General features: G+C 57.7%; 48 protein-coding genes and 1 tRNA gene. 15 read left to right on the forward strand and 34 right to left on the reverse strand.

The window, feature by feature from the left end:
* Together NI20_RS0106770 and NI20_RS0106775 are read right to left on the reverse strand one after the other, a co-directional pair.
* On the reverse strand, window positions 1–574 hold a 574-nt coding region (locus tag NI20_RS0106770), incomplete at its 3' end, for a M56 family metallopeptidase (RefSeq protein WP_242842945.1).
* Window positions 567–941 (reverse strand): BlaI/MecI/CopY family transcriptional regulator, encoded by a 375-nt coding sequence (locus tag NI20_RS0106775; protein WP_033120656.1) that lies wholly within the window; start codon window positions 939–941, stop codon window positions 567–569. The genes NI20_RS0106775 and NI20_RS0106770, both read right to left, overlap by 8 nt.
* A gap of 194 nt (window positions 942–1,135) precedes the next feature.
* Between NI20_RS0106775 and NI20_RS0106780 the strand changes: the two genes are divergently transcribed.
* From NI20_RS0106780 to NI20_RS0106795, 4 genes are read left to right on the forward strand one after another with little or no spacing between them, the layout of a single operon-like run.
* Complete coding sequence (locus tag NI20_RS0106780; RefSeq protein WP_033120657.1) at window positions 1,136–2,470, forward strand: Na+/H+ antiporter NhaC family protein; 1,335 nt, start codon at window positions 1,136–1,138, stop codon at window positions 2,468–2,470.
* A gap of 3 nt (window positions 2,471–2,473) precedes the next feature.
* Window positions 2,474–3,277, forward strand: coding sequence for an HAD-IIA family hydrolase (locus NI20_RS0106785; RefSeq protein WP_033120658.1), 804 nt, complete (start codon window positions 2,474–2,476; stop codon window positions 3,275–3,277).
* A gap of 12 nt (window positions 3,278–3,289) precedes the next feature.
* Window positions 3,290–4,126, forward strand: a complete 837-nt coding sequence (locus tag NI20_RS0106790; RefSeq protein WP_033120659.1) for an RNA methyltransferase — start codon at window positions 3,290–3,292, stop codon at window positions 4,124–4,126.
* Between the two features lies 1 nt (window position 4,127).
* Complete coding sequence (locus tag NI20_RS0106795) at window positions 4,128–4,745, forward strand: bifunctional 2-polyprenyl-6-hydroxyphenol methylase/3-demethylubiquinol 3-O-methyltransferase UbiG (protein WP_033120660.1); 618 nt, start codon at window positions 4,128–4,130, stop codon at window positions 4,743–4,745.
* Between the two features lie 76 nt (window positions 4,746–4,821).
* On the opposite strand, the gene yihA is transcribed toward NI20_RS0106795, so the two are convergent.
* The 18 genes from yihA to NI20_RS0106885 form a co-directional block, all read right to left on the reverse strand.
* The gene (yihA, locus tag NI20_RS0106800; protein ID WP_033120661.1) at window positions 4,822–5,415 is read right to left on the reverse strand and encodes a ribosome biogenesis GTP-binding protein YihA/YsxC; all 594 of its coding nucleotides are present in this window, start codon (window positions 5,413–5,415) and stop codon (window positions 4,822–4,824) included.
* 15 nt (window positions 5,416–5,430) lie between these two features.
* The gene (gene lon / locus NI20_RS0106805) at window positions 5,431–7,836 is read right to left on the reverse strand and encodes an endopeptidase La (RefSeq protein WP_033120662.1); all 2,406 of its coding nucleotides are present in this window, start codon (window positions 7,834–7,836) and stop codon (window positions 5,431–5,433) included.
* 11 nt (window positions 7,837–7,847) lie between these two features.
* A complete protein-coding gene (gene clpX / locus NI20_RS0106810; RefSeq protein ID WP_033120663.1) occupies window positions 7,848–9,125 on the reverse strand; it encodes an ATP-dependent Clp protease ATP-binding subunit ClpX in 1,278 nt (425 codons plus the stop codon).
* 14 nt (window positions 9,126–9,139) lie between these two features.
* Window positions 9,140–9,721: an ATP-dependent Clp endopeptidase proteolytic subunit ClpP gene (gene clpP / locus NI20_RS0106815; RefSeq protein ID WP_033120664.1), complete on the reverse strand. Its 582-nt coding sequence runs from the start codon at window positions 9,719–9,721 to the stop codon at window positions 9,140–9,142.
* A gap of 116 nt (window positions 9,722–9,837) precedes the next feature.
* Entirely contained in the window at window positions 9,838–11,229 is a 1,392-nt protein-coding gene (tig, locus tag NI20_RS0106820) for a trigger factor (RefSeq protein WP_033120665.1), read from the reverse strand.
* Between the two features lie 105 nt (window positions 11,230–11,334).
* Window positions 11,335–12,024 (reverse strand): metallophosphoesterase, encoded by a 690-nt coding sequence (locus NI20_RS0106825; RefSeq protein ID WP_033120666.1) that lies wholly within the window; start codon window positions 12,022–12,024, stop codon window positions 11,335–11,337.
* A 25-nt stretch (window positions 12,025–12,049) separates the two neighbouring features.
* Window positions 12,050–12,409: a YraN family protein gene (locus NI20_RS0106830; protein WP_033120667.1), complete on the reverse strand. Its 360-nt coding sequence runs from the start codon at window positions 12,407–12,409 to the stop codon at window positions 12,050–12,052.
* Window positions 12,406–13,029: a ribonuclease HII gene (locus NI20_RS0106835; protein WP_033120668.1), complete on the reverse strand. Its 624-nt coding sequence runs from the start codon at window positions 13,027–13,029 to the stop codon at window positions 12,406–12,408. Before NI20_RS0106835 ends, NI20_RS0106830 begins: the two co-directional genes overlap by 4 nt.
* The gene (gene ylqF, locus NI20_RS0106840) at window positions 13,026–13,898 is read right to left on the reverse strand and encodes a ribosome biogenesis GTPase YlqF (RefSeq protein WP_033120669.1); all 873 of its coding nucleotides are present in this window, start codon (window positions 13,896–13,898) and stop codon (window positions 13,026–13,028) included. The genes NI20_RS0106835 and ylqF overlap by 4 nt, the downstream gene beginning before the upstream one ends.
* Before the next feature lie 14 nt (window positions 13,899–13,912).
* Complete coding sequence (gene lepB, locus NI20_RS0106845; protein WP_052084486.1) at window positions 13,913–14,533, reverse strand: signal peptidase I; 621 nt, start codon at window positions 14,531–14,533, stop codon at window positions 13,913–13,915.
* 164 nt (window positions 14,534–14,697) lie between these two features.
* Complete coding sequence (gene rplS / locus NI20_RS0106850; protein WP_033120670.1) at window positions 14,698–15,039, reverse strand: 50S ribosomal protein L19; 342 nt, start codon at window positions 15,037–15,039, stop codon at window positions 14,698–14,700.
* A gap of 161 nt (window positions 15,040–15,200) precedes the next feature.
* Complete coding sequence (locus NI20_RS0106855) at window positions 15,201–15,863, reverse strand: TIGR03936 family radical SAM-associated protein (protein WP_033120671.1); 663 nt, start codon at window positions 15,861–15,863, stop codon at window positions 15,201–15,203.
* The gene (locus tag NI20_RS0106860) at window positions 15,856–17,688 is read right to left on the reverse strand and encodes a TIGR03960 family B12-binding radical SAM protein (protein ID WP_033120672.1); all 1,833 of its coding nucleotides are present in this window, start codon (window positions 17,686–17,688) and stop codon (window positions 15,856–15,858) included. Before NI20_RS0106860 ends, NI20_RS0106855 begins: the two co-directional genes overlap by 8 nt.
* Window positions 17,689–17,758: 70 nt before the next feature.
* On the reverse strand, window positions 17,759–18,379 hold the full coding sequence (locus NI20_RS0106865; RefSeq protein ID WP_033120673.1) for a hypothetical protein: 621 nt from the start codon (window positions 18,377–18,379) through the stop codon (window positions 17,759–17,761).
* Window positions 18,366–19,208, reverse strand: coding sequence for a M23 family metallopeptidase (locus tag NI20_RS14135; RefSeq protein ID WP_197055367.1), 843 nt, complete (start codon window positions 19,206–19,208; stop codon window positions 18,366–18,368). Before NI20_RS14135 ends, NI20_RS0106865 begins: the two co-directional genes overlap by 14 nt.
* A 91-nt stretch (window positions 19,209–19,299) precedes the next feature.
* A complete protein-coding gene (locus NI20_RS0106875) occupies window positions 19,300–20,586 on the reverse strand; it encodes a polysaccharide deacetylase family protein (RefSeq protein ID WP_033120674.1) in 1,287 nt (428 codons plus the stop codon).
* Window positions 20,570–21,310 (reverse strand): PHP domain-containing protein, encoded by a 741-nt coding sequence (locus NI20_RS0106880; protein ID WP_033120675.1) that lies wholly within the window; start codon window positions 21,308–21,310, stop codon window positions 20,570–20,572. Before NI20_RS0106880 ends, NI20_RS0106875 begins: the two co-directional genes overlap by 17 nt.
* A 16-nt stretch (window positions 21,311–21,326) precedes the next feature.
* Complete coding sequence (locus tag NI20_RS0106885; RefSeq protein WP_033120676.1) at window positions 21,327–22,433, reverse strand: ATP-grasp domain-containing protein; 1,107 nt, start codon at window positions 22,431–22,433, stop codon at window positions 21,327–21,329.
* A 201-nt stretch (window positions 22,434–22,634) separates the two neighbouring features.
* Between NI20_RS0106885 and NI20_RS0106890 the strand changes: the two genes are divergently transcribed.
* Window positions 22,635–23,567 (forward strand): selenium metabolism-associated LysR family transcriptional regulator, encoded by a 933-nt coding sequence (locus NI20_RS0106890; protein ID WP_052084488.1) that lies wholly within the window; start codon window positions 22,635–22,637, stop codon window positions 23,565–23,567.
* A 44-nt stretch (window positions 23,568–23,611) separates the two neighbouring features.
* Here the strand turns inward: NI20_RS0106890 and NI20_RS0106895 are convergent, their stop codons facing one another.
* The 5 genes from NI20_RS0106895 to NI20_RS0106910 form a co-directional block, all read right to left on the reverse strand.
* Complete coding sequence (locus NI20_RS0106895; protein ID WP_033120677.1) at window positions 23,612–23,869, reverse strand: heavy-metal-associated domain-containing protein; 258 nt, start codon at window positions 23,867–23,869, stop codon at window positions 23,612–23,614.
* A 68-nt stretch (window positions 23,870–23,937) separates the two neighbouring features.
* A complete protein-coding gene (locus NI20_RS14555) occupies window positions 23,938–24,114 on the reverse strand; it encodes a FeoB-associated Cys-rich membrane protein (RefSeq protein ID WP_081958408.1) in 177 nt (58 codons plus the stop codon).
* A 38-nt stretch (window positions 24,115–24,152) separates the two neighbouring features.
* The gene (gene feoB, locus NI20_RS0106900) at window positions 24,153–26,645 is read right to left on the reverse strand and encodes a ferrous iron transport protein B (RefSeq protein WP_033120678.1); all 2,493 of its coding nucleotides are present in this window, start codon (window positions 26,643–26,645) and stop codon (window positions 24,153–24,155) included.
* A gap of 51 nt (window positions 26,646–26,696) precedes the next feature.
* Window positions 26,697–26,918 carry a FeoA family protein gene (locus NI20_RS0106905; RefSeq protein ID WP_033120679.1) on the reverse strand — a complete coding sequence of 74 codons (222 nt, stop codon included), beginning with the start codon at window positions 26,916–26,918 and terminating at the stop codon, window positions 26,697–26,699.
* Between the two features lie 29 nt (window positions 26,919–26,947).
* Window positions 26,948–27,160: a FeoA family protein gene (locus NI20_RS0106910; protein ID WP_033120680.1), complete on the reverse strand. Its 213-nt coding sequence runs from the start codon at window positions 27,158–27,160 to the stop codon at window positions 26,948–26,950.
* A gap of 221 nt (window positions 27,161–27,381) precedes the next feature.
* On the opposite strand from NI20_RS0106910, the gene NI20_RS0106915 reads away from it, so the two are divergent.
* The 7 genes from NI20_RS0106915 to NI20_RS0106940 all read left to right on the forward strand — a co-directional run bounded on the left by NI20_RS0106915 (window position 27,382) and on the right by NI20_RS0106940 (window position 31,389).
* On the forward strand, window positions 27,382–27,750 hold the full coding sequence (locus NI20_RS0106915) for a metal-dependent transcriptional regulator (protein WP_033120681.1): 369 nt from the start codon (window positions 27,382–27,384) through the stop codon (window positions 27,748–27,750).
* Between the two features lie 230 nt (window positions 27,751–27,980).
* Complete coding sequence (locus NI20_RS0106920) at window positions 27,981–28,541, forward strand: RNA polymerase sigma factor (protein ID WP_033120682.1); 561 nt, start codon at window positions 27,981–27,983, stop codon at window positions 28,539–28,541.
* A complete protein-coding gene (locus tag NI20_RS0106925; RefSeq protein WP_033120683.1) occupies window positions 28,538–29,257 on the forward strand; it encodes a DUF4367 domain-containing protein in 720 nt (239 codons plus the stop codon). The genes NI20_RS0106920 and NI20_RS0106925 overlap by 4 nt, the downstream gene beginning before the upstream one ends.
* Window positions 29,254–29,403 carry a hypothetical protein gene (locus NI20_RS15035; protein WP_156108572.1) on the forward strand — a complete coding sequence of 50 codons (150 nt, stop codon included), beginning with the start codon at window positions 29,254–29,256 and terminating at the stop codon, window positions 29,401–29,403. Before NI20_RS0106925 ends, NI20_RS15035 begins: the two co-directional genes overlap by 4 nt.
* Before the next feature lie 63 nt (window positions 29,404–29,466).
* Window positions 29,467–30,051: a hypothetical protein gene (locus tag NI20_RS0106930; protein WP_033120684.1), complete on the forward strand. Its 585-nt coding sequence runs from the start codon at window positions 29,467–29,469 to the stop codon at window positions 30,049–30,051.
* A 6-nt stretch (window positions 30,052–30,057) separates the two neighbouring features.
* A complete protein-coding gene (locus NI20_RS0106935) occupies window positions 30,058–30,252 on the forward strand; it encodes a hypothetical protein (protein ID WP_033120685.1) in 195 nt (64 codons plus the stop codon).
* Window positions 30,253–30,285: 33 nt separating this feature from the next.
* The gene (locus tag NI20_RS0106940) at window positions 30,286–31,389 is read left to right on the forward strand and encodes a hypothetical protein (RefSeq protein WP_033120686.1); all 1,104 of its coding nucleotides are present in this window, start codon (window positions 30,286–30,288) and stop codon (window positions 31,387–31,389) included.
* 76 nt (window positions 31,390–31,465) lie between these two features.
* Here the strand turns inward: NI20_RS0106940 and NI20_RS0106945 are convergent, their stop codons facing one another.
* Window positions 31,466–32,761: a D-serine ammonia-lyase gene (locus NI20_RS0106945; RefSeq protein WP_033120687.1), complete on the reverse strand. Its 1,296-nt coding sequence runs from the start codon at window positions 32,759–32,761 to the stop codon at window positions 31,466–31,468.
* Window positions 32,761–33,813, reverse strand: coding sequence for a gluconeogenesis factor YvcK family protein (gene yvcK, locus NI20_RS0106950; RefSeq protein ID WP_052084489.1), 1,053 nt, complete (start codon window positions 33,811–33,813; stop codon window positions 32,761–32,763). Before yvcK ends, NI20_RS0106945 begins: the two co-directional genes overlap by 1 nt.
* Window positions 33,814–34,053: 240 nt before the next feature.
* Here yvcK and NI20_RS0106955 point away from each other — a divergent pair, with 240 nt between their 5' ends.
* Both NI20_RS0106955 and NI20_RS0106960 read left to right on the forward strand, forming a co-directional pair.
* The gene (locus tag NI20_RS0106955) at window positions 34,054–34,491 is read left to right on the forward strand and encodes a PaaI family thioesterase (RefSeq protein ID WP_052084490.1); all 438 of its coding nucleotides are present in this window, start codon (window positions 34,054–34,056) and stop codon (window positions 34,489–34,491) included.
* A 13-nt stretch (window positions 34,492–34,504) separates the two neighbouring features.
* Window positions 34,505–34,912 (forward strand): DUF3783 domain-containing protein, encoded by a 408-nt coding sequence (locus tag NI20_RS0106960; protein ID WP_052084491.1) that lies wholly within the window; start codon window positions 34,505–34,507, stop codon window positions 34,910–34,912.
* Between the two features lie 54 nt (window positions 34,913–34,966).
* Here the strand turns inward: NI20_RS0106960 and NI20_RS15040 are convergent, their stop codons facing one another.
* A complete protein-coding gene (locus NI20_RS15040; protein WP_156108573.1) occupies window positions 34,967–35,506 on the reverse strand; it encodes a hypothetical protein in 540 nt (179 codons plus the stop codon).
* 10 nt (window positions 35,507–35,516) lie between these two features.
* Here NI20_RS15040 and NI20_RS0106965 point away from each other — a divergent pair.
* A tRNA-Pro gene (locus NI20_RS0106965) sits at window positions 35,517–35,592 on the forward strand.
* 368 nt (window positions 35,593–35,960) lie between these two features.
* Here NI20_RS0106965 and NI20_RS14560 read toward each other — a convergent pair.
* The 6 genes from NI20_RS14560 to NI20_RS0106990 form a co-directional block, all read right to left on the reverse strand.
* A complete protein-coding gene (locus tag NI20_RS14560) occupies window positions 35,961–36,206 on the reverse strand; it encodes a DUF2188 domain-containing protein (protein ID WP_369699406.1) in 246 nt (81 codons plus the stop codon).
* Window positions 36,203–36,478 (reverse strand): DUF3892 domain-containing protein, encoded by a 276-nt coding sequence (locus tag NI20_RS0106970; protein WP_033120688.1) that lies wholly within the window; start codon window positions 36,476–36,478, stop codon window positions 36,203–36,205. Before NI20_RS0106970 ends, NI20_RS14560 begins: the two co-directional genes overlap by 4 nt.
* 306 nt (window positions 36,479–36,784) lie before the next feature.
* On the reverse strand, window positions 36,785–39,061 hold the full coding sequence (locus tag NI20_RS0106975; RefSeq protein WP_033120689.1) for a S8 family peptidase: 2,277 nt from the start codon (window positions 39,059–39,061) through the stop codon (window positions 36,785–36,787).
* A complete protein-coding gene (locus NI20_RS0106980) occupies window positions 39,054–40,103 on the reverse strand; it encodes an ATP-binding protein (protein ID WP_033120690.1) in 1,050 nt (349 codons plus the stop codon). The genes NI20_RS0106975 and NI20_RS0106980 overlap by 8 nt, the downstream gene beginning before the upstream one ends.
* A 156-nt stretch (window positions 40,104–40,259) precedes the next feature.
* Entirely contained in the window at window positions 40,260–41,738 is a 1,479-nt protein-coding gene (locus NI20_RS0106985) for a site-specific integrase (protein WP_052084492.1), read from the reverse strand.
* The coding region (locus NI20_RS0106990; protein ID WP_033120699.1) for a site-specific integrase at window positions 41,702–42,238 on the reverse strand (537 nt) is incomplete at its 5' end. The genes NI20_RS0106985 and NI20_RS0106990, both read right to left, overlap by 37 nt.

Here is a 42,238-nt window from a genome sequence, read left to right on the forward strand (position 1 = left end):
GCGCGCGCTCGTGCGCGATGACATACGCCGCCGTCCCCTCGTCCATATGCATGGGAAGATAAATGTTCGGCTTCACCACGCCGAAGACGAACGGCGAATCGACAAATTCGCTCTCGTAGATGTTATCTCGCAGCAAAATCGCCGTTGCGAGCTTTCTTTTCAGCTTTCCCGCGCTCACGAGCGCGTGGACGAGCAGCGCCGCCATGCCGGCAAGCCAGAGGACGCTGTAGATGTTGAAGTCCACCTGCGCCTGCTGGCGGCTCACGCCGACGGGGACCTCCGCCGCCGAGGGCAGCGTCGGATTCGTGGCGATGTCAAGCGTCGCCTGCTCGTAGAGCACCGGCTCGCGCGTTTCGGTCACGATCTCGCTCGGGATGGTCTCGGCGCTCGGGATGAGCGAGAGCGCGCTTTCAATCGAAAACAGGCAGACAAGCCGCAGTGCGACCACACCCCAGAGAAGCGGCATGACCCACTTCGGCGCTTTTTTGAGGACAACCCGCAGCACGAGCACCGCCAGAATGAGCCAGCTTGCGCTGATGCTGAGGTTCACGAGCTTCAAAAAGACGTCATCCATGATGATTCTCCTTTCGGTAAAGGTCGATCATTTTCTGCACCTCGTCAAGCTCTTTGTCGCTCACGTGGCTCGACTTTGTAAACGCGGCGACGAACGCGGGCAGCGAGCCGTCGAAGCGCTTGTCGAGCAGCTCATCGATCTCGGCGGTCTGCGCCTCGTCCTGTGAGATGAGCGACGTGACGACAGTATTCTCGTTTTTCAGCACCCCGCGCTCAGAGAGCCGTTTGATGACCGTGTAGGTCGTCGTCGGTTTCCAGCCCAGGTGCTCGGCGCACAGGGCGACAAGTTCGCGGCTTCTGACCGGCTCGTGTGCCCACAGGATTTGGCAAAAGCGGTATTCGCTCTCAAAAATTTTCGGCGTTTCCATCTTGTTCCCTCTCTAATCTGTTAGAGTATATTTGTACACTAACAGATTAGAGTCCTTCTGTCAAGCCCTTTTGCGCTCAATTCTGGGCAAATCTCACTTGACAAGGTCCTCCACGCTCCTTATAATAATTCATATCGCACAAAAAGCTCCGCGCAGGAGCTTTTTTTATGTTTGGAGAAAGAGAGTGTTATCCCATGTCAAAAAAAGCCAATCCCGCGGCGCTGCTGCCGATCTTAGTGTTCCTTGTCCTGTATCTGGGCCTCGGCCTGATCTTTGAGTACGTGCTCAAAATCCCGATGGGATTTTATTCCATCCCCATCGTCGTCATCTTTCTCATCGCGCTGCTCGTAGCCTGCTGCCAGAACCGCGCGCTGTCGTTCGACGAAAAGCTCACGCTAATGGGCCGTGGCGTGGGCGATAAGAACATCATCACGATGCTGCTCATCTTCTTAGCCGCAGGTATGTTCGTCGGCGTCGTGGGCCGCTCGAGTGCGGAGAGCGTTGCGTACTTCATGCTCTCGATCATCCCGTCGAAATTCGCCGTGGCGGTGCTGTTCGTCGTAAGCTGCTTTGTCTCCACCGCGATGGGCACAAGCGTCGGCACCATCACGCTCATCGTCCCCATCGCCATCCCCATCGCCGCGGCCAGCGGCTATTCCCTGCCGCTGTGCGTCGCGTCCGTCATGGGCGGGGCAATGTTCGGTGACAATCTGAGCTTCATTTCCGACACGACCATCGCCGCCTGCAACGGGCAGGGCTGCGCGATGAAGGACAAATTCCGCGAAAATTTCCACATCGCCTTCCCCGCCGCGCTCGCGTCGCTCGCACTCATCCTCGTGCTGACGCTGAATGCGGACGTGCACCCCGCGCCCATCCCTGCCTACAATCTCATTCAGATCATCCCCTATGTGCTCGTGCTCATCGGCGGCATCATCGGTATCAACGTCTTTGTCGTGCTGCTCATCGGTATCGTATCCGGCGCGGTCATCGCGCTCGCGACCGGCGCGACGGGGCAGACCGGCATCCTCGCAGTCAAGGCGCTGCTCGAGAACATGGGCAGCGGCGCGGCCGGCATGTTTGAAACGTCGATGGTCGCAATTTTGGTCTCCGCCATCTGTGCGCTGATCCGTGAGTACGGCGGCTTTGAAGCGCTGCTCGGCTGGATCAGAAAGGCGTTTCGCGGCAAGCGCGGCGGCCAGATCGGCATGGGCCTTCTCGTCGGCGCGATGGACATTGCCACCGCGAACAACACCGTCGCCATCGTTATGGCAAACCCCATCGCCAAGGAAATGAGCGAGGAATACGGCATCACCCCGCGCAAGGCTGCGTCGATCCTCGACACGTTCTCCTGCATCTTTCAGGGCATCATCCCCTACGGCGCGCAGATGCTCGTTGCGATCTCCGCGGCGCACGAGCTGGGCTACGCCATCTCGGCGTTCGACATCATCCCAAACCTCTTCTACCCCTATCTTCTGGCGGTGAGCTCATTCTTCTTCATCATCGCGATCGACGGCAAAAAGAAAGCGTGACCAATGGTTGACCATAATCTGCTTCAGCGCAAAAAGCTCTTTCTTTTCGACCTCGACGGCACGCTGTACTTGGGCGACCGGCTTTTTCCCGGCGTCCGCGAGCTGCTCTCTGCCATCCGCGCACGCGGCGGGCAGTACCGCTTTCTGACAAACAACTCCTCGCGAAGCGTGGAGGCCTACGTGCAGAAGCTCACGCGCCTCGGCGTCGCGGCGGAGTCGGGCGATTTTCTCACCTCGGTCGACGCGCTCGTTCACTATCTCCGCGAGCACGACGGTCAAGACAAGCGCTATTATGTCTGCGGTACGGAGTCGATGAAATCACAGCTCCGCGCGGCTGGCCTTACCGTCGCAGAACGGCGTGAGGACGCGAACGCGCTCCTGATGGGCTTCGACACCGAGCTGACATTTCAAAAGCTGGAGGACGCCTGCATCCTGCTCGGTCAGGGCGTTCCCTACGTTGCGACAAATCCCGATTGGGTCTGCCCCACGGCCTACGGCTTCGTGCCCGACTGCGGGAGCGTGTGCGAAATGCTCTGGCGCGCGACATCCCGCCGCCCCATCGTCATCGGCAAGCCCGAACCACTGATGCCGCAGCTCGCAATGCTCGAGGCGGGCGTTTCCGCACAGGAAACGTTGCTCGTGGGCGACCGAATTTACACGGACATCGCCAGCGGCGCGAACGCGGGCATCGACACGCTGCTCGTTCTCTCGGGCGAGACGAAGGAAGAAGACCTTCCCACCTCTGACCCGCAGCCGACGTTCGTTCTGCCGGATGTCGCCGCGCTGCTAAACATCTTGGAATCTTAAAAAGGATGACCTATGGCAAACATCATCGAAATCCACGATTTTTCCGATCCCGCGCTCGACATCTACGCGCGCCTGACCGAAAACCAACTGCTCAATCGCGCGGACCCCGACAACGCACTCTTCGTCGCGGAAAGTCCGCTCGTCATCGGCCGCGCACTGGATGCGGGCTGTGAACCGGTGTCGTTCCTGATGGAGCGGCAGCATACGCAGGGCAAGGGGCGCGAAATTCTCGCCCGCTGCTGTCAAGATATTCCGGTTTACACCGCTGATGAATCCGTGCTGACACAGCTCACCGGCTTTCACCTGACGCGCGGCATGCTCTGCGCCATGCGGCGGCCGAAGCTCCAAAGCGTCGAGGACGTCTGCCGCGATGCGCGGCGCGTCGTCGTGCTCGAAAACGTGATGAATCCGACGAACATCGGCGCGATCTTCCGCTCCGCCGCCGCGCTCGGCATGGACGCGGTGCTGCTCACGACTGCGGGCAGCGATCCGCTCTATCGCCGCGCCTCGCGCGTCAGCATGGGAAATGTGTTCCTCATCCCGTGGACCTACCTGCCCGAAAGCGGCGACTGGACGCAGCTGCTGCGCGATCTCAGCTTTCGCACCGTCGCGATGGCACTGCACAACGACTCCGTACGGCTCGACGATCCGCGCCTTGCCGCCGAAGAAAAGCTTGCCATCGTCATGGGCACGGAGGGTGACGGGCTCGCGTCCTCGACCATCGCGAGCTGCGACTACACGGTCAGGATCCCGATGTACCACGGCGTCGACTCGCTCAATGTCGCCGCAGCGAGCGCCGTGGCGTTCTATGAGCTGGGACTTCCCCCGCTGAACGAAAAGAAGGACTGACATGCTGAACAATACTGGCTTCGACCTCTGGGCCGACGGCTATGACAAGAGCGTCGGCCTCTCCGACGAGAACGACCGCTACCCCTTTGCGGGCTACCGCGCCATGATGAACGCGCTCTATCAGCGCGTGCTCGCGCAGAGCGGGCATGACGTGCTGGATATCGGCTTCGGCACGGGCATACTGACCTCGCGGCTCTACGAGCAGGGCTGCCGCATCTATGGGCAGGACTTTTCCGCGCGCATGATCGAACTGGCGCAGGCAAAAATGCCGGACGCGCGGCTCTATCAGGGCGATTTTTCCAAAGGCCTTGTGCCCGAGCTTTGCGCACGGCAGTACGACGCCATCGTCGCGACCTACTCGCTCCACCACCTGACGGACACGCAGAAAATCGACTTTCTTCGCGCGCTTCTGCCGCTTTTGAATCAGGACGGCTGTCTTTTCATCGGCGACGTCGCCTTTCGCACGCGCGAAGAGCTCGAAGCGTGTCGAACTGCGGCAGGCGAGGATTGGGACTCAGATGAAATTTACTTCGTCTACGGCGAACTCCGTCCCCACTTCCCCACGCTGACGTTTGAATCCTTCTCCCACTGCACCGCACTCCTGACGCTGCGAAAATAATTTCCCTGGAAATATGATAAAAAGCCTCTGTATGGTCAACCCATACAGAGGCTTTTCTGTGAAGCATTATTCCTTTTCAGTCGTTCAAATGGTCGAGAATCGCCGCAATCAGCTGCTCCTTGCCCGTGCCCTTTTCGGCAGAGAACGGAATAACGAGCTCATCGTCGCGCAAACTCAGCGTCTCGCGAATTTGGGCAAGATTCGGCTCGATCTCGCGCGCTTTGAGCTTGTCGAGCTTGTTCGCCACGATCACGACGGGACAGCCCGTCTGCACGAAGTAGTCGTGCATCGTCACGTCGTCCGCCGTCGGCTTGTGCCGCGCGTCGACGATCTGCACACCGAGGTGAATGAGCCCCGCAGACTGGAAATAGTTTTCCATCAGCTTGCCCCAGCGGTCGCGCTCGGTCTTGGAGACCTTGGCGTAGCCGTAGCCCGGCAGGTCGACGAGGTAGAGCTTGCCGTCGATCTTAAAGTAGTTGATCTGCGAGGTCTTGCCCGGGGACGCACCCACGCGGGCAAAGTTCTTGCGGTTGACGAGCCGGTTGATGACGGACGATTTGCCGACGTTCGACCGCCCCGCAAACGCGAGCTGCGGCATCCCGTCGCGCACGAACTGCTTTTCTGACGCCGCCGAGAGGATGAATTCGACCTTGTTGAAGTTGATCGCCATGGTTTTCGTTTCCTTTCAGCTCATTTCGCCCGCACGCAGCGCGCTGTGCGCGCTCTCCTGCACGGGAGGAAGATAGCTCTCGTGCGCGGCAGCGGTGCATTTTTCGGGCAGCACCAGCGCCTCGGCAAAGACGGCGTCCACCGTCTCGACCGGTACAAAGCGCAGCTTTTCGCGCACCAGCGGGTCGATCTCGTCGAGGTCCTTTTCATTCTCCTTCGGGAGAATGACCGTATGTACGCCCGCGCGCAGCGCGCCCATTGTCTTTTCGCGCAAACCCCCGATGGCGAGCACACGGCCGCGCAGCGTGATCTCGCCCGTCATGGCGACATCGCGGTGTACCGCCTGCCCCGTCAGCGCGGAGAGCACCGCTGTCGCGATGGCGATACCGGCGCTGGGTCCGTCCTTGGGGATGGCTCCCTCAGGGAAGTGGATATGGATGTCCTTCGTCTTGTTGAAGTCCGGCGCGATGCCGAGCTCCTGCGCCCGCTGGCGCAGGCACGAGAGCGCCGCGCGGCAGCTCTCCTGCATCACGTCGCCCAGGTTGCCCGTGAGCTCGACCTTGCCGCTGCCATCCATCACGCCGACCTCGACGGGCAGAATTTCGCCGCCCACCTCGGTCCACGCAAGGCCGTTCACCACGCCGACAAGGTCCTTTTCGGGAATCTTCTCCTGTGCAGCACGCGGCGCACCGAGGAAGTCCTTGATGTTCTTCTCTGTCACGGCGACTCGCTTTACATCGCTTGTAGCAAGCTGCATTGCCGCCTTGCGGCAGATCTTGCCGAGCTGACGCTCAAGCGAGCGCACGCCGCTCTCGCGCGTGTAGAGCGCGATGGCCGCGCGGATGGCGCTCTCGTCCACGCGCAGGCTCGAGGCCGTCAGCCCGTTGGCCTGACGCTCCTTGGGCAGCAGGTGCCGCTGCGCGATCTGCACCTTCTCCTCGTCCGTATAGCTGGGAATCTCAATAATTTCCATGCGATCGAGCAGCGGACGCGGAATGGTGTCAAGCGTGTTGGCCGTCATGATGAACATGACGCGGCTCAGATCGACGGGAATTTCAAGGTAGTGGTCGCGGAAGGCATAATTCTGTTCGCTGTCGAGCACTTCTAAAAGCGCCGACGCGGGGTCACCGCGCCCGTCGCTGCCCATCTTGTCGACCTCGTCGAGCACGAGCAGAGGATTCATCGAACCGCTGCGGGAAATAGCCTCGATGATGCGGCCTGGCATCGCGCCGATGTAGGTCTTGCGGTGGCCGCGGATATCCGCCTCGTCACGCACGCCGCCGAGCGACAGCCGCGCGACCTTGCGGTTCATCGCCTTGGCGACCGACAGTGCGATTGACGTCTTACCGACGCCCGGAGGACCGACAAGACATAAAATCTGTCCCTTCGCCTCGGGGTTGAGCTGGCGCACGGCGATGAACTCTAAAATGCGCTCCTTGACCTTCTGCAAGCCGTAGTGGTCGCGGTCAAGAATCTTGCGCGCAGCGTCTACGCTGGCGCGCTCCTTCGTCTCCTCGCCCCAGGGCATTTCCATGCAGGTGTCGAGATAGTTGCGCAGCACACTCGCCTCGGCGCTGCCGAACGGCTGCTTGGCGAGCTTGTCCACATCTTTCAGCAGCTTGCGCTCCACTTCTTCGCTCAGGTGCGCCTTGCTGATCTTCTCGCGGTACTCGTCGAGTTCTTCGTCCTCCCCGCCCTCACCGATCTCGTTCTGTAAGACCTTGATCTGCTCGCGTAGGACAAAATCCTTCTGAATTTTTCCGACGCGGGAGCGGACCTTGCTTTCAATGTCCTGCTCCATGGCGGTAACTTCGATCTCACGGCGCAGAATCTCGTTCATGCGCTGCAATCTCGGCAGCGGGCGCAGCTCGTCGAGGATATCCTGTTTGTCCTGATAGCGCAGGTTGAGCTGCTGGGCAATAAAATCGGCCAGATAGCCGGGATCGTTCGTCGACAAAATGGCGGCGTAGACATCGTCCGGCAATTTCTGCGCGAGCTCGGCATATTCCGTCACGCTGGCGTAGGTCTGGCGCAGCATCGCCTCCGTCCGCTTGCTATGGCGCGAGGTGGCCGGCTCATCGATGAGCTCGACCTGCGCCTGCAAAAACGGCTCGCGCTGCCACAGCCGCTTGAGGCGGGCGCGGCACGCGCCCGCCATCATCACGCGCAGCACGCGGTCGGACACGCGCAAGATCTGCGTCACGCGCGCGACCGTGCCGATCTCGTACAGGTCTTTTTCCTCCGGCTGCTCCACGCCGATCTCGCGCTGGGTGACGAGAAAGATCTCCTCCCCGTTTTCCATGGCGCGCTCAAGCGCGTGCACAGAGATCGGACGCTCGAGGTCAAAGCTCGTGTTCATGCGCGGGAACACATTGAGCCCGCGCATGGCGATGACCGGAAGATTTTTTGTTACAGGTTCCATGGGGTTTCTCCTTATGAAGCGGAGTCTGCCGGCAGCGACGGCTGCGGCGCCTCCCCTTCTTTTTCTGTGCGGTGGGAAATTTTCGGCTGTTCCGTCCCCTCCACGCAGCCCGGCGTGATGGTCACGCGGTCGATCGTGCGGTCGGACGGGATGTCGTACATCACGTTCATCAGCAGACCCTCCATTACCGCGCGCAGGCCGCGCGCGCCGATCTTGCGCTCGATGGCCTTGTCGGCGATCGCTTCAAGCGCCTTGGGCTCGAACGTGAGCTCGGCGTCGTCGTAAGAAAACAGCTTTTGATACTGCTTGACGAGCGCGTTTTTCGGCTGGGTCAGAATTTTGACAAGGTCGTCGCGCGTCAGCGCGTCGAGCGCCGTGATGACCGGCAGTCTGCCGACCAGCTCGGGAATGATGCCGAACTTCAAGATATCGTGCGGCTGCACCTCGCGTAAAATCTTGCTTTCATCCACGTCGTTTTTGCTCTTGAGCTCCGCGCCGAAGCCCATCGACTTGCGGTCGAGACGGCTCTCGATGATCTTCTCGATGCCCTCGAACGCGCCGCCGCAGATGAAGAGGATGTTGTGCGTGTCGATCTGGATGAACTCCTGATGCGGGTGCTTGCGGCCGCCCTGCGGCGGGACGTTGGCAACCGTGCCCTCGACGATTTTCAGCAATGCCTGCTGCACGCCCTCGCCGGAGACGTCGCGCGTGATGGAGGTGTTCTCGCTCTTGCGGGCGATCTTGTCGATCTCGTCGACATAGATGATTCCGCGCTCGGCGAGCTCCACGTCGTAATCCGCCGCCTGAAGCAAGCGGAGCAGAATGTTTTCCACATCGTCGCCGACGTAGCCCGCCTCGGTGAGGGTCGTCGCGTCCGCGATAGCGAACGGCACCTTCAGAATGCGGGCAAGCGTCTGGGCAAAGAGCGTCTTGCCGCTGCCGGTGGGGCCGAGGAGCAGGATGTTGCTCTTTTGCAGCTCCACCTCGTCGTCGCCGCCGAAGAAGATGCGTTTATAGTGGTTGTAGACGGACACGGACAGCGCGACCTTGGCCGCCTCCTGCCCGATGATATACTGGTCGAGCACCTCGCGAATTTCGCGCGGCGTGGGGATGGAGTCGGGCGCTTCCAGCTCGTCGTGCGGCTCATAGCCGTCCTCCAGCACGTCCATGCACAGGCGGACGCACTCATCGCAGATGCGCACGCCCGGCCCCTGGATCATGCGGTGCACTTCGTGCTCGCTCTTGCCGCAGAACGAGCAGCGAAGCTCTTTTTTCCTATCTTCACTCATAAGTCAAACTGTCCTTATCTCTTGTAAATGACCTTGTCCACAAGGCCGTAGGCCTGCGCCTCATCCGCCGTCATCCAGTGGTCGCGCTCGGAGTCGAGCTTGACCTGCTCGGGCGTCTTGCCGGTGTTCTCGGCCAGGATCTTATTCAAGCGCTGCTTGATGCGCAGGAAGTGCTCCACGTCGCTCTCCATATCCGTGACCTTGCCCTGCGTACCGGCGGAGGGCTGGTGGATCATAATCTCCGCGTTCGGCAGCGCAATGCGCTTGCCCTTGGCGCCGGACGAGAGCAGGAACGCGCCCATGCTGGCGGCGAGGCCGACGCAGATGGTGGACACGTCGCACTTGATATACTGCATCGTGTCGTAGATCGCCATGCCGGCCGTCACACTGCCGCCGGGGGAGTTGATATAGAGCTGGATGTCCTTGTCGGGGTCCTTGGCCTCGAGGAATAAAAGCTGCGAAACGATCAGGCTCGCGGTCGCATCGTTGACCTCTTCGCCGAGGAAAATGATGCGGTCTTCCAGAAGGCGGGAGAAAATATCGTAAGAGCGCTCGCCGCGGTTGGTCTGTTCAATGACGTAAGGGACTAAACTCATCTTGGTAACCTCCTTGTTCATACCCTGTTCAAAAAATTGGTATGTACACAATCAACCACAAATGGCAGGCATTTGTGGTTGATCGTCGTTTCTATCTATTATGGCCGCTTTGCCGATTATTCAGCCTTTTCTTCTTCCTTCTTGGCGGACTTTTTGGCAGCGGTCTTCTTGGCGGGCTTTTCCTCGCCTTCAGCGGCTTCGCCCTCGGCTTCCTTCTTGGGAGCCTTCTTCTTTTCGATCTTCGCGCTGTCCACGACGACGCTGATGGCCTTGTCGCGGATGATCTGCGTGCGGACGGACATGGCGTCAAGATACTTCTTGAGCTCGTTGACGTCCATGCTGTACTTCTCAGCAAGGTCGTTGTACTGCTTTTCGACCTCCTCGTCGGTGGCCTCGAGCTTCTCTTCCTTGATGATGGCGTTCACGGCAAGATCCATGCGCACCTGACGGGTCGCGGGCTCCTTGCCCTCCTCCAGGAACTTGGCTTCATCCATGTTGGTCATCTTGCAGTACTGGTCATAGGGGATGCCCTGAGACTGTAAGCGCTGCTTGAACTCCTCGAGGAAGCGGGCGCACTGCTCATCGATGAGCGCATCGGGGATGTCGCACTCGATGTTCGCGGCGACCTTCTCCATCAGCTCGTTCTCGACGGCATACTTGGCGGACTGCTCGCGCTGCTCGGTGATCTCGCGCTTGATGCTGTCCTTGAGCTCCTTGAGCGTGTCGTACTCGGACACGTCCTTGGCAAAGTCGTCATCAAGCTTGGGAAGCTCCTTGCACTTGATCTCCTTGGCCTTGACGTGGAAGACGACCTTCTTGCCGGCGAGATCCTTGTGATAATCCTCGGGGAAGGTGATGTCGAGATCCTTCTCTTCGCCGGCCTTCATGCCGATGACCTGATCCTCAAAGCCGGGGACGAAGCTGCCGGAGCCGAGCTCGAGCTCGTAATTCTCGCCCTTACCGCCCTCGAACGCTTCGCCGTTGTCGAAGCCCTCGAAGTCGATGACGGCGATGTCGCCCTTCTTGGCCTTGCGGTCGACAGAGACGAGGCGGGCGTTGCGCTCGGCCATCTCATTGAGGCGCTCCTTGACATCGTCGGCGCTGACCTTGATCTCTTCCTTCTCAGCCGTCAGGCCCTTGTACTCGCCGAGCTTGACCTCGGGATACACGGCAACGGTCGCCTTGAAGGTGAAGCCGTTCTCGTCGATCTTGTCGTCCACGATCTCGATCTCGGGATAGCCGACAACATCGAGGCCGCTCTGGCCGATGGCCTGCGTATATGCCTCGGGCAGGGCGATGTCAACGGCATCGCTGTAGAAAACGCCCGCGCCGTAGAGCTTTTCGATCATCTTGCGGGGGGCCTTGCCGGGGCGGAAGCCGGGAATGCTGAGCTTATTGCGAGCCTTGGCGTAGGCCTTGGCAACGGCGGCTTCAAATTCCTCCGCGCCGACCTCGACGGTCACCGCGACTCTGCTCTTTTCCAGCTTTTCAACATTTTTGACAGTCATGATTTCTTTTTCCTCCGTTTAACATCAGATAATGATGCTTTTGCAAAGTGGAATTATACCATAGCTTCCTCAAAATTTCCACCCTTTTTTGCATCAATTTATGTCTTAATTGCAAATTTTTACAGGCTGAAAGGCGACATAATCCGCCGCGATCAGCGCATATTCGGTTTTTTCGCGCATCCCCTCGAACGCGCGGCGGTGCGTGTAGCCGTGCAGATGCCCGTAATAGCAGCGCTCGACCTCGTATTTGTCGAAAAGCTCGAGCATCTCGGGACACTTGTAGCCCTGATAGATGGGCGGATAGTGCAGAAAGCAGTAGATGGGCTTCCCCTCCGCCGCCTTGAGCGACGCTTCAAGCCGCAGCGCCTCGCGCGCGAGCATCTTGCCCGTGTGCGTCCCCGCGGCGTCCTCTTCATAAAACCAGCCGCGCGTGCCGCAGATGGCGTGGTCGCCGTAGAAAAAGGCGTTGTTGTAGAGGATATCGAGCGTTGTGATGTCGTGCTCGGCGAAGAACTTCTTCATCTTCGACGCCGTGCCCCACCAGTAGTCGTGATTGCCCTTTAAGAGAATTTTTCTCCCCGGCAGCGCGTCGATGAACTGAAAATCCGGCAGCGACTGCTCGAGCGACATGCCCCACGAGATATCCCCCGCGATGACGATAACGTCGTCATCGTTCAGCTTGGAAAAATTCTCCTGAATGCGCTCGACATAGTTCGCCCATTTGGGGCCGAACACATCCATCGGCTTGTTCGTACCGAGCGATAAGTGCAGGTCGCCAATCGCGTATAATGCCATCGCGTGCCTCCCTTCCAAAGTCAGATCAAAATGCGTTAGCGATGTAGCGGATGCGTGTTTTGCCCGCGCTATGGCGCACATCGGTGTAGACCTCCGCCACGTCGAAGCGGGCGGGCACGTCCAGCTCACGCTCGCTTAAATACAGTAGCGCCGCAGCGCGCAGCTTCTCCTGCTTTTTCGCCGTGACATACTCGCGCGGCGCACCGTACTGCAAATTTGTGCGCAGCTTCACCTCGACGAACAGCAGCACGCCGTCCTTCTCGGCGATGAGGTCGATCTCGCCGAAGCGGCAGCGCCACTCTCGTTCCACGATGCGGCAGCCGCGCTCGCTCAGATACTTTTCGACCAGCGCCTCGCCCCAGTCGCCGTCCTGCTTCGTGCTCATCGCCGCGCCTCCCACTTTTTGAGGAACGTCATGCGGTGCACGGGGCTCGGGCCGTACTGATCGAGCATCTGGTAGTGGAGCTTTGTGCCGTAGCCCTTGTGCCTGGCGAACTGATACTCGGGATACATCGGGTCGAGCACTTCGACCACATAATGGTCACGGCTGACCTTCGCCAGCACGCTCGCCGCGGCGATGGATAAGCTCGCGCCGTCCCCGCCGACGATGGTCTCGTGCGTCGTGGTGATCTTTGCCGACGCGCCGTGGTCGCGGTTGCCGTCGATGAGCGCATAGTCCGCTGGGATTTGCAGCGCATCGATGGCGAGCTGCATCGCCTTCATGCGTGCGCTCAAAATATCCGTTGCGTCGATCTCCTTCTCGTCGACGGACGCGATGGCGTAGGCGACGGCTTTTTCACAGATGACAGGAAACAGCGCCTCGCGCTTTTTCTCCGCCATCTTCTTGGAGTCATTCAGCCCCTCGATCTCACAGCCCTCCGGCAGGATGACGGCGGCGGCGTACACAGGGCCCATCAGCGGCCCCGCGCCCGCCTCGTCCACGCCGCAGACGGATGAAAAGCCCGCGGCGCGGGCTTTGTCCTCGTAGTGTAGGTTGACGCTCATGTGCGCTCGCCCTCCGGCGGGAATTCGAGCGTAAAGCGGCCGAGCTTGCCGCCGCGGAACTCGTCGAGCAGGATACGGCTCATGCGCTCGGTGTCGACCTCGCCGCCGGAGATCAGAAAGCCGCGCTTGCGCCCCGCCTTTTCGAGCAGTGCATAGCCGTCGTCCTCTTCCGAAACGGTGAGCTTGTAGCGCTCCTCGATGGCCTTGGGATAATTTTTGCCGAGGTAATCCATCAGGCGCATGGCGAGCTCCTCGATATCAACGACCTCGTCGCGGATCGCACCGGTGAAGGCTAAACGCACGCCGACGCTGCTGTCCTCAAATTTCGGCCACAGGATGCCTGGCGTATCAAGGAGCTCGAGCGTCTTGTCGACCGGCACCCACTGCTTCGTGCGCGTGACGCCGGGGCGGTCCTCCGCCTTGGCACTCTTGCGGCCGGAGACCTTGTTGATAAACGTCGACTTGCCAACGTTCGGGATGCCGAGTACCATCACGCGCAGCACGCGGCCGAGCTGGCCCTTGGCCTCGTAAGAGGCGATCTTATCGCGCAGCAGCGTGCGCACGGCGGAAGAAAACTGCTTCACGCCCCCGCCCTGCTTCGCGTCCGTTTCGATGACGGCGCAGCCGAGCGAGCGGAAATACGCCGCCCACTTTTTCGTCATCTCAGGGTCGGCCTGATCGACGCGGTTCAAAACGATCAAACGGGGCTTGCCCGCCGTCAGTTCGTCCACATCGGGGTTGCGGCTGCTCATCGGGATGCGCGCGTCCAGAATTTCGCACACGGCGTCCACGTTGCCGAGCTCCGCCGTGATCATGCGGCGGGTCTTGGTCATGTGCCCCGGGAACCAGCTCAGAGAATCCAACTGCATTTGCTCGTCCCCCTTTACTGCAAAAGGCCGATGCGGCCAAACTCGCGCTGCTCGGTCAGATAGTCGCGTCCCGGGAAGACGAGGAACACCGCCTTGCCGATCAGAAGGCGCGTGTCCACCGTGCCGAGCGAAGAATCGCGGCTGTCGTTCGAGTGGTTGCGGTTGTCGCCCATAAGGAACACCTCGCCCTCCGGCACGGTGAGCGGGAACACGGTGCCCTCTTCGCGATAGGTGTAGTCGTTGATGTAGTCCTCGTCCAGAAGCTCGCCGTCCACATAGACCTGACCCAAGTTAAAGTCGATGTCCACGGTCTGGCCCGCGGTGGCGATGACGCGCTTGACGATGGGCTTCGAGTCAAAGGTCTCCTTGCGCGCGATGACGATATCGCCGACCTGATAGTCGCCGCAGAGCAGCGAGTTGATGACGAGAAGCCGGTCGCCGTCCTGCAGCGTCGGGATCATTGACGGGCCGGAAACGCCCATCAGCCGCACAAGAAACGTAAACACCAGCACAACGACCAGCAGCGCCGAGACGAGAGACGAGACCGTCTCATACACGTCGCGTCCGGGGATCTTTTCCACGATCTCCTCCTGCGGCTGCTCGCTGATCTCCATTTTCTGATCAAATTCGTCCATTTCGGTCTCCTAAACCCAGCGCCGCGCAGCGGCGGACTAACAGTCTCCCTCTGCGGCAAAATGCGCCTGATTTTCTAATGTATTATTGTAGCACGCTTTTTGAAAAAGGCAACAAAAAAAGCATGGCGGAAACGCCATGCTTTTTTGTTCTCAAAGAATCTGCCTTACAGCTTCTCGCGGATCTTGGCAGCCTTACCGACGCGGCCGCGCAGGTAATACAGCTTGGCGCGGCGAACATCTCCGCTGCGCACGGTCTCGACCTTCTCGATGAGTGGGGAGTGGATGGGGAACACCTTCTCGACGCCGACGCCGTAGGCAAGACGACGAACGGTGAAGGTCTCCTCAAGACCGCCGTGCTTCTTCGCGATGACGATGCCCTCGAAGACCTGGATACGCTCGCGGGAGCCTTCCTTGATCTTGACATGAACGCGGACGGTATCGCCGACGTTGATGACGGGCATTTCCTTTTTCAGCTGCTGGGATTCGAGCTCTTTGATGAGATCCATGGATATTTTCCTCCTATTTATAGGCGTTCTTGACCGCTTTTCTTCGGCGCTGTCGGGACTCTTTCACCCGCGCACGGCAGAGGACCGCCCTTTTCAAGCTATGGTAGCATATCACATCCCCAACGGGAATGCAAGCATTATTTGCAAAAACACGGCAGAAATCAGCGGAAAACGTTCATTTCCGCGTCGTAGACCTCTTTTCGGCGCACGCGAACAAAGTCCGGCGCGATCTCCGGCAGGTGCCGCGCGACCGCCGCGCCGATCAGCGCGGGGTTGAGGCCCGGGTCCTGCGCGGCGACGACCGCATCGGCGAGGATCACGCCCTCCCCCTCCGTCAGCGTGAGCGAGCGGATGAGCGGCGCAATGTTGAGCTCGGTCATGCCCTTGTACTTCGTGCGCTTTTCGACAAAGATCTCCTCCTGCGTAAAAAACTCGCGGATGTGCTCGCACGCACCCTCGGGCACGCCGTTGTCGTATTCCATTTCGAGCTGCGCGCGCAGGTTGACCATCTCGCGCACGGGGCGCGTCACGCTATAGCAGTCCAGCACGCGAAGGCCCGCGGGCATACCGGTGTTCAGTGCCTCGGCCACACCCTCGTCCGTGCTGTCCTCCACACTTTCAAAGTCCAGAATTTCGCAGTCGCTCGACTGCCCCACGGGCAGCGGCAGCACGATGGACAAAATGGGGTGCGGGTGGAAGCCGTTGGAGTGCTTGATAGAAAGGCCCGCGCGCGGGAACACGCGCTGGAACGTGCGCATCACGTCAAGATGCGAAATGTAGGACGCCTGATGCTCCTTGACAAAAACCAGCCGCAATTTAGACATCGCATTTCCCTCCCACCAGGCAGTTTGCGCCGCAGGCGTTGCAGTGCGTGCGGCAATCCGGCGTCGTCACACCCTCATAGCTCAGCGCGTGCTCGCGCTTCAAATACCCCGGTGCAACGCCGCAGGAGATCATGCTCCACGGCAGAATTTCATCCTCGCTGCGGCGGCGGTTGGCGTAAAAGTGCGGGTCAAGACCGCACTCCTCAAAGGCCTCCATCCAGCGGCTCAGATCAAAATAGTCCTCCCACGCGCTGAGCGTTTCACCCTTGCGCCACGCGGTCTCGATGACCTTGCCGAGCCGGCGGTCGCCGCAGGAGATGACCGCCTCCATAAAGCTCGTGGGCGAGGGGTGCCAGTTGTACGTGACGGACTTGGTGTTCATCGCCTCGCGCAGGAGCTTGACGCGGCGCTCGTACTCTTCAATGGGGATCTGCGGCTCCCACTGGAACGCCGTGTGCGGCTTTGGCACGAACCACGAGGTCGAAACCGTGATGCGCACGCCGCGCGTCTTGTTGAGTGCGCTTTCGCGCCAGGCGTGCATGACATGGGCCGCGATGTCGGCAATGCCGAGCACGTCCTCGTCCGTCTCGGTCGGAAGGCCGAGCATAAAGTAGAGCTTGACCGCGCTGTATCCGCCCGCGAACGCGCGGCGGCAGGATTCGAGCAGATCTTCCTCCGTGAGATTTTTGTTGATGGCGTCGCGCAGTCTCTGCGTGCCCGCCTCGGGGGCAAAGGTAAGGCCGGTCTTTCTGCCCTTTTGCAAGCGCTCCATCAGCGCCATGGAGAAGTTGTCCGCGCGCAGCGACGGCAGCGCAAGCGTCACGTGCCGCTGGGCGCAGAAGTCCTCTAAGTCGTCGCACAGCTCGACAAGGTGCGGATAGTCGGACGTCGAGAGCGACGAGAGCGTCATATCCTGATAGCCCGAGTCCTCGACGGCTTCAACGGCGTAGCCGCGCAGCAGCTCCTCCGAGCGGTTGCGCACGGGACGGTAGACATACCCCGCCTGACAGAAGCGGCAGCCGCGGATGCAGCCGCGAAACAGTTCGAGCGACACACGGTCCTGCACGATCTCGGTCGAGGGAACGATGGTCTTGGTCGGATAGTAGGCCTTGTCCATGTCCCGCATGATGCGCTTTAGGACGACCTTGGGCGCACCCTCGTTTGCCGTGATGGACTTGACCGTGCCGTCGTCGTTGTAGGCAACGTCGTAAAGGCTCGGCACATAGACGCCCGGGATCTGCGCAGCGCACACGAGAAACTCGTGCTTGCTCCAGCCCTCTCGCCGCGCCTGACGGTGCAGCTCGATGAGCTCGACATCCATCTCCTCGCCCTCGCCGATAAGAGCAAGATCGATAAAATCCGCGATGGGTTCGCAGTTGTACATCGCCGTGCCGCCCGCGACAACGAGCGGTGTGAGCGCCGTGCGTTCGCTCGCGTGCAGCGGCACGCCTGCTAAGTCCAGCATGTCGACCATCGCGGGGAACGCCATCTCATAGCCAATGGAAAAGGCGATGATGTCAAAATCCTTGATCGGGTCAAACGATTCGAGCGCGTAGAGCGGGATGTTCGCATTTCGCATCTCCTGCTCCATGTCGCCCCAGGGGGCGAAGCAGCGCTCGCACCACACGCCCTCAATATTGTTCATCACACCGTACAGAATGCGCATGCCGAGGTTCGACATGCCGATCTCATAGGTATCGGGGAAGCAGAAGGCGACGCGCGTGTCGACCTTGCTTTTATCCTTCATAATGGCGTTGAATTCCCCGCCGACATAGCGTGCGGGCTTCTGCACGCGGGGCAAAATGCGTTCCAATCTCTTATCCACAAAAGTTCTCCTCTGAAGTAAGCAAAAATAAAAAGCCGAAAATGGGCACAAACATCCATTTTCGGCTATTCTACACTTTTATTGCGAGACGCGCAAGTCTCAGTTCTTTGAGCGCGCTTAAAAGCAGTGCCAGTGCGGCAAAAATAACAAGCGCGCCGCCGCGCGTCTGCACATAGAGATACACTACCCCGCCCAGCAGCGCGAGTGAACAGAGAACGCCCGCAAGCGCCGCGACCGCGTCGCCCACGAGCGGACCGAACAGCGCTGAGATCGCAAGGTCCAGCGCGTGCGCCCCGTCGAGCGGCGGGATGGGCAGCAGGTTGAACGCGCAGAGCAGAATGTGCGCGCCAGCGAAGACGAAGCCCTCCACCCACACATAGTGCAGCGAAAACCACGCCGTCAGAACGCCGCAGACGAGGTTCATGCCGCAGCCCGCGAGCGTGACGGCAAGCTCACGCCCGTAAGAGAGCCTTTGCGCTCCGCGCGCGTGCAGCACCGCGCCAAACGCGCTGAGACGCAGCCCCTCGATGGGCACGTGGAATGCCCGCAGCGCCAGAAGATGCCCGCACTCGTGCAGCGCGGCGGCCAGCAAAATCGAGAGCACGATCGTCAGCGGGCTCACGATGGCCGCGAGCAGAATGAGCAGCCAGAAGCTCCACGAAACGTGGAGCCCGCGTTCAGGGAACCGCATAGTAAACGGGGTTCAGATACTCTTCCCCGTCGTGCACCTCAAAGTGGAGGTGCGAGCCCGTGGCGTTGCCGGTCGAGCCAACTTTAGCGATCGCATCGCCCTTTTTGACACTCTGTCCCGCGCTCGCGGTGATGGCGCTACAATGGGCGTAGAGCGTTGAAAATCCGCCCTCGTGGTTGACCGTCACATAGTTGCCGAGGATATTGCTCTCCCCCACCGTGCCGACGGTGCCGTCGGCAAAGCAGGCGACGGAGGCGCCCTCCTCGCCCGCGATGTCCATGCCGTAATGGAAGCACTCGCCCGCGCCGTTCGGGTCGTCGCGCCAGCCGAACGGCGATGTCACCGTGCCGGACAGCGGCGTCGTGTACGAAAAGCCTAAAATGCGCTGCTCGCCCACGGCGAGTGCGGGCAGCTCCCGCGCGCTCGTGAGGTCGGAGACGTCCTGCTCCGAGACCGTCATGCCGATCAGATTGCCCGAGACCTCCTGCGCCTTGCTCTCGCCGCCAAACACCGCGACATAGGCCTCCGACAGCGAATCGCCCCAGTCCTGCTCGCCGGATGCCGCACGCCCGACCGCGGAAAACGCCGAGATGAAGTCCGCGTCGCGCACCAGCCACTGCCCCAGCGTCCCGCGCAGCGCGCTTAAGTTCCCCGGCATCAGCAGCTTGAGGCCAATAAGCGCCACAAACAGCGCCCCGCAGACGATGAGCTGCACCCAAAGCCGCGGCACTCCCATCTCCTTGCCGCGAGACACGCGCGATGTGCGCGTTCGCGGCGCAACGCGCTTCCCGCTCCCACTGTATGTTGTCCACTGCCGCCGCTTCTTCATGCCGCCCGCCTCCCGTCCATTTCTGCCATAGCCTATGTGGACGAGGAGAAAAAAATACCTCCGCCATGTAGCGGAGGTACTTGAGGCCATTTTATTCTTCCATTTTATATGCCGCGTAGACGTTTCTTCTTGTAAAGTCAGTTACCTTGCCAAACATGACGTCCGGCAGCTTTGTGACAGCGTCCTCGGCCTTGGCGCTCGCATCGATGAGACCGTTTTCGCGGCAGTAGGACATTGCGCCGTCGTAAGGGCTGGCCTTGCCGGTCTTTCGCAGCTGGGCGACGCGGCGGGAGATGGCCTCGTCGTGCGGCGCGAGCAGCATCGCGAGCTCGCCGACGGTCATTTTATCGTCAAGACGCAGCTTGTTGTCGGTAAAGACGATGGCGCGCGTCTTTGAGAGCGCGGCGAGCTTTTCAAACAGCGGATCGTCGCGCCCGACATCCGTAAACGGGCTCTCCTCCATCAGCTCGCCCACGCTGACAACACGGTAGCCGTACTCCTTAAGAAGCGCGAGCTGCTTGCCCAGCGCGAACGCGACCGGCGTGCGCTTGGCCATGTTGTAGCCGTCCTTCTGGAAGATGATCTGTCCGCAGAAGAAGTCCGGGTCCTTTTCGAGCGCCTTGCGCATCGGCTCGACCATCGCGTCGATCTCCGCCTGAAGCGCCGCCTCAGGGTCCTCGTGCGTCGAGGGCAGCCAGCCCGCGCCATCGAACGACGCGGCCATATACTGGTACCCCATGCGCTCGTAGACGTCGTAACTCGTGAAGCCGCCCGCCATCTTGTCGACATAGTGCGGCGGGCGCGCGAGCGTGAGCGTATAGCCGTAGCGCTCACGCATCAGCGTGTCGAGGCGCGTCAGGTCCGCGACCGCGGCGTCAAAGCCAGGCAGGTACTCGCGCGCGCCGTAGACAAACGGCTTTTTGCCGAAGATGATGTGGCGGTAGCCGTGGTTTGTGATCTGATGGCCCTCGTCGAGCATGCGGCGGATCAGGCGGTCGTTGTGCACGGCTCCGCCCTTGTCGTCGCAGTGGATATCGGGGTAGTGGTCGAATTTGACGCCGCCCCACGCCGCGCTGCCGAGCTTGCCCGCCTCGTCGGGGTAGTTCTCGCTCGTGTCGCCGATGACGTCGAAGCTGCCCTTTGCGCCGTACTGCGCGAGCGTGTCGAGCAGCACATCCGTCAGTGTTTTGCCTTCAAAGCGGTCAGGCGATGCGGGAAGGCCCATCGGGCCGTCGTCAAACGTCATCGCGCAGATGCGCTCGCCCGTCTTCACGCGCTCGATGCGGCGCGTGTAGCCGACGTAGTGCTTTTCCGCGGGCGTGATGATCTTCTTGACGATCTTCTTTCCCTTTTTGCCGAGTTTAACGATCCATGACATGCCATCCATCCTCCCTGGTGGTAAAGTCCTGCAAGGCGCATTTTACTGTAAAGAGCATTCCATTTACTCGTCTTTTTACGCCTGCGTTTGTCTTCTCTCTTTTGGTCTTCTGGCTTCTCGCTACGCACATTGCGCGGCCACGGCGGCCTTCGACCTGCTTCGCGCCCCGCAGGAGCGCTGCCTTGACGGCGGAAAGCGACAGTTCGTCCGCTTCCAGCACCGTCACGCCGCCGCCGACCTCTTCTGGCACGTGTGCGTCGCTGCCCGCAGTGACGGGTTTTTTCCATTTTTGCGCCAGCTCGCGCGCCATGGCGTTGGCGCTCTTGTTCTTGCGGTCGGCACGGCTGTTCCAAATTTCGACGCCGTCAAGCCGGCTCATCACATCGTCGAGCCGGTTCGCGTCTGTGCTGTGCTCAAAGGGATGCGCGATGACCGCCAGCCCGCCCTGTGCGTGAATGGCCGTGACCGACTCGGAAAACTTCCTCGTTTCGATGGGTTCTCTCACAAAGAGACCCAGCAGATGCCCGCGCTCGGTCGAAACCTCGGTCGCGGGGATGACGAGAAAATTGTCGAATTCCGGAACCTCGTCCAGCACGCGGTCGTGGTCGCAGATGGCGACACCGTTCAGCCCGCGCTCGCGCGCAAGCGCAACGATCTCGCTCAGGCTCATGCAGCCGTCGAACGACCGCTCGGAATGAATGTGCAGATCGAGCCGCAGCTCCATGATCCTCTCCCCTTTCTCAGCGCTCAAACAGGCTCTTTTTAAGGTATGCGCGCATGACCTTGCCATCGCCCTTGGCGCCCAAGGCCTCTTTCGCCGTGAAGAAATCGCCGAGACCGCGCAGGCCCTCCTTGACGCGGCCCGCCTTCAGATAGCTCAGCGCGGCAACCGTGTCGTTGAGGAAAAAGCGCATTTTTACACCCGTCCGGTAGTCCTTCGCCGTGTAGGTGACTTGCCCGCCCTGCGCGGCCTGCGCGTAGTGCGCGACGATGGGACTCTGCGCCGCCTCCGTCATCGGGAAACTGCCCCACACACGGGGATTGACCTCTAAAATGCAGTCGCCCTTAAATTCAACCATCGCAAGGCCTGTAAAGTGAAACGACTTGATAAGTTTGTACGCCTCGTCGATCATTTTTTCATCATAAAAGCTCTCGCAGCAGGTCGACGGCCCGCCCGTGATGGGATACTCGCGCACGCGGCGGTGGCACAGCGCGCCGAGCAGCTCGCTCTCGCGGCCGAGCAGCAGGCTCACGCCCGCGCCCGCGCCCGTGATCTTCTGCTGCACGATGGGGCTCGGGTCGTAGCGCTGCATCTTTTCCATGATGACGTTGAATTCCGCCTCGTTGTTCGCCACGGCGTAGCGGTCGGCAGCCTTGAGGCCGAACTTCTCCCCGCAGTGCGGCTTGACGACGACAGGATAGCTCTCCGGCGTGCCGTCGTACTCGCGCGGCACAGGAATGCCAAGCTCCAGCGCGCGCTGATGCACGCTCTCCTTGTCGTTGAGCGCGTCGAGCGTCTCCTTCGGCGCGATGAGGAAGTTCGCCAGCGCGGCAAACTCCTCCCGACGGGCGGCGACGGTGTTGAGCGTCACCGCGCCGACGCAAAAGAGCACCGGATGCTCATACTCTTTGAGTATGCTCAGCAGTTTTTCGGCGTAATCCGCATCCGCACACGCGCCGTCGATCCAGCGGAAATCATCGCAGGACTTCGACACCGACACTGCGGGTGCGCTCTTGACGTCCGCCCTTGTCTGCATCACGACCACGCGGTAGCCCGCGCGGTGCAGCGCACGCACCGCCGCGATGGACGAACGGTATTTTCCATCCGTCACAAGCGCTGTTTTCATCTTATCATCACCGCCGTTTTTCTTTTGATCTGCCTGCCATGATACCAAACTCCCCCGCAAATTGCAAGAGCGCGCGATCCATCGCCTGTATTTCATAAAATACAGTTTATCATTGAAAATAGCGATGAAACGCCTTGCTTTTTTCGTCCTCTCATATTATTCTTTTCAAAGTAGAACGACATTCCGGAGGAAACCCGTCTTATGAACGATATCAGCCTCAAGCAGCTTGAAATTTTTGTCGCCGTTGTGGAATACGGCGGCTTCACCCGTGCGGCGGAGGAGCTGTTCTTCAACCAGTCCACCGTGAGCGCGCACATTTCTCTTTTAGAGCAGGCGCTCGGCAAGGAGCTCTTCGTGCGCTCCAACCGCCGCCATGTTCGCTTGACGAAGGAGGGCGAACAGGTCTACCCCATCGCAAGGCGCATTCTGAATGACTGCGCCGCGCTGCGCACGCTGTTCTCCGACGCGAACAGCGCCCCCGTGGTCGCGCTCGGCGCGTCCACCGTGCCGGGGCAATATCTGGTGCCGGGCTACCTCGCCGCGTTTTTGAAGCGTGAGCCGGAGTTCCGTTATTCCCTGCGTCGCGGCGACAGCGAGCAGGTGCACCGGATGCTCAAATCCGGTCAGATCGCCGTCGGCTTTGTCGGCGCGGTCAGCGAGCCGGAAAATGTCGACTACTTCCCCCTCTACGACGACAGGCTCGTGCTCGCCGCGCCGAACAACGAGCACTACCGCATGCTCAGAGAGCGCGGCGTCTACGGCCGCGAGCTGCTGCTCGAAGAGCCGTTCGTCTCGCGCGAAGAGGGCTCTGGCACGGACACGAGCCTGCAAAACTATCTGCGCACGCTCGGCCTCTCCCACGATATGCTGCATGTCGTGGCGCGCGTGGACGATCCCGAGGCCATCAAGCAGATGGTCTCCGGCGGCGTGGGCGTTGCCGTGCTCTCGGCACTCGCCGTGGAGCAGGAGGTCCAAAACGGCACGCTGCTCGCCTTCGAGATGGACAAAAGCGCGCTCAAGCGCACGATCTATCTCATCACGCTCAAATCGCAGCAGCTCTCCCGCATGGAGCAAAAGCTCGTCGACTTTTTGAAAAGCCCGCACCGCAGGAAGCGCGCCGAAGCGCAGAACTAAGTCAAAAAAAGGCACGGCAAAAGCCGTGCCTTTCATTTTGTCTTTTACTTCTTCAGAAAGCCGAACAGGCCGTGCTTTTCATACGGCTTGCTCGTCATGGAGACGAAGTCATAGCCGGTCTTGGTGATGGCCTCGCGCAGCTTCGCCTCGTCGATGGGCTCTTCGCTGATGATGTCCGCTTCGCCCTTGGAGTGGGAGGCGGAGACTTTCTTCACGGAGAACGCGTTGCGGATGGCGTCGTTGATGTGCGATTCGCACATGCCGCACATCATGCCGTCGATCTTCACTTTGGTTTCGTACATGTTAAGATCATTTCCTTTCATACGGCGCAGGAGACGCGGGTGGATAAGTCCCGCGTCTCCTGTGCTATTTAATGCTGCTTACTGTGACAAGTGCCGTGCATAGCGCAGTGTGCACAGTTACAGCCACAGGAGTTTCTTCCCCTCTTTCTCTGCCGGATAAGATAGGTGGAGATAGCAATGATTATGGCAAGCAGGATAGCAGAGACGATGATCGTCGACAGGTTTGCGGTAACCCAGTTCAACATGGAAATCACTCCTTTCGCAGGGTATCGGTGTTAAGGGATTAGTGCTTATCGCTCAGCTTGGTAGCTTCCTTATAGGGCTTGAAGAGCATGTAGATCATACCGGCGAGGACAACGATGGCCGCGATCAGTCCGATGACGTTCAGGCTGCCGGTGAAGGCGTTGCCGAACTGGTTGATCATCAGGGCAATAAGGTAAGCAAAGCCGCACTGATAGCCGATGGCGAACCAGGTCCACTTCGCGTTGTTCATCTCACGCTTGATCGCGCCGATGGCCGCGAAGCACGGAGCGCACAGCAGGTTGAACACCAGGAAGGAATAACCGGTGATGCCGGTGAAGGCCGCCGCGATGTTCTGGTAAACGGTCAGGTCACCGCCGCCGTAGAGGATACCGAGCGTACCGACGATGTTCTCCTTGGCGACAAGGCCAGTGATGGGGGCGACGGTCGCCTGCCAGTTGCCCCAGCCGAGCGGGATGAAGATCCAGGCGATCAGGTTGCCGATCTTGGCAAGGATAGAGGAGTCGATCTGATCCTCAGAAAGCATCTGGAACGTGCCGTCGACCCAGCCAAAGTAGGTGGTGAACCACACGAAGATAGTGGAAAGCAGGATGATGGTACCGGCCTTCTTGATGAACGACCAGCCGCGCTCCCACATGCTGCGCAGCACGTTGCCGAGGGTCGGCCAGTGGTAGGCAGGCAGCTCCATGACGAACGGAGCGGGATCACCGGAGAACATCTTGGTCTTCTTCAGCATGATACCGGAGATGATGATGGCTGCCATACCGATGAAGTAAGCGGAGGTGGAGACCCAGGCACTGCCGCCGAAGAGGGCGCCGGCGATCATGCCGATGAACGGAACCTTGGCGCCGCAAGGGATGAACGTGGTGGTCATGATCGTCATACGGCGGTCACGCTCGTTTTCGATGGTACGGGAGGCCATGATGCCCGGAACGCCGCAGCCCACACCGATGAGCATGGGGATGAAGGACTTACCGGAAAGGCCGAACTTGCGGAAGATACGGTCGAGCACGAAAGCGATACGGGCCATGTAGCCGCAGGCCTCGAGGAAGGCGAGCATCAGGAACAGGACGAGCATCTGAGGCACGAAGCCGAGCACCGCGCCGACACCGGCGACGATACCGTCGAGGATCAGGCCGTTGAGCCAGTCAGCCGTACCGGCAGCGTCAAGCGCATCGCCGATCAGAACGGGGACACCCGGGACCCAAACGCCGTAGTCAGCCGGGTCGGGCTCGTCAAAGCCGTTCTCTTCGAAGTAGCTGACAGCGTCCACATAGGTCATCTGGACAACATCGTCCATCTTGTCCGCGCCCTCGGGCAGCGCGTCGTAGCAGGCGGTCATCTCATTGATGGCGAGGGTCTCTTCATCCTCAACATCAACAGTGGCGGTGTCTTCGGTGGGCTGGAAGGCCTTGAGCTCTTCGAGCGCCGCGTCGGTGTCGAAGCTCTCGTCTTCCATGTCGAGGCCGACGAACGCGTCAGCCGCTTCGGTCGCGGCGGTGTAATCGTCGCTTGCCTCGCCGTAGGCGGCGGAACCAATGCCCAGCAGGTGCCAGCCATCGCCGAACAGGCCGTCGTTTGCCCAGTCGGTCGCGGGCGCGCCCACGGCGACCATGGCGATGTAGTAAACAAGGAACATCACGGCTGCGAAGATGGGCAGGCCCAGCCAGCGGTTGGTGACGACCTTATCGATCTTATCGGAGGTGGAGAGCTTTTCGCTGCTCTTTTTCTTGTAGCAGCCCTTGATGAGCTGTGCGATGTAGATGTAGCGCTCGTTGGTGATGATGCTCTCGGCGTCGTCGTCGAGCTCGGTCTCCGCCGCCTTGATGTCCTCTTCGATGTGGTTCATCGTCTCGGTGGGAATGCTGAGCTTTTCAAGCACCTTGTCGTCGCGCTCAAAGATCTTGATCGCGTACCAGCGCTGCTGCTCTTCCGGCATGGAGTGCACGGCCGCCTCTTCGATGTGGGCGATGGCGTGCTCGACAGGGCCGGAGAAGGTGTGCATCGGGACGGTCTTGGTGCCCTTGGCGGCGCGGATAGCAGCCTCGGCAGCGTCCATGACGCCGTCGCCCTTGAGTGCGGAGATCTCGATGATCTCGCAGCCAAGCTCACGGGAGAGCTCCTTGACGTTGATCTCATCACCGTTCTTGCGGACGATATCCATCATGTTGATGGCGATGACCACGGGGATGCCGAGCTCAGTGAGCTGGGTGGTGAGATACAGGTTACGCTCGAGGTTCGTGCCGTCGATGATGTTCAGGATCGCGTCGGGACGCTCGGTGATGAGGTAGTTACGGGCGACGACTTCCTCCAGCGTGTAGGGGGACAGAGAGTAAATACCGGGAAGGTCCATGATGACCACGTCATCGTGCTTCTTGAGCTTACCTTCCTTCTTTTCCACGGTGACGCCGGGCCAGTTACCGACGAACTGGTTCGAACCGGTCAGCGCATTAAACAGCGTCGTCTTACCGCAGTTGGGGTTGCCCGCGAGAGCAATTTTGATCTGCTTTTCCATCTTTCTTACTGCTCCTTCTTGTTAAGTTTCCTTAACTTATGTAGAAATTAATTATTCAACTTCGATCATTTCGGTGTCCGCCTTACGCAGCGACAGCTCGTAGCCGCGCACGGTGACCTCCATCGGGTCGCCCAGGGGCGCGACCTTGCGCACGAACACCTCAGTGCCTTTGGTGATGCCCATATCCATGATACGGCGCTTGACGGGGCCCTCGCCATGGAGCTTGACGACTTTGACGGTCTCGCCGATCTTGACTTCACGCAGTGTTTTCATAATCTCTCTCCTTTTATTTGAAAAATTGCTCAAACCATGATTTTTCTTGCCATTTCTTCACTAATGGCAACGCGGGCTTCCTTGACCTTGACGATCACGTTCCCGCCGAGCGACGACACGATGCTCACCGTGCCCCCGGCCACAAAGCCGAGATCTTCGAGATGCTTTTTGACTTCAGCACTCCCGCCGACTTTGAGGATGGTATTTTCTTCTCCGGCATTCGCCAGTGTAAGCGGCATCATTATTTATCCCTCCGCATGCTGTTGGTCTGGCACTTTTCTCATCGCGGCGATCCGCAATTCGCCGGCGCAAAGTTAGTGTCGTTTAACTTTCGCCCGTAAGTTTAATCTCTCTAACCCATTTTGTCAAGAGGTTTTGTGAACATTTTTTTAATGCTTGCAATTTTGGTTAGAGCATGTTAATCTGTGATTGACCTTTAACAATGAAGTTGGTGAAACCGCACATGAAAATCCAAAAGGCATCTGAAGATTATCTCGAATCCATGCTGATGATGAAAGAACAGCACGGCTATATCCGTTCGGTCGACGTGGCCGACCATCTGGGCGTGACGAAGCCCAGCGTCACCTACGCGACCAAGCGCCTGCGCGAAAACGGATATATCGAGATGGACCGCGACGGCCTCATCACGCTGACAGACCGCGGCATGGCGATCGCAGCAAAGATGCTCGACCGCCACCACACGCTCACAAAATTTTTCATCGCCCTCGGCGTGGACGAAAAGACCGCTGAGGAGGATGCGTGCAAGATCGAGCACGACATCAGCCAGCAGACATACGACGCGATCTGCGAGCACGCAAGGCTGCACCTTTAAATGCAGGATCAACGGCCCCGTACCGAAAAGGTGCGGGGCCGTTTTCTTATATTTATAATATAATTTTGTCGATATCTTCCCTTTTTCTCCCGCCGCGCAGGAACAAATCCTCTGTTTTTTACGTCAAAAAGGAAAAATAAAAAAATTTTACGGTTTCGTGAAGCATTTTGCCGGAAATTGCGTCTATTCAAGTAGAAACACTTTTTCACGAGGAAAGGAGGCGCTGCACGATGGAAGACGCGCAGATCATCGAGCTGTTCTTTGCGCGCTCGGAGGATGCCATCAGCGAGCTGGACAAGAAATACGGCAAGCTCTGCCACAAGCTCGCGGACAACATCCTTGCAAGCGCGCAGGATGCGGAGGAGTGCGTGAACGATGCGTACTTAAGCACCTGGAACGCGATCCCGCCGCAGCGTCCGGAATCGCTTCCGGCGTTTGTCGGCACGCTCGTCCGCCGCTGTTCGATCACGCGCTATCGTGCCAACACGGCAATGAAACGAAACAGCCATTACGATATGTGCATGGAGGAGCTTGAAACGTTCCTCGCTTCGCCCCAGCAGGCGATGGAGGAGCACTATGCGGCCAGAGAGCTCGCCGCCGCAATCGAGCGCTTTCTTGACACGCAGAGCAAGGAAAACCGTGTGCTCTTCATGCGCCGCTACTGGTACGCCGACAGCTTTGCCGAGATCGGCAAGCTCCTCGGCATCACCGAGGGCAACGCCCGCCTGCGCCTGACGCGTATGCGCAAGCAGCTCAAGACCTATCTGACCGAACAGGAGGTGCTGGTATGACACCCGAGCTTTTTTCCGACGCCATGAACGAGATCGGCGCGAAATACGTCGAAGAGGCCCTGACCTACAAGCGCCCCGCGCAGCGGAGCTTCTGGAGCAAGCTCGCCAAGCGAGCGGCCATGGTCGCTCTGGTCGCTCTGCTCGCGCTCAGCGGCTTTGCCGCCGCCAGTCCCGCCGCGCGGGCCGCTATGATCCACTGGGTGGAAACGTGGACGGGCTCGCAAGTCTCCTATGAATACGCGGGCGACGCCCCCACCGGCGAGCTGCCGTTCTACACGATCACCGCTCTGCCGGACGGTTACACGCTGGACGAAGATATGAGCTACGAGGACTCCGGCTTCCGTCAGCTCTGCTATCAAAGCGGCGACGACCTCATCCTTTTCAGCTATATCTACATGCAGGACGATTCGTTCAGCTATTACGACATGGGTGAGGACACCCAAATCTCCGAGATCACCGTCAACGGCTGCAAGGGCAAGTTTTTCCTTGCGAGCGATGAGTCGCTGTGGAGCACGCTTGAATGGATCGACGAGGAGAGCAATCTCCACTTCTCGCTCGACGCCAGCGGCGATGAAGCCGTCCTGCGCGCTCTGGCCGAGAGCGTGGCGGTCACGGAGAAGACCGTCGATCTTTCCGACGGCGATGAAGACGAGAATATTCTCACCTTTGATGACATAGAGGGGGGAAAGCTCCCCGACGAGGAGGCGAAACCGTGAACGACTATCTTGTGTGGGTGGATACCTCCACTAAAATCGCCTCGTTCCATGAGGTCGAGGCAAGCGACCTGCTGCACTTTGAGCAGTACGAAAACTTTATGAACTACCTTGCCTCCCTTACCGCGCAGGGATACCGCTTCCAGTGAGCGTGACCGTATTTCAAATTGAGAGAGAAATAAAAAGCGAGAGAACAAGAGAGGAGAACCGCCATGATGGAAAATAATTCGACACCAAGCCCTGACCCCGTCCCCGAAGCCTCCCCCATTGCCGTTCCCGTCCCCGCAGAAAGCGCTGTCACTCCCCCGCCCGCGCCGCCGGTCATCCCCCTGCGCGAGAGGCCAAACGCGCCGCTGCTGCATAAGGGGTTCCAGAACCTCTTCCGCCTCGGCATCGCCAATACTGTCATCAACCTCCTGAACAACACCTTCAAGCTCGGTGACAAGATCCCGGCGCTCGGCATCGTGCTGAGTGCGATGTCGTTTGCGGTCAGCGATCTCGCGCTCGTTGTGCTCTGGAAGCTGAGCGCGGCCGTCCCCCGCTTCCGCAAGGCCGTGTACTTTAATCTTCTGCCGCTGATCGCGCTGCCGTTCGTTGCGCTTCTCGATGCGCCAAGCGTACAGGAGTGGATAACGGCATCGGACGTCTCCGCGATTCTGGTCGTTCTGATCATTCTGCTGGGATTGATCTTCCTGTTTGCCACACTTGCGGCGTACCACCAGCTCACCGCCTGCGCCGAAGCGTTTGACGGCGCGGATGACGAGATGGCCGCCAAATGGCGCAAGCTCTGCTCCTGACAGGTCGTGATCATCGGCTGCTTCGGTGCATTCCTTACCCTGCTCCTGCTTTTGGGTCTGTCGTCGGCTTCCTTCTTCTATTTTTACAACGGCGGCATGATCGTCCTGCTGCTGCTCATCCTCGCCATTGCCATCGCTCTGGGCGTGGTCGAGATCATAGAGCTCGTGTACCTCAACCGCAGCGCCAAGCTGTACAAGTAAGCGTCAACATCACAAAGCGGAAAGGAGCATGTTATGTCTACCATCAACAAGACTTTTCTGCGCGTCCTGTTCGCCATCGCCTGCTGCATCGCGCTCGCGTTCAGTCTGCTGCCGCAGGCCGAGGCCGCAATGCGCGCCGGCGTCGTCACCGGCAAGGTGACGCTCAACGGCCAGGTCATCGACAACAAGAACGCCAAGTACCCGCTGCTGACCTATAGCAACATCACTTACTTTCCCATGACGTATCAATTAAGCCGTTTCATGGGCGTGGAGACCGACTGGAACAATACCGCCAAGTCGCTCAACATCACCGCAGGCGGCGCGCAGAGCGCCTATGTTGCCGAGACTGGCAAGGCGCAGCGCGGCAGTGTCGCCGTCACACTGGCAAGCTACAAGATCAGCGTCAACGGCGCACAGATCAATAACAAGGAAGAAAAGTATCCCATTTTCAACTACAGCGGCATCACCTATTTTCCGCTCACCTGGGCCTACGCGGTCGACGCCTTCGGCTGGAGCTACCAGTGGGACGCTGAAAACGGTCTGCGTATTGACACGACCACCGCTCCCGCCCGCCTGCCGACCGATCCCGACACTGGCAACGCCGCGCTCGATAAGGCGCTCACGATCCTCAATAACAGCTACCTCGCGGGCGGCAAATACCGCGGCACGCTCGAAGGCGGCGGCAAAAAGGCGAGCTTCGACGCCGCGCTCGACGTCACCAACCGCACAGGCGCCATCGACGTAACGCTCACTGCCGAGCCGTTCCCGTTCTTTGACAGCGGCGTCAGCTATACCGGCACCTACATGATGCAGTACGGCGGCCTTGCCATCACCCCGTTCATCAGCTACAGCGGCATCGGCGCCTCCCCCGCCGAATCGGGTGCCTCTTCCGAACCGTTCTACATCGGCAAGTGCTTTGTCACCTGCCAGTTCACCGGCACGCGCAGCAAGCGCATCACAGACTTCAAACGCACCGCCGCTGCGGGCAGCTTGGAGACCTGGACGCTGAATGTCTTCTACAAAGATGACGGCTTCACCGATCACACCATCGAGCTCAGCGTCGACACAGCCAAGAGCGCCGTAACGCAGATCGTGATCCGCACGGCGAACTATACCCTGACGATGACGCCCGCGTAACGGGGTTCCCCTCCCCGCCGCGGCGCAAAAAAGAAGGACTTCACGCAATGCGTGAAGTCCTTCTTTTTATCTCTTTTCAGTTTGCGAGGTACTTCTCGCGTTCGCCTTCCGGCACGAGCGCGCCGCCCGTCGCCCAGACGATGTGCGCGGCATTCTCCCAGTGCGCGCTAAGGCCGCTGCTTTCGAGATAATCCGTCATCTTGGACAGCTCCACCGCACTGGCAAAGCCCGCGCAGGCGGACGGCTCGACAAAAAGGCCCTCCATCTCGTGCAGGGCGTGGAGGTCGTTGAACAAACGCTCGTCCGACACCGTGAAACCGCCGCTAACGATCGCCTTGACCGTCTCCCCCACGAAGCCCGAGGGGCGGCTGACGGCGAGTCCGTCCGCCGCGGTGCGGCCCGTCAGGCCAATATCCTGCACGCAGATCGCATTCTGTAAGCCACTGGCGAGGCCGAGCAGCATGCACGGCGCTTCCACTGGCTCAGCGAAGTAGACGTGTGCCGCGTCGCCGAACTCCTGCTTCAAGCCAAAGCAGATACCGCCCGGCGCGCCGCCGACGCCGCAGGGAATGTAAACGAGCAGTGGGTGCTCCTCGTCGACCGCGATGTTCTGCTCAGCGAGCTGCGCCTTGAGCCGCCGCGCAGCCACAGCGTAGCCGAGGAAGAGGTCGACAGAGTTTTCATCGTCGATAAAATAGCTTCTCGGGTCCTCCGCCGCGCGCTCGCGGCCCTTCTGCACGGCGTAGGAGTAGTCCGCGCCGTATTCGAGCACCGTTACGCCCTTTGCGCGCAGCAGGTCCTTTTTCCACTGCCGCGCGTCCGCGCTCATGTGGACCGTGACCCTGTAGCCGAGCGCCGCGCCCATGATGCCGATGCTCAGCCCCAGATTGCCCGTCGAACCGACGTGCAGCTCATACTGCGAGAAAAAGTCGCGGAACGCGCGCGTGGCAAACACGCTGTAGTCGTCGCGCGTTTCGACCAACCGGTTCGCAAGCGCTAAGTTCTCCGTGTGCTTGAGCACCGCGTAGCAACCGCCGCGCGCCTTAACGCTGCCCGCGACGGGCAGGTCGCTGTCGCGCTTCAAGAAGAGCTTGCCTGCGAGCTGCGCACCTTCATTTTCGTTGAGCCATGCGCGCATATGCTCGATCTCCGTCAGCGGCGATTCGATGAGGCCACGATCAGCCGCGGTCTCGGGAAATACCTTCTTGATGAACGGAGCAAAGCGCTCCAGCCGCGCCTCGGCGTCATCGACATCCGCACGCGTGAGCGGCAGCGCGGCGAGCGCGGTTTCCGCGCTCCCGACATTCGGGTTCATCCAGGCGCTCTCATGGCGCAGCTGCAATTCCCTGACAAATTCCTTACTGTTGAGCATTATTTCCACTCCTGTTCTTCCGTAATGTACTGCTGGGTGCCGCGGTAGATGCGCACCGTGCGCTCGCGATACAGCTCCATGACCGCCCGCGCCAGAAGCTCAGGGTCATGGCGGGCGTAGCCTCCCTGCGCCGAGAGCAGCGGGTATTCCGCGAGCGCGATTCCCAGCGCCGCAATGCGCTCGCGGTCGATGCGCAGCAGCTCCGCGTCCTCTTCACTGTATCGCGCGGCGAGCCCGCGCGGGATGGGCGCGTTGTTGGCAAGGCAGAGGTCGACGATCCCCTCCCGCCCGTGACGTTGCAGGGCTTCCAGATGGTCGGCGGCGGTGTAGCCCTCGGTCTCGCCGTCCTGCGTCATAATGTTGCAGATGTAAAACTTCTGCGCGTGCGACGCGCGGATCGTGTCGGCCACGCCGTCGACGAGCAGGTTCGGGATCACGCTCGTATAAAGGCTGCCTGGGCCGAGCAGAATGAGGTCGGCCTCTGAAATGGCATGGAGCGCATCGGGCAGCGCCTTTGGGCGCTCCGGCACGAGCGAAACATGGTGGATACGGCAGTCCTGCTGCTTTTTCGCGTTGAAGATGTGCGATTCGCCCACAACGCGCGCGCCGTTTTCAAACACGGCCTCGAGCTGTACATCCGCGTTCGTCACCGGCAGCACGCGGCCCGAGATCGCCAATACCTGTCCCATCATGGCGACGGCCTCTTCAAAGCTCCCCGCCATGCCGTTGAGCGCCGCAAGCAGCAGGTTTCCGAACGACTGCCCCTTGAGCTGTCCCTCGGGAAAGCGATAGCCGAGAAGCTGCTCCATCACAGGCTCGGTGTTCGCGAGCGCCTGCATACATTGCCGCACGTCGCCCGGCGGCAGAATACCCATTTCACGGCGCAGCACGCCGCTCCCGCCGCCGTCGTCCGCCACCGTGACGATGGCCGTTAAGCGGTCTGTATATTTTTTCAATCCCCGCAGCATCGTCGACAGGCCCGTGCCGCCGCCGATGGCGGCGATCTTCGGCCCCGCGGCGCAGCGGGAGGACGCACTACTCTCATATACCATAGGGATTTCCCCTTCAAGCGCATATTTTTCTATGGTAAAGGTAGTATAGCAGGCTTTCACGCAAAATGGAAGTGGGCAAGCGATACAAGTTTTTTCATTTTTTGCACTCAAAATGATAATGTTATACAAAACTCGTATTCTTCTGTCGATTTTTACTGATTCGATGTTTTCACCGCATTGTTGCTTTTATCGCCGCACTGTGGTAGGATACGACAGTAACAATGTCAAAGGAGCACTTTCATGGAACAGCTCACAGCCGCCCAGCAGGCGGCGGAATTGAACAAGAAGAATCTTTTTGCCACCTATAATCACATTGAAGCGGAATTTGTCGAGCCCGACCACGCGATCTTCAAGCTTGAGATCCGCCCCGAGAGCAAGAATCCCTACGGTATCGTGCACGGCGGCGCGATCTACACGATGGCCGACAACGCCACGGGCTACGCCGCCCACACGGATGGTCGATCCTACGTGACGCAGGGCAGCTCGATGCATTTTCTCCGCAACCAGTCGGAGGGCGTCGTGCGCGCGGACGCCAAAGTCCGCCACCGCGGCAGAACGACCTGCCTTGTCAACGTGGACATTTTAGGTGAGGGCGGCAAGCTCCTCGCCACGGGCGAGTTCACCTATTTCTGCATCGACCCCGATATCATGGCACAGAAGGCCGCGCAGCACCGCTGAGGAGGGTTTGACCATGGCATGTGCACTGCTTTACAATTTTAAGGACGCCGCACGGCTGCAAAAGGTCCGCTTCGCGCTCTTCAAGCTCGGTGTGAGCGGGCGCGTCGTCGCGCCGGAGGAGCTTTCGCAGCCAATCGGCTATCTCTGCGATCTTGAGGGCTTCTCCCCTGTCGAGGAAACCGGCGAGGGCGGCTTTTCCGACGAGATGCTCGTGCTCTGCGGTCTTTCCGGTCCGCAGCTCAACGCGTTGCTCTCGTCTCTTCGCCGTAGCCGCGTGGTCGTCGCGCTCAAGGCCGTCGTCACCGAGGACAATGCCGCGTGGAGTTCGCTCCAGCTGCACGACGAGCTCCGTCAGGAACACGAGGCGATGAAGGGCACGCGCCCCAAGGATGCCGAAAAACGCTCCGCGCACCGCAAATAACCCTTGCAACCGCGCAGAGCAGGCGGTATAATAATAGGGCTTCGAATCGAAGCCCTATTCAAGTATCAATAGTATCCGGGTATAGCGAAGTTGGTATCGCGCCTGGTTTGGGACATAGTAGGACTTTGTTAAACCCATTTTTTGAAAGTGCCGCAAAGCCTTGCGGCACAAGGGTTTGCGTGTTTTTGTTTTTCTAAAATTTGCACATTTTTGAAGCCAACCCACAATTTTGACCATAATGAGAAATGCTTTACGAAACCGCTCCAAAATGCTATAATATAATGGGGTTTTATTGAATATCGGGGTGTTGCGCAGTTGGTAGCGCGCCTGCTTTGGGAATACACGCGGATGCTCTGAAAAAACTAAATAACCGGGTGTAGCGCAGTTGGTAGCGCGCCTGCTTTGGGAGCGATTCTCCGTGTATCCTCGATGGGAACAGCCAAAGCCCGGAACCCCTTGCAGCACGGTCGTTTGCGGGTTTTTCCCCAACAGCAAAACCGGGGCAAAAAACGGATTTGACCACATTTGACCACATAAATGACCACAGACAGGAAAAACTTTGATTTTCGCCCTGACCGTGGTATAATAACTCAAAACTGAATATCCGGGTGTAGCGCAGTTGGTAGCGCACGTGATTTGGGTTCACGGGGCCGAGCGTTCGAATCGCTCCACTCGGACCAAAGCCCTCTGAAATCGGTTGATTTCAGAGGGCTTTTCTTTGTTTATTGCGACGCAGACTACGCAAGTATATTGTAAATAATTTTGTCATCATTATCTAATTCAATCTTGAATGGAATAACTGATAGTAAACTGTGCTGAGAGCGCCGAGTACATCATAATGAAGCCGACTCGATCATATCAAATTTAAGGGTGTCGATCCTTTTATCCCACCTCGGGAGGTTTTTATTTATTGTCTTTCGTCTTGTTTATACTATTCCTTACCAACTGCCAGCGGAGGTTGCTACAGTTTTGAGACGGCTCAAACGGGCTTATTGCGGCTAACAAAGGCGCTGTCATGTGTACCAGCCATGACAGCGCCTTTGTTCAGTTATCCTCTCGGGGGAAACGGATCGTTGCCATATGAGTGTTTCGCCCTGATCCGTCCATCTGTGCCATGAATTAGGCGCTCAGACTTTTGATTAATGGCAATGGTGCGAGCAATAGTCGCGGCTTCTGCCTGCGTTGATGTACGCTTGGTCGCTCTTGCATTGCCGGCTCCTTTTACTTGCCACCCTCCACCGGGATGTGGTACAACATGTTGGTTTTTACCCACGATATCCACCTCCGCAATCATTCACGCGGAAGACTGAGGAGGTTGTCATGCTCGGAATCATTGGATGCAGAGCGGACATACTTTTCTCCTCTGACGCTTGTGGCCGGTACAACATTAGGGTAAGGATAGATTTTTACTTGAATAGATCCAGGGTACTTCTTCAGATGATCGTGGATGATAGCTTTCTTGAAAAAGCCCGGATTGTCGCAGCCCTCGATATAGATTTCATCGATTTCGAGAACCGACCGGGAGTAATAGCAGCCCTGCTGCATCTTGATTTTTGTGGCGTACATAAAGCACACTCCTTTCTGCCGTATAGGACGGCGCCATATATACAAACAGAAAAAGCTTGGCTTGTGCCTTAACACTTTGCTATACGCAAAATATACTGGCTTGTCAGAAAACCAGAACCATGGTACAATAGCCGTGTTCCAAGCGGTGTTGTATCAGTTTTGGCTGATCCGACGTCAAGCGAAGGGAGTGGCATTTTACGACTGGTACTCGTGAGGTGCCACTTTTCTTTTTCTGATATGCATTTTCCTAGGAACTACCGTTGAATACACCATCGAAAGTGCGAAATACAACAGTTTTCTCTGGAATCATTCAAATTTGATTTCTTCTTCAGCGTGCTGGTAAATATCAAGCTGATTCTGGACATCAAGCTTAGTGACCAGCCAACCACGCGCCATGCAGAGTTTTTTGAAATCCTCTATGCGGTTTACCCCGTTCATCTCTTTCAAGGTAATAACGACGCCAAAAGGCAAGGACTTTTTACTCTGTGGTTGCATTCGTTCCTTGGTTTTAATGCTCAATCCCCAAAGACCTGAATCATATGCTTTCCTCGGAACCGATCTGGTTTTCAGCACATCGCTGATATGTTTCACATTATCCCATTTCCGATACAACTTCCGGGCATTTTCTTCATAAATAACACGCAACCCTTCTTCCGCTTGAGAGTTATTATTTATGGACTTAATAACAGCTCGGCCCTTACTTGTATTAAGGCGACCAAAATGCAAGTCCATTTCTGTGCTTGTGTAATCGACACCTTGATTGCGATCGCAGAACGGGAAATATGCCAGAGTCGCTCGTGCGTAGTAGGGGTGGGCATCCTTTACTACAGGAACAGGAAGATTATAGGTATATGCCTCGTATGCCTCTGCAGTTCCGCTCAAGATGAACCTAATCTCATCGTCTGCACTCTGGATTATTTCTGAAATATGAATCGGAACAACACCATAGCCAATCGTATTCGACGGATCATCCTTCCTACTCCACCCTGCTGCTGCATCAATGATAAGTGCTTTTGCAACCTCACGGCTCAAGCCCATAACACAAATCAAATAGGCCATTTTCCGCGTAATCCACGGCGCCGCCAAAGAGGTACCGGAGGCGTAAATTGCACCATTTGAATCGCGACATACGGCAATACGATCATAGTATTGCGGGCCATCTCCACCATAATAACTGACATCAGGCTTGTGAAAGAATGAAAGAACAGGTCCAACGCGCGTATACGATGCCGGTTTTTTGTTAAAAGCAACAGAATTTACAACCAAGGAATTCAGAGAATCAGCCGGAGATCCAATTCTCATTTTTTCTTTCTTTTCCTCTTTAGGTCGATTGGTTCCAGCTACTACAAAAAGCACGTCATACTCACTTTGGATGCGATCCAACTCAGCTGCTTCAGGAGATATAAAGCTTGGATTTACCTCTTTCGTAGATCCAAGAGACAAGTTCCACACTTTAATATCACGATTGGTGGCCACAATATCTCGAATCAACCTAAGGATAGAAAATGAACTAAATGGTCCATTTGTCGCAACGCCAAAATGACGCACACGGAATCGACCACATCCGTCATCAAGCTCAGGGTTTCCTCTTGGTCCATCCACAATAATTGAAGTAACCTCTGTACCGTGGTAATAATCAGATTTTTGAAGTGGAATATCCGGGTCAAGCATATTGTGGTACTCAACCCACTCGTTGAAATAAACCTCTGTGTTAAACTGAGTGTCAATAACACCTACCACAGGCTCATTTTGCGGCGAAGGGATAATGTCGTTGCTTTTGAACGACGCTGTGTCCGCCTCGAAAATTATATCATCTTTGGTAAGTTCGGACATGTCGACAACATTCATTGCAATCAAGTACGATGCGTTATTCAAAAGGAGGCGTATCTCATCTTTTGTCAATCGAATGGTTGTCTCATCTATGATGCGATCATCGTAGATATTAATACCAAACTTTGCCAGAAGAGCCTTTGTTTCAACCCGTGTCTTATAAATGGTAACGATTGACTCTTCGAGAATATCATCGTTTACCCGATCGATGTTAAAGGACTCCACATAGTGGCAGTCCAACACGACACCCAAGAAAGAGGTTCTTTTTATAATTTCTTGAAACACATAATCCTTTTCTACAGCAATTCGTTCGGTGTCTGTTGCAGTAATCTCTCCAGCATATCCAGCATCAATGACATCTGCTGCACTCCCAAGATACTCAACAGCTCTCTCTATCGCACGTAATGAGACATAATGAGTAAAAACATGCTTCTGTATTTCTTTGCCCTCTCCATCAATGTCCCACGCAAACTTTGCGCCTCGGATAGAGTCAGCCGGCATTTTTCCGCCATCTGCCAGCAAGATTCGAATGCGATTACTCTTAGCGACAACATGCTTATAATGCACGCTGACAAGGGCACCTGCAATTTCTCTGTGCTCTTTCCAATACTTCAAAATTTCTTTAAGTTGATTCTGAAGTGAGCGAACATGGGCGCTTGAAACTGTTTTTCCTTTGGGCAACACAGGGGGACCGAAAGCCTGTGTATTAGACCTTTGTTCAAACCGACCTTTCAACAGGAGAATATCATTCACATGATTCGCCTCCTTTTAGTTCGCGAGCAACGCTGCTTTTTGACCTTTTGGTTAAAATTTCAATTTCTCGAACTGTAAAGTCCTGTGCCTGAAGTTCTTGCAAATTTTCTGCCTTAGATCCTGTCACGGCATAATATAGTCTTCTAAAGTAATCTTGGCCATCATTTGGGTCACTGAAGGCGATTGAGGTTTTGATTATATTTTTTAGCTCACCTGGAAATGGCATAGGTTTAAGCAATCCGACTATTTTGCGGAACAAGCGTACATCACGGCTTGCAAGCCTGAACTTAACAAGATAGCGATCCAGCATTTTTTCCGCAATTTCTATCAAATCCTTGTTGGAATAGCGATTAAAATCAATTATAGAATCAAACCTTCGAGAAAGTGCTTTATCAAAATGTTGGTACAAATTAGTTGTCGCAACCAGAATCATCTTCTCGCTCATTTGATCAAAGCCTTTTAGTAACGCAGAAGTAGCCCGGCCCATTTCTCGGATATCATTCGGGTTCGTTCGGTCAAGTGCAATGGCATCGATTTCATCAAACAGTACAATCACACGATCTGGCTGAGGAAAGCTATTAATTTCTTTAAAAAGCGTTGATATGTTTTTCTGTGTTTGGCCTAACTTGCTATCAATGACAGAAGAGAAATCAACCATGAATATTTCACGTTCAAGTATTCTGGCGAGCTGTTTAACAGCTTCTGTCTTTCCTGTGCCTGGTGCACCTTGGAACAGAAACTTATGAATACCAATATTATGAGCGATGGCGTTAACGACACCCAGCAAATCTTGCATGATGCTATCCGGAAGCAGCAACATATCCTCTTTGGACTCAATTTTTTCAAAAAATGTTGAGTCGTAATCTTCCATTTGGGGAACAAAAGTGTTTACATTGGAAAGAAGTGAGACGATATATTCTGCAAGTTGGGAATCACCCGTTGCGTCAAATTCCTTCGCGATTTCAAGTGCTTCATTTCTAAATCCATCGTCGTTCTTCTCGGCGTAATATCGAATCAAGCTAATAACATTCTTTTTTTTCATGAAACACACTCCCTTCCTTTATACAGTGTCCCATTTCAATCTTATTGTATACTTGCGGGACAATTTTGTCAATACTGGGACAAAAATATTTTTCTTCACTTGACATAAATAGACCGAAATGATACCCAAAAAAGGATTTCCATTCCCCTTTTTCTACTACTTACCACCCATCGGTTCCTGGGCTGGCAACGTGCCCTCCGCCTTTTGCCGCTTCAGCTCCGCCAGCTCAGATTTCATCTCCACAATCAGTACCTTGAGCTTCTCCTCGCACTCCTCGCGGGTATGGGCGTAGACATTGCGGGAGTGCTTCTTGCCGTCAATCCACATGGGTGAGTAGCGCCCCTCCCACAGGCTTGGCCCTTTGGATGAGATACACCCGGTACCTGCCCTGCGGCGGCTGGGCAGGACAGGCTTGAAATCGCTCATTCTCGGCTTATCCGGCTGGCCGGGGGTGGTTTCCTGGCCTGGTGCTGAACCGCCCTCAGGCGGCGCTGCTTTGCCGATTCCCCGGTCAATGTTGGCGGCGGCTGTGCGCTGCATATCGTCGGTGATATGTGTGTAGATATCCAGCGTGGTTGCTGCCGACACATGGCCCAGCATGGCGGAGAGTGTTTTGACATCCATGCCGTTCTGCAAAGCCAGCGTTGCGAAGGTATGGCGGAGGTCATGAAATCTTACTTGCTTGCACCCGGCGTGTTCCAGAATAAGTTGGAGCCGATGGCGTACCACGCCGGGGGTAATCGGACAGTCCTCCTTTATCGGAGACGGGAACATCCAACGGGAGTTTACCGTTTTCTTATACTCCCGCAGCACCTCAACTACCGAAGGCGGCAGGACGATTTTGCGGATGGAGTTTTTGGTTTTCGGCTCGCTGAACTGAAGTTCTCCATTGACCTGGTAGACCTGCTTATTCACATTCAGTACGCCAGTCTCAAAGTCCAGGTCATCCCATTGGAGCGCCATCAGCTCACCACGCCGCAGGCCGGTGGACAGGTCCAGGAGGAAGAGTTCATAGTAGCCCTCAGCCTTAGCCTGAATGAGAAACCGCTGAAGCTCGTCCCGGTCCAGCACCTGCATCTCCCGTGCTTTCTTGGGCGGCAGTTTACAGCCAATGGCCGGGTTGGTGCGGATGAGCCCCTCCTGCACGGCCTTCTCCAGTGCGGTGCGGCAGGTGGCATGACACATACGCACCATCCGGTCGGACAGTCCCTCGCCAAAGCGTTCCGTGAGGGTCTTCCGGCCATTCTTTTTGAGCCGTGCGTAGAACTGCTGCAGGTCGTTCTGGGTCAGCTTGTTCAGCGGAATGTTACCAATCTCCGGAGCGATATGCAGACGGATACGGCTCTCATAACCTAACTGGGTGGTGGGGCGGATCTTGGGCTTGGAGTGGGTCTCGTACCAATACTCCAACCAGTCGCCGAACCGCATGTCCGGCTTCACCTTGTCGGACTTGATGCCGCCCAGCTCCTCTTTTAGGTTCTGAAGCTTCTCAGCACACTCCCGCTTGGTTTTAGCGAGTACGTTCTTCGTCTTGGGATAGCCCTTATCGTCGTAGCCGACGACATAGCGCCCTTCCCAGCGGCCATCCGCCCGCTGTCTTATTGTTCCTTCTCCGCCTTTTCGTTTTCTTGCCACGGTTTCAACTCCTTTCCGAACAGATCTTCCATGAAGCCGCCCACGATGCCGCTGGCCTGCCGCTGCATATCCGAAGTCACATGGGTGTAAGTGTCCAGGGTAAAGGATGCATTGGTATGGCCCAGGATACCGGACAAGGTCTTAGCGTCCACGCCGCTGGTCAGAGCGTGAGTTGCGAATGTATGTCGCAAGTCATGGAATCGGATGTCGGGGAGACCGGCCTGCTGGAGTAGTACTTTCAGTTGGCGGTATGCCGAGTCGGGATTTACCGGCAACTCCGGGCTGGTGGGATGAGGGAAGATCCATTGACTGATGGCTCGTTTCTTTCTCTGCCGCAGGAGCTCCACGATGCTCTGGGGTAGGATGATGGTGCGTGTTCCCTTGCTGGTCTTGGTGTCGCCCAGAGCGAACACGCCCATCTTTTTGCTGTGGAGGGTGCGGCACACTTTCAGCGTGCCTTTCTTCTCATCAAAGTCCTTCCACATCAGGCCGCAAATCTC

Origin of the sequence: Oscillibacter sp. ER4, from assembly GCF_000765235.1 — a bacterium.
Classification (GTDB): domain Bacteria; phylum Bacillota; class Clostridia; order Oscillospirales; family Oscillospiraceae; genus Hominicoprocola; species Hominicoprocola fusiformis.

Excerpts from the sequence above, each read along its gene's own strand:
- NI20_RS0106915 (WP_033120681.1), top strand. The coding sequence starts at position 27,382 with ATGAAAATCCAAAAGGCATCTGAAGATTATCTCGAATCCATGCTGATG.
- NI20_RS0106830 (WP_033120667.1), bottom strand. The coding sequence starts at position 12,409 with ATGAGCACGAAGCAGGACGGCGACTGGGGCGAGGCGCTGGTCGAAAAG.
- yvcK (WP_052084489.1), bottom strand. The coding sequence starts at position 33,813 with ATGGTATATGAGAGTAGTGCGTCCTCCCGCTGCGCCGCGGGGCCGAAG.
- NI20_RS14560 (WP_369699406.1), bottom strand. The coding sequence starts at position 36,206 with ATGATTGCGGAGGTGGATATCGTGGGTAAAAACCAACATGTTGTACCA.
- NI20_RS14135 (WP_197055367.1), bottom strand. The coding sequence starts at position 19,208 with ATGAAGAAGCGGCGGCAGTGGACAACATACAGTGGGAGCGGGAAGCGC.
- NI20_RS0106955 (WP_052084490.1), top strand. The coding sequence starts at position 34,054 with ATGGAACAGCTCACAGCCGCCCAGCAGGCGGCGGAATTGAACAAGAAG.
- NI20_RS0106835 (WP_033120668.1), bottom strand. The coding sequence starts at position 13,029 with ATGAGCGTCAACCTACACTACGAGGACAAAGCCCGCGCCGCGGGCTTT.
- NI20_RS0106790 (WP_033120659.1), top strand. The coding sequence starts at position 3,290 with ATGGCAAACATCATCGAAATCCACGATTTTTCCGATCCCGCGCTCGAC.
- NI20_RS0106890 (WP_052084488.1), top strand. The coding sequence starts at position 22,635 with ATGAACGATATCAGCCTCAAGCAGCTTGAAATTTTTGTCGCCGTTGTG.
- NI20_RS0106880 (WP_033120675.1), bottom strand. The coding sequence starts at position 21,310 with ATGGAGCTGCGGCTCGATCTGCACATTCATTCCGAGCGGTCGTTCGAC.
- NI20_RS0106895 (WP_033120677.1), bottom strand. The coding sequence starts at position 23,869 with ATGTACGAAACCAAAGTGAAGATCGACGGCATGATGTGCGGCATGTGC.
- yihA (WP_033120661.1), bottom strand. The coding sequence starts at position 5,415 with ATGGCGATCAACTTCAACAAGGTCGAATTCATCCTCTCGGCGGCGTCA.
- NI20_RS0106960 (WP_052084491.1), top strand. The coding sequence starts at position 34,505 with ATGGCATGTGCACTGCTTTACAATTTTAAGGACGCCGCACGGCTGCAA.
- NI20_RS0106775 (WP_033120656.1), bottom strand. The coding sequence starts at position 941 with ATGGAAACGCCGAAAATTTTTGAGAGCGAATACCGCTTTTGCCAAATC.
- NI20_RS0106785 (WP_033120658.1), top strand. The coding sequence starts at position 2,474 with ATGGTTGACCATAATCTGCTTCAGCGCAAAAAGCTCTTTCTTTTCGAC.
- NI20_RS0106875 (WP_033120674.1), bottom strand. The coding sequence starts at position 20,586 with ATGTCATGGATCGTTAAACTCGGCAAAAAGGGAAAGAAGATCGTCAAG.
- lon (WP_033120662.1), bottom strand. The coding sequence starts at position 7,836 with ATGGAACCTGTAACAAAAAATCTTCCGGTCATCGCCATGCGCGGGCTC.
- NI20_RS0106920 (WP_033120682.1), top strand. The coding sequence starts at position 27,981 with ATGGAAGACGCGCAGATCATCGAGCTGTTCTTTGCGCGCTCGGAGGAT.
- NI20_RS0106910 (WP_033120680.1), bottom strand. The coding sequence starts at position 27,160 with ATGATGCCGCTTACACTGGCGAATGCCGGAGAAGAAAATACCATCCTC.
- NI20_RS0106930 (WP_033120684.1), top strand. The coding sequence starts at position 29,467 with ATGATGGAAAATAATTCGACACCAAGCCCTGACCCCGTCCCCGAAGCC.
- ylqF (WP_033120669.1), bottom strand. The coding sequence starts at position 13,898 with ATGCAGTTGGATTCTCTGAGCTGGTTCCCGGGGCACATGACCAAGACC.
- clpX (WP_033120663.1), bottom strand. The coding sequence starts at position 9,125 with ATGAGTGAAGATAGGAAAAAAGAGCTTCGCTGCTCGTTCTGCGGCAAG.
- NI20_RS0106865 (WP_033120673.1), bottom strand. The coding sequence starts at position 18,379 with ATGCGGTTCCCTGAACGCGGGCTCCACGTTTCGTGGAGCTTCTGGCTG.
- NI20_RS0106980 (WP_033120690.1), bottom strand. The coding sequence starts at position 40,103 with ATGAAAAAAAAGAATGTTATTAGCTTGATTCGATATTACGCCGAGAAG.
- NI20_RS0106780 (WP_033120657.1), top strand. The coding sequence starts at position 1,136 with ATGTCAAAAAAAGCCAATCCCGCGGCGCTGCTGCCGATCTTAGTGTTC.
- NI20_RS0106970 (WP_033120688.1), bottom strand. The coding sequence starts at position 36,478 with ATGTACGCCACAAAAATCAAGATGCAGCAGGGCTGCTATTACTCCCGG.
- NI20_RS14555 (WP_081958408.1), bottom strand. The coding sequence starts at position 24,114 with ATGTTGAACTGGGTTACCGCAAACCTGTCGACGATCATCGTCTCTGCT.
- NI20_RS0106905 (WP_033120679.1), bottom strand. The coding sequence starts at position 26,918 with ATGAAAACACTGCGTGAAGTCAAGATCGGCGAGACCGTCAAAGTCGTC.
- NI20_RS0106825 (WP_033120666.1), bottom strand. The coding sequence starts at position 12,024 with ATGGCATTATACGCGATTGGCGACCTGCACTTATCGCTCGGTACGAAC.
- NI20_RS0106885 (WP_033120676.1), bottom strand. The coding sequence starts at position 22,433 with ATGAAAACAGCGCTTGTGACGGATGGAAAATACCGTTCGTCCATCGCG.
- NI20_RS0106945 (WP_033120687.1), bottom strand. The coding sequence starts at position 32,761 with ATGCTCAACAGTAAGGAATTTGTCAGGGAATTGCAGCTGCGCCATGAG.
- NI20_RS0106925 (WP_033120683.1), top strand. The coding sequence starts at position 28,538 with ATGACACCCGAGCTTTTTTCCGACGCCATGAACGAGATCGGCGCGAAA.
- NI20_RS0106940 (WP_033120686.1), top strand. The coding sequence starts at position 30,286 with ATGTCTACCATCAACAAGACTTTTCTGCGCGTCCTGTTCGCCATCGCC.
- tig (WP_033120665.1), bottom strand. The coding sequence starts at position 11,229 with ATGACTGTCAAAAATGTTGAAAAGCTGGAAAAGAGCAGAGTCGCGGTG.
- feoB (WP_033120678.1), bottom strand. The coding sequence starts at position 26,645 with ATGGAAAAGCAGATCAAAATTGCTCTCGCGGGCAACCCCAACTGCGGT.
- lepB (WP_052084486.1), bottom strand. The coding sequence starts at position 14,533 with ATGGACGAATTTGATCAGAAAATGGAGATCAGCGAGCAGCCGCAGGAG.
- rplS (WP_033120670.1), bottom strand. The coding sequence starts at position 15,039 with ATGGATCTCATCAAAGAGCTCGAATCCCAGCAGCTGAAAAAGGAAATG.
- clpP (WP_033120664.1), bottom strand. The coding sequence starts at position 9,721 with ATGAGTTTAGTCCCTTACGTCATTGAACAGACCAACCGCGGCGAGCGC.
- NI20_RS0106795 (WP_033120660.1), top strand. The coding sequence starts at position 4,128 with ATGCTGAACAATACTGGCTTCGACCTCTGGGCCGACGGCTATGACAAG.
- NI20_RS0106855 (WP_033120671.1), bottom strand. The coding sequence starts at position 15,863 with ATGTCTAAATTGCGGCTGGTTTTTGTCAAGGAGCATCAGGCGTCCTAC.